The following is a 57,671-nucleotide window of genomic DNA, read 5'->3' on the forward strand; positions in this document are numbered from 1 at the left end:
AGATTTCTTCTGGGGCGGTTGACAAGGGCTGTCCTTCAGCCCTGCAATTAAGAGGATGATGAGCTGGCTGAGCTCATGAAGGGCCTTGGGAGCGAGGGGTGCCCACCAGCAATTCAGCCTCGATGGTGATGCTTTTCACACGCGATAGATTTAGGGACTCCGCGTCGATGCCGAACAGCAGCGGCGTCATCTCGGCGAACACGCGGACGTCCCTTTCGGACATCTCGAAGGTGCGCGTCACCTTGATGCGGTCGGTCATCTTGAAGTGCTTCTCAAAGCAATCGGTCACCAGCTGGTTTGAGTATTCCTTGCTGCGCAAAGATCCTTCAGCAAGGTGGCGCAGCTCCGTAAGATGATTGCTGCCTGGAACCACTTTGACCAGCACTCCTGGCGCGGAGGCGTTTCTGGTTGGGGTGAGAACGCGCTTGAATTCGTCGTAGTTCGAGGGAGCGAATACGTCCACCACGCAGTTGATGGAGCCTTTCAGCACGGGGATGTTCGTCAGGTCGCCAACCAGCCATTTGACCGCCTTTCTGGAATCGTGGCGGGCCGCCATCAGCATGGCGTCTTTTGAGAGGTCAAACGCCACCACGTCGACACAGAGGTTTTCTCGGATTGCACGTGCATAGAAGCCTTCTCCGCATCCCGCGTCGAGCACGCGGAATGGCGTCGCGTTCACAGCTGCAGGACCCTCGCTTGGGGAAAGGGCCCTTCCTACCGCGGTGAGGACGGCTTCTTTCACGTGGTCGTAATACCCTGCCTCCAGGATTGCCATGCGGCTCTCAAAGGATTCTTTGCTGTAGTGGGCTGACTGCCTGGAGGGCCCTAGAAGGTTTACGTACCCCTGCTTTGCGATATCGAAGCAGTGCCTCTTCGGACATACGAGGCTCCCTTCCTGCAGCTTCAGGGCGCTGTGGCAAAGGGGGCAAGAGAGCACGTCGGCGCTGTCAGCAAATCGCGCGTATCTGTCGAGTACCATTGCGTCTCCTTTCGTCCAAGCAATTCTAGCATTCGATGCAGCCCTTTCTGCTGGCATAAAAAGCGTGGCCGAGGGCGGTGATACCCTGGCCACGCTCGTGTTCTATAACGGTGCGCGTCCTAACGGTCGGCGAGTGGCTTGTACTCCAGTGGCTCGATTACCGGACGGTATGCCGGGCGAATAATACGGTGTGCGCAGAAGAGCTCTTCCATGCGGTGTGCCGACCAGCCTGCCATGCGGGCCACGGCGAACATCGGCGTAAAGAGCGTCTCGGGTACGCCGAGCATCTTGTAGATAAAGCCCGTGTACAGGTCAATATTGGCGCAGATAGGCTTGGTCATGCCGTGGTCGCGCATGACCTGGGGCGCCAGGCGCTCGATGCGCTCGATCAGCGCGAATTCCTCGCCCAGATCTTTCTTGGCGGCGAGCGAACGTGCGTAGTGGCGGCAGACCTCGGCGCGCGGGTCGCTGAGCGTGTAGACGGCGTGTCCCATGCCGTAGATGAGCCCCGTGCCGTCAAAGGCCTGCTTGTCGAGAATCTTGCTCAGATATGCAGCGACCTCGTCATCGTCTTCCCAGTTGGAAACATGCGCGCGAATGTCCTCGTGCATGGATACGACCTTGGCGTTGGCACCGCCGTGACGCGGGCCCTTGAGCGAGCCGATAGCCGCGGCGTAGGCGGAATACGGGTCGGTGGCCGAAGACGACAGCACGCGGCAGGCGAAGGTGGAGTTGTTGCCGCCGCCGTGCTCGGCGTGGAGCATGAGCATCACGTCGAGCAGCATGGCCTCGTCGCGGGTGAACGCCATGCCGCCGCGCAGGACCTGCAGAATGGTCTCGGCGGTGGAGAGACCGGGCGTGGGGTGCGGCACGTGCATCTCCGAACCGTGGCACTTTGCGATCGATGCCATGTGCGCAAAGGCGGCGATGCGGGGCAGACGTGCCAGCATGGAAATGGCAACGTCGATCTCGTGCTCGGGTGTGATTACATCGGGCTCGGCATCGAAGGCATAGAGCAGCAACACGGCGCGCTGAAGCACGTTCATGATGCTCGAGGATACCGTGGTCATGGGGAACACGCGGACGTATTCGTCGCTCAGGTGCCTAAAAGCACCCAGGCGTTCGCAAAAACCGTCAAGCTCTTCCTTGGTGGGCAGAGAGCCCGTGATGAGCAGGTAGGCGACTTCTTCGTAGCCGTAGCGGTTCTCGGCCTGGGCATTGTTGACCAGATCTTCGATGCTGTAGCCACGAAGCGTGAGCTTACCCTGATCGGGCACAGCCTTTCCGTCGACCTTGTTGTAACCATGCACATCCGAGATGCGAGTGAGGCCTGCAACCACACCCGAGCCATCTGCATTGCGCAGGCCGCGCTTGACATCGTGCTCGACAAACAGCTCCTCGTCATAAGGGTCGGTCGGCAGGCCGTAGTATAAATTTTCGCTTTCGGGCGAAATCTGGCGGCTTGCTTCGTAGTCCAAGACCAGGCGGCTCAGGTGGTCGTCGAAGCGGTAATAGATTTTCTTGGCGTCGTAGGCCATGCGCGCTCCTCTCCGGGCTATGTGGCGACGTTGCGCCTGGGCGCACGTTGGGCCGTCGTCACGCAGCCTGTTCGCTACAGGCGGTACATAAAGTTAAAGACGTCCTCGCGCTGGATGGACACGTTGACGCCCGAAAGCTCGCCGGCCTCGGCCAGGGCCTTCTGCAGCTCGGCGAAGTCGAGCTTGGACTCGGCGGTGTCGGCCAGCATGGTCATGGTGAAGATGTCCTCGATAATGGACTGCGTAATGTCGCGGATGTCGACATTGGCTTCGCCCAGGACGCGGGTGACGCCGGCGACAATGCCGGGGCGGTTCTTGCCAAGGACGGTGATGACGATACGGGAGGACGAGATCTCGGCCATGGGAAACCCTTTCGCGTGTTAGCGGCGCGCGGCGGCGCTCCGCTACGGTACAGTGTTCATCATTGTACCTGTCCCGTGCAAAAAGGGGCACCTTTGCTGCGGCGTTACACGTCTGCAACATGGAGCGCTTGTCTCGTAGGGTGTATTTTTGGCACCCTGGACAGCTCGGGCGGCTCTGTTGGCGCCGCGATCGGGCAGATTCGCCTGTGCACTCCGGCGTAAAGACCGTGAACCTTTTGTGGGACGCTCGACGCCGTGGTAACATAGCCGAGTTTGTTGTCTTGGTCGGAAACCAAGACGCCTTATGCGCTGATCGGTAACCAGCGCCTGACCAATAAGGAGTCCTACCATGAAGCAGGGTATCCATCCCCAGTATGTCGAGTGCACGGTGACGTGCTCCTGCGGCAACACCTTCAAGACGCACGCTACCGTGTCCGAGATGAGGGTCGAGCTTTGCAACGAGTGCCACCCGTTCTACACCGGCCAGCAGAAGTTCGTCGACACCGGTGGACGCGTCCAGCGCTTCGCCGACAAGTTTGGTGGCGCCGCTGCCGCCCAGCTCAAGAAGGCCGAGGAGGCCAAGGCCGCCAAGGCCGCCAAGGCTGCTGAGGCCGAGGCCGCTCGCAAGGCCGCCGCTGAGGCTAAGGCTGCCGAGAAGGCCAAGCGTGCCGCTAAGTTTGCTGAGGAGGCTGCCAAGCAGGCCGCCGAGGCTCCCGCAGAGGCTCCCGTCGAGGAGGCCGCTGTCGAGACCGAGACCACCGAGGCTGCTGAGTAAATAGCTCGCCGAGGAATCGCTCGCATTCATGGCAAAAGGGCCGTGCATCCAATTGGGTGCACGGCCCTTTTCTTATCGACGCAAAGTAGCACGTCCTCTTTGCACCGAACGGTGGGGATTTTTCGTTTGCCCAGATAAAACCTGCCAAAATAAACCTGTCCCTTTTTGGCAGGTAACCGATAGGAGGCTACGTGGACACATCGACGTCCTTGGGCAATCGCGAGCTCGCGGTGGCAAAGAAGCGTGCGCTCGATGCTGCCTATTTTAGGAAGGGTATCGCTGTCGCGGCGCTTTCGAGCTGTATGTATGCGCTGTACACGGCCTTTGTTACCGCCGGTCAGCTCTTTGGCGTTTGGGCCGGTTGGTTCGATGCATTTGCTCCCTCCGGCCTTTTGGCGGTATTCATCTTGCCCACAATCGCCTCGGGCGTCAATGACGTGCTGAGTGCCGTCTGGGCCACGTTTTTCACTGCCGGTCAGGGCAAACTCGCCGACCTAGGCCGCTGTATCGCCTCAAAGCCCGGCGTCATCGTTATCGCCGCCGCCTTCATTGGCGGGCCCATCGCTTCTGCCGCCTACGTTATCGCGCTTTCGCAGGCAGGCACGCTTGCCGTGCCCATCGCCGCGCTCAACCCCGCGATCGGTGCGGTGCTCGCCCGCGTGCTCTACCGACAGCCGCTTAGCCCCCGTGTCGTCACCGGCATCGTTGTCTGCGTGGTCGCCGGCGCCATGATCGGTAGCGCCGGCCTGAGCGGGCAGGCATCTTCTGGCATGGCGCTTGGCTTGGGCCTGGCGCTGTTAGCCGCCCTGTGCTGGGGCGTCGAGGGATGCGTGGGCGGCCGCGCCACCTGCATAATCGATCCTCAGATCGCCATCAACATCCGTCAGCTTGTCTCGGGCGTCGGCAACCTGTGCTTGGTACTGCCGGTCCTAACCTTGGCATGCGGAGAGCCCCTTGGTCAGAGTTACGTCCTTGTCGCCCAAGCGCTCACCGACAAATCCTCCGTCGTGTTTTTCGCCTGCTCCGGTTTTGCCGCCTACTTTTCGTTTATGAGCTGGTATCGCGCCAACTCCATGTGCGGCACGGCGCTGGGCATGGCCATCAACGGCACCTATACCTTTACAGCGCCGCTGTTTACGTGGATTATCGTCGGCCTGGTCTTGGGCTTTGACGGCTACGCGCTTCCGTCCGTCGCATGGGTGGCGGCCGTCGTCAACCTCGTCGGCATTTGCCTGATCGCCGTGAATCCCCTCGACATGGTTAAAAAGGACGGTGATCGGGATGCTTCCGCTTAACTATGCCATGCTCGATTATTTTGTTTGCCATGACGAGGCTTGCGTCGACGATGTGATGGCCGATCTCGCGGCCGAGTACGCATCGTTTGCCGCCTTTGCAAGGCCGCGCATGCAGGAGGCGCTCATGACCGCGCACAAGAATGGCCTGATTGACGAGGCGCGCTTTGATTTGAATGCCGAAGGCGAGCTTCGCGTCTACTATCGGGCGAGCGTCGAGCAGCGCAAAGTTATCGGCGCCTATCTGGGCCGTAGCCACTAAAAATAAAACGTCCCTTTTTGGCAGGTCGGTCGTAGTTATTACGTGGGGGATGAGGTCGAGCGTATAGCGTGCGTCCCGTTTGGCTAAAGTACAACTATCTGTGTTTAACTCGCCCAGTGCAGTGGCTACGGGCGATGGCCAAAAAAGGAAAACCACATGGGATTCATGTCAAAGCTGCTGTCCTTTGGATCCGATAAGGACCTTAAGCGCTACTACAAGATCGTTGACCAGATCAACGGGCTTGAGCCTCAGTTTGAGAAGATGACCGAGGAGGAGCTTCGCGGCCAGACCGATAAGTTCCGCGAGCGTTACGCTAACGGCGAGTCGCTTGACGACATGCTCCCCGAGGCCTTTGCCACCGTGCGCGAGGCTTCAAAGCGCATCACGGGCATGCGTCACTTTGACGTACAGCTCATCGGCGCCATGGCGCTGCACGAAGGTCATATCGCCGAGATGAAGACCGGCGAAGGCAAGACGCTCGTCTCCACCCTGGCCGGCTATCTTAACGCCATCGCCGGCAAGGGCGTGCATGTCGTTACCGTCAACGACTACCTGGCAAAGCGCGACTCCGAGTGGATGGGCCGCATCTACAAGTATTTGGGCATGACCGTCGGCCTGCTGCAGAACAACATGCCGCTCGAGCTTAAGCGCCCGGCCTACCAGGCCGATGTCACCTACGGCACCAACTCCGAGTTTGGCTTTGACTACCTGCGCGACAACATGGTCACCCGCCCCGAGCAGCGCGTCCAGCGCGGCCACAGCTACGCCATCGTCGACGAGGTCGACTCCATCCTGATCGACGAGGCCAGGACCCCGCTGATCATCTCGGGCGCCGGCACCAAGTCGGCCAGCACCTACAAGGACTTCGCGCGCGCCGTGCGCGGGCTGGAGCGCGGCGAGGACGTGTCGCACGATATGCTCACCGCCACCGAGGACGTGGAGCCCACGGGCGACTACGTCATGGACGAGGCCAAGCACACCATTGCCGCCACCGAGCGCGGCCTCAAGAAGATCGAGCGCCGCCTGGGTATCGAGGACATCTACGCCGACCTTTCGGGCCAGCTGGTCAACCACCTGCAGCAGGCGTTGAAGGCCCAATACATGTTCCACCGCGACAAGCAGTACGTCGTTACCAACGGCGAGGTCAAGATTGTCGATGAGTTCACCGGCCGCATCATGGAGGGCCGTCGCTACTCCGAGGGCTTGCACCAGGCTATCGAGGCCAAAGAGGGCGTGCTCGTGCGCGAGGAAAACCAGACGCTGGCTACCATCACCCTGCAGAACTACTTCCGTCTGTATGACAAGCTTTCCGGCATGACCGGTACGGCGCTTACCGAGGACGCCGAGTTCCGCGAGATCTACAAGCTGCCCGTCGAGGTCATCCCCTCCAACAAGCCCGTGCAGCGTGTCGATCATGAGGACCTGGTGTACCGCACCATCCAGGCCAAGTACAACGCCGTTGCCGACGACGTCGAGCGACGTCACGCCAAGGGCCAGCCGGTCCTGGTGGGCACCGTCTCCATCGAAAGCTCCGAGAAGCTGTCGGCCGCCCTTACCAAGCGCGGCATCGCGCACGAGGTCCTCAACGCTAAGCACCACGAGCGCGAGGCTCATATCGTTGCCCAGGCCGGACGCTACGGCGCCGTGACCATCGCTACTAACATGGCCGGTCGTGGTACGGACATCTTGCTGGGCGGCAACCCCGACGAGCTGGTGCGCGAGCGCCTTGAGTACGAGGGCCTGACCATGGAGGACGTGACGCCCGAGCAGCTCGAGCAGTTTAACGCCGAGGCCAAGGAGACCTGCAAGGCCGAGCGCGAGCGCGTGCTTGCCGCCGGCGGCCTGACCGTCATCGGTACCGAGCGCCATGAGTCCCGTCGTATCGACAACCAGCTGCGCGGCCGCTCCGGTCGTCAGGGCGATCCGGGCGAGACCCAGTTCTACCTGTCGCTCGAGGACGATCTGATGCGCCTGTTCGGTGGCGACAAGATGGACCGCGTCTCCAAGATGATGGTCACGGCAGAAATGGGCGACGACATGCCCATCCAGCACAAGATCATCTCCAAGGCCGTCGAGAGCGCCCAGCACAAGGTCGAGAGCATCAACTTCTCCATGCGCAAGAGCGTTCTTGAGTACGACGACGTGATGAACAAGCAGCGCCAGGTTATCTACGCCGAGCGCAACAAGATTCTGGACGGTAAGGACCTGACCGACCACATCACCGAGGTCATGCACGACACCGTGTACCGCTGCGTGCAAGAGTTTTGCGCTAAGGACAGCCACGACGGCGAGCGCGACCTCGATGGCCTGCGCAAGTGGGTTGTGGAGCTGACCGGCCATATCGATACGCCCAAGTTCCCCGACGAGGATTACGAGGCCCTTGCTGCCGATGTCCTAGCCTACGTCGAGAAGTGCTACAACATGAAGGCCGAGCGCTTGGGCGAGGACCTCATGCGCGAGCTCAATACTCAGGTTATGTTGCGCGTTATCGATACCCGCTGGATGAACTACCTGCAGGAGATGGACTATCTCAAGACCGGTATCGGCCTGCGCGGCTTTGGTCAGCGCGACCCGCTGGTTGAGTACAAGACCGAGGCCTATGGCGCGTTCCAGGTACTCGTCGACACCATGTACGAGGATTACCTGCGCACCGTCCTGCGCATCGAGATCAAGGCCGCCCCGCAGGCTGTGGAGCGCAAGGAGGACCCCGCGCTCGAGGGTGCGCGCTTCTCCGGCCCCGCCGACGTCGATGGCGACAACGGCAACTCGGTCCTGCGCAAGGAGGCACGGGCACAGGCTCGCACGGCCGTCCAGGGCGGACCGGCAGCTGTCAACAACGGCGCTAAGGTGACCACCTACCGCAAGTCCGAGAGCGACGACCCGTATGTCAACGTGGGTCGCAACGAACCGTGCCCTTGCGGCAGCGGCAAGAAGTTCAAGTACTGCCACGGCAGGAATCGTTAATGGCGGATGCTTTAGAGGTAACGCCCGCCGAGCTGGACGCGTTTGCGGACCGGCTCGGCGAGGTTGAGTCGTATCTTCATTTGGACGAGAAGCGCACCCACGTGACCGAGCTTGAGGCCAAGAGCGTCGCTCCCGGCTTTTGGGACGACGCCGATGCCGCTCGCGCCACGATGGAAGAGATTGCGCGCGCCAAGGAGGATATCGCCGCCGTGGATACCGCGCGCGGCGAGCTCTCCGATGCCCGCGCGGCGCTGGAACTTGCCGAGGAAATGGGCGATGACCCCGATGCCGCTGCACTGCGTGAGGAGGCTGCCGCCACGGCTGATCGTCTGGCGCGCGCCATCGATGAGCTCGAACTTTCGAGCTGGTTTACCGGCGAGTTCGATCACGGTGACGCGATTGTGACCATCAAGCCCGGACAGGGCGGCTTGGAGGCGCAGGACTGGACCTTCATGCTCTTTAAGATGTACATGAAGTACTGCCAGCGCCGCGGCTGGAAGGTCACCATCAACGATTGCCCCGCTGCCGAGGTCATTGGCATTGATCGCGCGACCTTTACCGTTGAGGGCAAGGATGCCTTCGGTATGCTTCGTGCCGAGGCCGGCGTTCACCGTTTGGTGCGCATTAGCCCCACCGATGACAAGAAGCGTCGACAGACTACGTTTGCCGGCGTCGAGGTCATTCCGGTGCTGCCCGACGATATCGATATCGAGATCAACCCCGACGATATCCGCGTCGACGTGTACCACGCAAGCGGCCCGGGCGGCCAGGGCGTCAACACTACCGACTCCGCCGTGCGCGTGACGCATTTTCCCAGCGGCATTGTAGTGACCTGCCAAAATGAGCGCAGCCAGATTCAGAACAAGGCCGCGTGTATGCAGATTCTCAAGGCCCGCCTGTACGAGATTGAGCTCGAGAAGCGCGCCGAGGCGCTCGACGAGATCCGCGGTCCCAAGACCACGATTGGCTTTGGCAACCAGATCCGCAGCTACGTGCTCTATCCGTATCAGATGGTCAAGGACCTGCGCTCGGGCGTGGAGACCAGCAACGTCGACGCCGTTCTCGACGATGGCGACTTGGATCCGTTTGTGATCGGCTACCATCGCTGGGCTACCGGCAATGCTGATGCGGAGTCTCCGTCCGCTTAAGCCCCGGGTGAGTCACGGACCGACACTAAACTCTGGACAGGCGGTTTTATATCCAGAGCAAACCCGCCGCGGGGTGGTTTTTCCTCGGCGAATCGGTAGAATCAAATACGGTAAGAAGTTCAAAGCGCACCCAAGGGGGTGCGCTTTTTTGAGGGAGGTAGCATGGCATATCGTCTGGATATTAAGCGCATTCTTTCAATGAACTTCTTCCACGATCTACCCCAGATCATGCTTGGGTGCGCTTTGGCGGCCATCGCGACCGACCTGTTTTTGATTCCCAACGGTCTTGCCGCCGGTGGCGTTACGGGCCTTGCGACTATTATCCAGGCGGTCGGTGCCGCGCGGGGCGTGTCGCTGCCCGTCGGTATCCAAACCATCGTGATGAACGCCTTGCTGTTGCTGGTCGTCATGCGCGAGGGCGGCATGTTCTATGTGGTACAGACGGCGACAGGCTTTGTGCTACTGGGCTTCTTTACCGACCTGTTTGCCCCGTTTGTAGCGCCTCTGGCAGATGCAGACCTGATGCTTCCCGCTATGTGGGGCGGCATTATCACGGGCATTGGTTACGGCATGGTGTTACGCGCCGGCGCCAACACCGGCGGCTCCGACACCATCGGCCAGATTATCTCGCGTAATACCTCGCTGCCGGTGGGTTCGACCGTCATGGCGATCGATGTCGCCGTATGCGCGGCATCGGCCCCCGTCTTCTCTCTAGAGAACGCGCTGTATGCAGGGCTTTCGATGGTAATTAGCGGCTATGTGATCGACGCTGTGGTCGATGGCGGCAACAAGCGCCGTATGGTGCTCATCATCTCGGACAATTTCCCCGATATCGCGGCCGATATCATGTATGGCCTGGGTCGCGGCTGCACTAAATTTAAGGCGACCGGCATGTATTCGGGCGCGGAGAAGCCGGTGATTATGGTGATCGTTAGCCGCCGCGAGCTCAATACACTCAAGACCATCGTGCGCGAGCGCGATCCTCAAGCTATCGTGACGGTCGCCGACGTTACGGAAGCCTTCGGTGAGGGGTTCAAGGACATTAACGCGTAGGGCAGACTGCGCTCCATCCAAAAGACGTTCACATTGATAAACCGATTCATCAGCGGGTCTGCCAGCTAAATTATTCAAATAATGATAAAAACTCTGGTAAAGCCTTCAGTTTCCAGCATAATGAATGGCGCACGTGCATTGCGGCTGGGTTGGGATTACCTTCTGCGCCGTGCGCATCTTGTCTAAAGAGGATGAAAGGAAGGCACAATGAGCGACGAAGAGCTCAAAAAGGTTGCCAATGAGGTAAGGAAGGGCATCGTCACCGGCGTGCACGCTGCCAAGTCCGGCCATCCGGGCGGTTCGCTCGGCTCTGCCGACATCATGACTTATCTGTACTTTGAGGAAATGAATGTCGACCCGGCCGATCCTCGCAAGGCCGACCGCGACCGCTTTGTGCTCTCCAAGGGCCATTGCGCTCCGGGTCTGTACGCCGTGCTCGCCGAGCGCGGATTCTTCCCCAAGGAGGACCTCGAGACGCTGCGCCATATCGGCAGCCACCTGCAGGGCCACCCCAACATGAACGACACCCCGGGCGTCGACATGTCCACCGGCTCGCTGGGCCAGGGCATCTCCGCCGCCGTGGGCATGGCCGTCGCCGCCAAGCACTGGGGCGATACTTACCGCACGTACGCCCTGCTGGGCGACGGCGAGAGCGAGGAGGGCCAGGTCTGGGAGGCCGCCATGTTTGCCGGCAATCAGCAGCTCGACAACCTCTGCGTGATCGTTGACCACAACGGCCTGCAGATTGACGGTCCCGTCGAGGAGGTCAACGATCCCATGCCGCTCGCCGACAAGTTCCGCGCCTTTAAGTTCCACGTGGTGGAGCTCGCCGACGGCAACGACTTCGGTCAGATTCGCGCCGCCTTTGCCGAGGCTCGCGCCACTAAGGGTCAGCCTACCGCCATTATCGCCGAGACCATGAAGGGCAAGGGCGTTTCCTTTATGGAGAACCAGGTTGGTTGGCACGGCAAAGCCCCCAACGATGAACAGTTTGAGCAGGCCATGGCAGAGCTCACGGCCGCCGGAGAGGAGCTCTAGGATGGCAGACGTCAAGAAAATCGCCACGCGTGTAAGCTACGGCGAGGCCCTCGTTGAGCTCGCTGCCGAGCACGACGACTTTGTGGTCCTCGACGCCGACCTGGCTGCCGCCACGCAGACCGGTAAGTTTAAGGCCGCCTGCCCCGACCGCTTCTTTGACGTGGGCATTGCCGAGAGCAACCTGATGGGTGTCGCCGCCGGTATCGCGACCACCGGTCGTACTGCCTTCGCGAGCACCTTTGCCATGTTCGCCGCCGGCCGCGCTTTTGAGCAGGTCCGTAACTCCATCGGCTATCCGCACCTCAACGTCAAGATCGGCGCCACGCACGCCGGTATTTCGGTGGGCGAGGACGGTGCCACGCACCAGTGCTGCGAGGATATCGCCCTTATGCGTGTTATCCCTGGCATGACCGTGATTGTCCCGGCCGACGACGTGGAGGCCCGCGCCGTGGTCCGCGCCGCCTACGAGTGCGACGGCCCCGTGTACATGCGCTTTGCCCGTTTGGCCTCGCCGGTCATCAACGACCCCGAGACCTACAAGTTCGAGCTGGGCCGCGGCATCGTCATGCGTGAGGGCGCCGATGTGACCATCATTGCCTGCGGCCTGATGGTTGGCGAGGCTCTCGAGGCTGCCGAGCAGCTCGCTGCCGAGGGCATCGACGCCGAGGTCATCAACATGCACACCATTAAGCCCATCGACGTCGATCTGATCGTCAAGAGCGCCGCCAAGACCGGCCACGTCGTGACTGTCGAGGAGCACTCCGTGATCGGTGGCCTGGGCAGCGCCGTTGCCGACGTGCTCTGCGCTCAGTGCCCGACGCCGCTCAAGAAGATTGGCGTCAACGACACCTTTGGCGAGTCCGGTCCGGGCGCCGAGCTCCTGCACAAGTACGGCCTGGATGCCGCCAACATCGTGGCAACCACCAAGGAGTTCTTGGCCTAGGGCAAGACGAGGCAAAGTATCGCTTCAGCAACCGTAAGCAAGCCAGAACAGGGGCGCCCCCAAAGAGGGCGCCCCTGTTTTTGTCGGCAACAAACAAATCAGGTCCGCACCAAGCAAGGGCTTCCTCCGGGAAGCGGACCCAGACCAACAAAGTGCAACTCAGCCCTTCCAACTTTGTATATGCAGCACCCCAAGAAAAACGCGGCGACTCCTTAGTAGCCGCAGGCCGCGCACAGGGCTACCTCCCAAATCATTCCGCAGGACGGAGGAGTCCCCGCAGCGCGAAGCGCGCAGCGGGGACTCCGACATGTCCGAGGACGATTTGGGAGGTAGCCCTGTGCGCGGCCGGTGAGACCAAAACCCTGCCATGCTTCTTATGTGCAGCGAAGCTAATGCTGCTAAAATACAAAGCGCTCATGTAGTTTAAACGCACGATGATAAGGAGCACCAGTGGGTAACCACTTCCGTACCTCCGGTGCGGGCGATGAGGCCCCCAAGACACGGCAAGGTGTCCCGGGCACACGTTTCGCCACTCCGGATTCAGAGGGCCAGCATATTGCCCAGGCCCCCGCACAGCCGGCAGATCAGGCACGGCCGGCATCCGATCCCTTTGCCTACAATCCCACCAGCGATGTCGAGCTTTCTGCCGCTGCGGGCTTTGAGCCCGTCCAAAAGGTGACTGCTCGCGTGAACCAGCCTCAGACGTCAGCCGAGCCTCAGCCGACCATGGCGGGCATTCCCGATCCCATGGTTCCTGCTACGCCCGTGCCGCAGCCGGCGCAGTCCGGCCTCTTTGCCGGCATTCCCGATCCTACGCAGCCCGCTGCGCCCATGGTCGAGAATGATCAGGCTGCCGAGGTCGCAAGTCTTGACAACGCGCTCAACAACCCCGATTTTACGTCGGTGTTCGCGCCTATCGATCCGCAGGCAAGTCGCAAGAAGATGGCCAAGCAGGCCGGTGTCGAGCCCGTCATTCTGATGGAGCATGTCACCAAGATCTACCCGGCACAGCCCAACAAGCCCGCACTCGACGACATCAACATCGAGATCTATCCGGGTGAGTTCGTCTTCTTGGTCGGTCATTCCGGATCGGGTAAGACCACGCTGCTTTCCACGCTCAACCGTGATGTCAGGCCTACGAGCGGTCGCATTTTGGTCGCCGGTCAGGATCTCATGAAAATCAAGAACCGCAAGGTTCCCTTCTTGCGCCGCCAGATTGGCGCCGTGTTCCAGGACTTTAAGCTTCTGCCGCAAAAGACCGCCTATGAAAACGTGGCGTTTGCCCTGCAGTGCATAGGCAAGCCCAAGGGCGTCATTCGCAGCCAGGTGCCCGAGGTACTGCGTCTGGTCGGTTTGGCCGATCAGATGGACTCGCTGCCCGATCAGCTTTCCGGCGGCGAGCAACAGCGCGTGGCCGTCGCCCGCGCCATGGTCAACCGTCCGCCGCTGCTGATTTGCGACGAGCCAACGGGCAACCTCGACCCGGCAATTTCGCTCGGTATCATGAAGCTGCTCGAGCGCATTAACCGCACCGGCACGACCGTGATCGTGGCTACCCACGATCGCGAGATGGTCGATAGTATGCATCGTCGCGTGATCGCCCTCGAGGGCGGCCACGTAATCCGCGACCAGGAGAGGGGAGGTTACGGCAACTATGGCACCAACTAACGTGGGCTATTCGCTCAAAGAGGCAATGAGCCACTTCTTCCGTAACTGGACCACCTCGCTCGGCGCCGTCATCACGATTTTCCTTTCGCTGTTTATCATCGGCCTGTTCATCATGGGTTCCGCGATGCTGAACTCCGTGATCGGCACCGTTGAGGACCAGGTTGTTATCAACGCGTTTATTAGCGATGACGCCGACCAGGCCGACGTCCAGGCTTTCGAGAGTGAGCTCAAGACGTGGAACAACGTTAAGTCCGTGACCTATAAGGACAAGGACGACGCGCTGGCCGAGTACACGAGCAAGATGTCGGGTAACGCCGACGCCACTCTGAGCGCACTTGATGGCCAGAATCCGCTGCCTGCTTCGTTCGCGATCGAGATGGACGATCCGTCCCAGGTCGAGAGCACGGCCAAGAAGCTCAAGAAGAACTCCGATTTCCAGAAGATCGCGGATGACGGTGACGTTGATGCGAGCGTTCTGTACGGTCAGGAGGAAGTGAGCCGCCTGTTCCAGGTGACGAACTACATCCGCATCGCTGCCGTTGTGCTTGTTGGTTTGCTGACGTTTATCGCGTTCATCTTTATCAACAACACGATTCGCCTGTCGATTACGGCTCGCCGCCGCGAGATTGCTATCATGCGCCTGGTGGGCGCCAGCAATGGCTTTATTCGCGGTCCGTTTATCACCGAGGGCGTGCTGCAGGCCGTTTTGGGCTCGCTGCTTTCCATCGGTGTTTTGGAGCTGCTTCGCAACCTGTTGGTTCCGCGTCTTCAGGAGAGCATTGGCTGGATGTCGTTTGCGCTGCCGATGCAATACTACCTGGTGACGTATGCCGCACTGGTCCTGGTCGGCGTGATCATCGGTCTCTTTGGTTCCGCCATTGCCATGCGTCGCTACCTGCGCGTGTAGACACAGCTGGAATTAGTTTTGCTAACGGGCCGTCCCGCTCTGGGGCGGCCCGTTTTTTGATTCCCGTGCGACGGAGGAAAAGGGCTCACCGGCAGTTCGGCTTGTCTCGATAATTCGATTTTCTCCGTCACATAGGGATCATGACGCGAGGTGCGTGCCCTGTTGTTGATTGGGTAGACTCATTGATGCGTGCGGTTTAGGCCTGCACGGTGTTTTGACATGATGCGGTTGCGCCTGCGGGCCCCGCAACAGATAGTAAGGAGGCGCCATGGGGCGCAATAACAAACATAAGCGTAGCGCTCGCAACAAGCGCGCGCCGGTGCGTAGCGAGCGGCGTCCCAGCCTGACGGGCCGCGTGCAGCTCCATGAGCACAGCGCCTATGTTGTCACCGATAATGGCGACTATAAGGTTATGGGTCGCGGCAAGCGCGAGATAATGGACGGCGACATCGTGGCCGTGAGCATTAAGACCGGACCGCGCGGCGATCGCCGTGCCGTGATCGAGGGCGTTGTCGAGCGCGCGGCCATAAGCGTGGTGGGCACGTATCAGACGGCAGGCCCCCTCGGTGTGATCGAGCCGCTTGATTCGCGTCTCAAGGCCGATTTCTTTATGTTGCCCGAGGATACTTCGGCGGAGCGTTTGGGCGTGCATCCGGGCGATGCAGTCGTCGCACGCATTTTGAGCTATCCGACACGCTTGGAATCGGGCACCGTGACTCTTGAGCGCCGCATTGGCGGCGACGATGCACCCGACTTGGGCGTTCAATATGTCATGGCTCGTTACGGCTATACCGATAGTTATCCCGAGACCGCCCTTGCCGAGGCCGAGGAGCTATCGCTCGACGTGGCGACAGCTCTTAAGGACCCACTTCGCCGTGATCTGCGCGACCGTTTTATCATCACGATCGATCCGGTCGACGCGCGCGACTTTGACGACGCCATCTCTTTGGAGCGCACGACGCAGGGCGGCTACAAGCTGGGTGTCCATATCGCCGATGTATCGCATTATGTGGCCTGGGACGGACACATCGACCTAGAGGCTCGCCATCGCACGACGTCGGTGTACCTTGCCGATCGCGTGCTTCCCATGTTGCCCGAGCGCCTGTCGAATGACCTGTGTTCCTTGCGCCCCGACGAGGATCGCCTGGCGTTTACCGTCGACATCGAGCTCGATGCGCAGGGGCACGTCCGCCACTACGATCCGTATCCTAGCGTGATTCGCTCGCGCGTGCGCATGGACTATGACGGTGCCGAGGCACTGCTGGTGCGTGCCGGTGCGGTGGAGTACTCCGTGTTGGAAGGTGCCGCCGAGGATGTTGCTGCAGCCGAGGCGTCGCGCGAGGAGGCGCTTGAGCGCGGTTTGACTTGCGAAGAGACTGCCCGCGACTACGACGTGGATCTGAGCGATTTCCTAGTTGCTGCCAACGAGCTTGCCGAGCGACGCCGTCGCATTCGCCGTGCGCGCGGCTCGGTCGACTTTGACACGGCGGAGATTCGCGCTTTGCTGGACGAGGACGGCATTCCCGTGCAGATCGTGGCCCGCGAGCGCTCGTGTGCCACGTCGCTCATCGAGGAAGCTATGCTGCTTACCAACGAGTGCGTTGCCGAGTGGCTGGCAGACCGCGATATTGAGGCATGCTATCGCGTGCATGAGGATCCCAGCCCCGACAGCTTGCACGGGGCCGCTGTGGCGCTGGCGCAGCTGGGTATCATCGACGATCGCCGCGCGGCCGGCATTGCCCTGGGAAGTCCCGATGAGCTGCAGGCGGCGGTTGACGCTGCCGCTGGCACGGCAAATGCCCCGCTTGTCAACACGTTGCTATTGCGCAGCATGCAGCGCGCGCTGTACAAGCCGCGCAACGAGGGCCACTTTGCGCTCGCCGCGCCGTGCTACTGCCACTTTACGAGCCCTATCCGACGCTATCCGGACCTTGTTGTCCATCGTGTGCTCAAACTGCAGCTGGCGTATGAGCAGCTGGGCGGCAAGGATGCCTTGGCGCGCACGCCGCGGCTGATCGGCAGGGGTCGCGAGTCGCTGCCGCGCATCTTGCCGCAGATTTGCCGTGCATGCAGCGATGCCGAGCGTGCGGCCGACGCCGCCAGCCATGCGACGCAAAAGATCAAGATTGCCCAGTATTACGAGGATCGTCTGGGCGAGCGCTATGCCGGAACCATTTCGTGGGTCAGCAGCATGGGCCTCTTTGTGCGCCTCGACCTGACACAGGTCGAGGGCTTGGTCTCGATTAAGAGCTTGGGAAGCGAGTGGTTCGAGTTTGACGAGGACGCGCTCACGCTCACGGGTGCCGACACGGGGACTCGCTATGAGCTGGGGCAGCGCGTGATCATCGAGGTCTCGCGCGTCAACACGACCCGCGGGCACTTGGACTTTAAGCTCATCCATTAGTTTGGCCAGAAAAAACTTGGTTGGCGACCGGGTGCATAAGATTTTTGTTCCCGGCAGGCACTTCGACATTATTGACCTGGGTTTCGATGCTGCGGGCGATGTCACCGCTATCGTGCTGGTGCTGCTGGTGGCCGCGTTGGCGCGTTATGCCACTCGTCCCATCGGCGCCCATGCAAGACGTGTCTGGATACCCAAGATACTACCGGCATCGTTGGATACTCTTTATGGCAACCGGTTACAATGTCAACTGTCGATACGCGCCATCGACGCTTCGGCGCTTACCCAGACATGCGTCTTTACGAAGAGGAGATTCCTGTGGCAGTGCTATTTGTTGAGTATCCCAAGTGCTCTACCTGTAAAAAGGCTAAGGCATGGCTGGATGAGCACGGGGTTGAGTATATCGATCGCGATATCGTAGCGGATAACCCAACAGCCGAGGAGCTTTCCGCGTGGGTTGCGCGGTCGGGATTGCCGGTGCGACGCTTCTTTAACTCGTCGGGCATGAAATATCGAGAGCTTGGTCTGAAAGCGCGCCTGGATGCGGGTATGACGGACCAGGAATGCTGCGAGCTGCTGGCGACTGACGGCATGCTGGTTAAGCGCCCGCTGCTGGTGGGCGACGACTTTGCGATCCCCGGCTTTAGGGAAGCGGCTTGGACCGAGGCGTTGCTGTAGCGACTGCGGGGAAGCTGTATCCCGTTTTGGATGCCGATTTTGGGATACAGTTTTCGCTGACAGGCTTGCTCCGGTCAGTTTTTGAACCGCGGCCACCCGTGCGGGCCGAAGAGCTATGCGTGCTTGTCGAAGTATCGCTTCGCCATCCTTTGTCCATAAGGGGCAGATGTGTCGCTTCACAGGTCCTTCACGGGTTGGCTAAAATCAGGCCAATTTTAAAAAAGTTAAAATAAAGACTTGCGTCATCGCGATGCTTCCCGTATATTTCTTTCTTGCGCAAAGGCACAGCCGAGCGCAGCGATGCAGTCATTGGGATGTCGTCTAATGGCAGGACAGCGGATTCTGGTTCCGTCAATGGGGGTTCGACTCCCTCCATCCCAGCCATTGCATTTGCTACATATGGCCCGTTCGTCTAGCGGTTTAGGACGCCGCCCTCTCAAGGCGGAGATCACCAGTTCGAATCTGGTACGGGCTACCACAAATTGAATGCCCGGGCCTCGCAAGAGACCCGGGTTTTGTGTATACACCGCATGTGTGGAATGAGCCGCGTTTCACCTGGACCGAGGAGTTGCCATGGACCTGCCCATCAGCCTACAAGACATTACGTATGCCGAGAATTACCTGGCGCAGGGAGACCTGGCCACGGCGACGCCGCTGCTGGAGCGTTTGGTGGAGCTCGCCGAGGAGTATATCGATGCCGAGTGCAAAACGGAGGAGAACCGCCAGTACTTTAGCTTCGATAGCAAGTTTGAGCGCCTGGCCTACCGCCGCGTGGAAAAGGATCCACGCGAGCTGGTGCAGGTCGAGGTGCCGTTTGACCGCCTGTACTCCGACATGGCGTTTGCCTACATCCGTCAGCAGGATTATGTGAGCGCCCGCAATGCCTTGATGCAGGCCGTGCGCTGGGACCCCATGAACTGCAACTACCGACTGGATCTGGCCGAGCTGTTCCGTGCGCTCGAGGACAAGCAGGAGTGGGCTTCGCTTTCGTTTTCGGTGCTGGAGCGTGCGAGTGACGGCAGGTGCGCCGCCCGCGCCTACGCCAACTTGGGCCAGTACTTTTTGGAGCCCGAGACCGAGAACGTCTCGGCGGCCGTGGGTTGCGCACGTCTGGCGCTGCGCTTGGCCCCTGGCGATTCACATACGACGCGCTTACTCAGCAAGATCCATGCCACCTATCCGGATGCCGCCGACGAGAGTGATGAGCATGTGATGGGCGAGCTGGCGTTGCAGGGCGTACCGACTTCGCCTTCGGCCGAGATTGCCATTTGTCTGATTATGTGTGCGACCGACGCTGCGGGCGACGGTGACAAGCAGGAGGCTACACGCCTGACGGTCCGTGCCCGCGACCTGGTGGGAGAGGAGGCATGCGCGGCGATCATTAAGCTGGTGCGCGAAAGCGATGCCGAGCTCAACGCCGAGCGCAAGGCCAAACGCGAGGCCGCGAGCGGGAAAGCCGATGACGCCGAGGAGGCCGGCGATGCCCAGTAAGCGCGAGCGCAAGCTCATCTCCAAGAATCGTTCGGCGCATCACGAATACTTTATCGACGAGACATTCGAATGCGGCATTGAGCTGAGCGGTACCGAGGTCAAGTCGATTCGCGAGCGCGCCTGTCAGATTACCGATACTTTTGCGCTGATTCGCGGCGGCGAGTGCTGGCTGGTGGGTTTGCACATCCATCCCTATAGTCACGGTGGCGTGTGGAACCGTGATCCCGATCGCCGGCGCCGTCTGCTGCTGCATCGCAAGGAGATTGATTTTCTTGACGGCAAACTGCGCAACCGCGGCTATGCACTGGTGCCGCTCGAGCTCTACTTTAATACCGATGGTCGCGTTAAGCTGCTGTTGGGCCTGGGCCGTGGCAAAAAGCTCTACGACAAACGCGAGGACATGGCCAAACGTGACGTTCAGCGCGAAATCGATCGCGCGCTTAAGGAGCGTAATCGCTAAGGGTTGATATCCGGGCGGGCGGGGATGTTCATCCATCACTGTTGTCGTACTCCCGGTCTGCTCCTCGCAAGTTGCGGTGGAATAGTTCCTGTTTGTTGGGTATCCAGGCTTAAACAGGGACTTTTTCACCGCAACTGCGTGTGGCTCATTTTTCTTACCGTTCTGACACATATGTCTCATTGTGGGTATATACGTCTGCAAGGCTCAATTCCGAGTTAGGGGAGTGATCGTTTTGGATAAAACTGCGTTCTTTACGATGCCCTGCGGGCTGTATGTGGTGAGTGCCGCGGCAGATGGATCGCGCGCCGGCTGCATTATCAACACCGCGGTGCAGGTGACGTCCACGCCGCCGCGCATTTCGGTTGCCGTGAACAAGGAAAATGTCACGTCTGGCGTTATCTCGTCTGCCAAGGCCTTTGCGCTGACCGTGATCGATCAGACGGCCGATATGCCCTACATTGGTAACTTTGGATTCCGTACCAGCAGCAACTATGACAAATTTGCCAAGTACGAGACGTGCGAGACCGCACTGGGCATGCCCTATGTTCCCGAGCATGCGGCGGCCTTGTTTAGCTGCCGTTTGATCGACACAGTGGATGTGGGCACGCATCTACTGTTTATCGGCGAGGTCGAGGATGCCGAGCGCCTGAGCGACGAGACGCCGCTCACCTACGATTACTACCATAAGGTCCTGAAGGGCAAGACGCCGCCCAAGGCGTCTTCGTACCAAGGGTAGAAATGCGGTAAAACCGCTTGCATTATATTATTAAGAATGTATACTAATAAGCAAAGTACACCAGCAGCCACGTTCGAGAGGAGAACATCATGGCCGAGGAAAAGAAGACGTACAAGTTCGTGTGCACCGTTTGCGGTTACGAGGTAGAGGTCGACACGCCCGAACTGCCCGAGGATTACGTGTGCCCGGTGTGTGGCGTCGGTCCCGATCAGTTTGAGCTCGTCGAGGAGTAGCTCGTAGACACACGACTTGCAGCAACATATAGCTCTGTCCAAGGGCCCCGGTCGGATATCCCGGCCGGGGCCCTTTTCCTCCGTCCCCAAGGGATCACGGCTGCTATTAGCCGATCCTGTCTGTTGTGAGTCCGGCCGACCTTTTGTCTTAACCTGCAACATCTAACGGCTCAAAACGGGTCTTCCTGTTACAGAACGAGACAAACCAAAACCATCATTCTCAAAATCTCAATCTATAACATTTAGGCACGTAAACCCCCTCTACTTGTTACAGATCGAGACAAAAGGTTGGGGCTGAAGAAATATCTCGATCTGTAACATCTGGGCGCGGAAATTGGGTCCACTTGTTACAGATCGAGACAAACTGAAACTATCTCTCAGAAAATCTCAATCTGTAACATCTAAGGGCTCAAAACGGGTTCACGTGTTACAGATTGAGACGTTATATCTGGACAGTCGCGCCATCCCATTACATCCCCGTTAGCAGCACGATGTCGAGAATCGTCACGATGACACCGATCCCTACGAGCAACGCGTTGAGCGGGCGCGAGTTGGCGTATTTGCCCATGACGCGGGGCGAGCTGGTGAGTCGTATGAGCACAAAGACCGTAATCGGCAGCTGAAGCGACAACAGTGCCTGACTCCAAATGAGACCCTCAAAAGGATTCGGGACGATCAGGCACGCCGCCACTGCGCCGACGAAACAGGCCGCCACTCCGATCGAGGAATGTCGGTCGTGGATGTCGTATTCCTCGTCGAATATGCCCGCGGTGATGGTGCCCGCCGCCATGCCCGCCGTCACGCTACTCGATATGCCCGCAAACAGCAGTGCCACCGCAAAGATGGTCGAGCTTGCCGGGCCCAGAATGGGGGAGAGCGTGGCCGCTGCGACGGCGAGGTCGTCTACGACAATGCCGTGCGCAAAGAAGGTCGTTGCGGCCAGGATGACCATGGCCGAGTTGATTGCCCAGCCCACACCCATCGAAAAGAGCGTGTCGAAGAGCTCGTAGTGCAGGCGTTCTTCGATAACCTGCTCGCCTTGGCCTTCGAAGTGCATGGATTGGATGACCTCGGAGTGCAGGAAGAGGTTGTGGGGCATAACGACCGCGCCTAGGACACTTACGATAATCGCGACTGAGCCGGTGGGCATACTGGGTGTAATCCAGCTTGTGGCGGCTTGCGGCCAGTCGACCTTGACCAGCAGAAGCTCGGCTAAAAACGAAAGTCCCACCACGCCCACGAAGGCGATGATCCAGCGTTCGGCGCGTTTGTAGGAGCTTGTCATGAGCATGACAATCGATGCCGCCGCCACGATGATGCAGCCGGCACGTACGGGCAGGCCAAAGAGCATTTGAAGTGCGATCGCACCGCCCAGGACTTCGGCCATGGCGGTGGCGACCGTGGCTAGATACGCGCTGCCGAGTATCGCACGCCCGACGAGGCGGGGCAGGTGGCGCGTCGTGGCCTCGGCAAGACACATGCCCGTGGCGATGCCCAAGTGAGCCGCGTTGTGTTGCAGCACGATGAGCATGATCGTGGACAGCGTGACGATCCACAGCAGCGCGTAGCCAAACTGCGAGCCGGCGGCCATATTGGAGGCCCAATTGCCCGGGTCGATAAAGCCGACGGTCACGAGCAGCCCGGGGCCGATATGCCGTGCGATGTCGAGTCCGCCGTGGCCGCCGGTGCGCGGGGAGCCAAAGTGATGTTTGAGATGGTCGATCATGGTGCACTCCTGCGTGCCGTTTGTTTGACGCCGCAAAGGATACCCGTTTTAGGCTCAAAATTTGATCATGACTAACAAAATTGTTGTATTTGAATAGGATGGTAAAAGGGGGTTGCCGAAATGTCTCGATCTGTAACAACTAGGGATGGAAATTGGGCCTAGGTGTTACAGATCGAGACAGGACGAAATGGTCCTATGGAAAATCTCGATCCGTAACAGCTGGCCGCCAAAACCGGCCCCTCGTGTTACAGATTGAGACATTCGTAACCGTCTCTCGAGAACATCTCAATCTGTAACAGTTAGTCGTCGAAATTGGGTCTTCCTGTTACAGATTGAGATGTTTGAAGCGGTGAGCTTACAGGCCGAACCTGGGGCCCTTGTTGTTGCCCTTGAGGTCGGCGGTGTCCACTCGTAGGGCGTGCGTTACGCAATTGTTTCGAAACGGGCGGGAAACACAATGGGCCGGCGATGCTTCTAGTATGCCTATTCAACTGACTGTCTTAATATCTAGGGGAGGATCGCGATGCAGGCAGATTCCGCTCAGCAGCAGGGCCTTTATCGCCCCGAATTCGACCACGATGCATGTGGCATCGGCGCGCTTGCCGATATCAACGGTGAGCGCCACCACCAGATTCTGGATGATGCGCTGTCCATTCTGGTCAACTTGGAGCACCGCGGTGGCACGGGACTCGAGAAGAATACCGGCGACGGCGCCGGCATCCTGTTCCAGGTTCCGCATCACTTTTTCCGCAAAGAGGCTCAAAAGTGCGGCCAGATTCTGCCGGCAGAGGGCGACTATGGCGTGGCCATGCTGTTCTTCCCGCAAGACGACAAGGGCGTAGAGGATGCCCGCCGCGTGTTTGAGGAAGGCTGTGCCGAGGCCGGCGTGCCGCTGCTCTTTTGGCGCGAGGTGCCGGTCGACCCTCACGATCTGGGCGAGACGGCCCGCGCCTGCATGCCCACCATCCTGCAGGCCTTCCTGGGCCGTCCGGACGACACGCCCGCCGGCGATGCCTTTGAGCGTCGCCTGTACGTGTGCCGCCGTACCATCGAAAAGAAGGCCGACGCCGAGTTTGCCCTGCGTGACAAGATCTTCTATGTGTGCTCCATGAGCTCGCGCACCATCGTGTACAAGGGCATGCTGGTCGCCACGCAGATGCGCCGCTTCTTTATCGATCTCAACGACGCCGCCGTCAAGACGGCCGTGGCGCTCGTCCACTCGCGCTACTCCACCAACACCACACCTAGCTGGGAGCGCGCACATCCCAACCGCTTTATTATCCACAACGGCGAGATCAACACCCTCAAGGGCAACGTCAACTGGATTCGCGCCCGCGAACCTAACCTGTACAGCCCCGTGCTGCAGCATGATCTTGAGCGTGTGATGCCCATCATCAACCGCGAGGGTTCCGACTCCGCGATTCTGGATAATGTGCTCGAGTTTTTGGTCATGAACGGCCGTCCGCTCACGCGTGCCGCGTCCATGTTGCTGCCCGAGCCGTGGGACCACAACGACAACCTGAGCGAGGAGCGTCGCGCCTACGATGCCTACCAGTCCATGCTCATGGAGCCCTGGGACGGCCCGGCGGCCATCGCCTTTACCGACGGCCGTACGCTGGGTGCCGCCCTCGACCGCAACGGCCTGCGCCCGGCTCGCTACTACGTGACGCGCGACGGCCGCTTTATGCTGGCAAGCGAGGTGGGCACCATCGAGGTGCGTCCCGAGAATATCCTGACAAGCGGTTGTTTGGGACCGGGCCAGATGCTCGAGGTCGATTTTGCCCGCGGCCGTGTGATCTACAATGACGAGCTGCGCGCCCGCTATGCCAAGGAAAAGCCCTACCGCGATTGGATTGCCGAGGAGACGCTGACCGTTGACGCGCTCGACAAGCCCGCCGCGGCAACGCCTGCCGAGGATGCCGAGGTGCCTGCCGCCGTGCGCATGGCTAAGCTCGGCTACCACTGGGATGATGTTGACGAGGTCGTGCGCCCCATGGCCCAGCAGGGCAAGGCCCCGCTCGCCTCGATGGGTATCGATGCGCCGCTGGCCTGCCTGTCCAAGAAGACGCGCTCGTTCTTTGACTACTTCTATCAACTGTTCGCCCAGGTCACGAACCCGCCGATCGACGCCCTGCGCGAGCATATGGTCACCTCGACCACGCTCTACCTGGGCAACCACGGCAACCTGCTCGAGGACTCTCGTACGGCCTGCCAACTGGTGCGTTTGGAGCGCCCACTGCTGAGCGAGGAGGAGTTCGACCGCATTTGCGCGATTGACCGTGTTGGCTTTAAGACCCGCCGTTTTCGTGCCGTTTACCGCCGCGATGCCGGCGAGGGCGTGCTGCAGGCTGCGCTCAAGCAGCTTGCAGAGGACGTTGAGGCTGCGGTCCGCGACGGCGTGAACATCGTGGTGTTGAGCGATCGCGCCGGAGCGGACGAGGTACCCGTGCCGTCACTGCTCGCCGTGGGCTGCGTGCACAACCACCTGATCCGCGCCGGCGTGCGTACCTTTGCCGACATCGTGGTGGAGTGTGGCGACGCCGTGTCTCCGCACGACTTTGCGGCGCTGGTGGGCTACTCCGCGAGCGGCATCTATCCGTACAACGCGCATGCGTGCATTCGCGACCTGGCGGCGCACGGCGATCTGGACGTGACAGCCGAGCAGGGCATCGCCAACTACAATAAGGCTGCGACCGCCGGCATCGTTTCCATCATGTCCAAGATGGGCATCTCCACGGTGCAGAGCTACCATTCGGCGCAGATCTTCGAGGCCGTGGGCTTTACGCCGGAGTTCGTCAACGCGTACTTCGCCGGCACGGTGAGCCGTGTGGGCGGTATGGGTGTCGAGGACGTTGAGCGCGAGCAAAACGAGCGCTACGACGCCGCGCTCGCTATCCTTAAGAGCCCGGCTCCCGATCAGCTGCCCACGCTGGGTCTGACCAAGTGGCGCCCGCTCGGCGGCGAGGATCACCTCATCGATCCGCAGACTGTCTACTTGCTGCAGACCGCCTGCCGTGAGGACAGCTACGACACCTTTAAGGAGTACAGCGCCCGCCTGCACCGCACCGGCCGTGCCGTGCGCCTGCGTGACTTGCTCGACTTTAATGCCAACGGCCGCACGCCGGTTTCGCTCGACGAGGTGGAGCCCGCGCGCAACATCGTCCGCCGCTTTAACACCGGTGCCATGTCGTACGGTTCTATCAGCAAAGAGGCGCACGAGTGCATGGCCATCGCCATGAACCGCCTGCATGGACGCTCTAACTCGGGCGAGGGCGGCGAGGATCCGCGTCGCGAGACCCCGCTGGCTAACGGTGACTCCAAGAACTCCGCTATCAAGCAGGTGGCAAGTGCGCGCTTTGGCGTAACGAGCCGCTACCTGTGCAGCGCCTTCGAGATTCAGATCAAGATGGCCCAGGGCGCCAAGCCCGGCGAGGGTGGCCACCTGCCCGGTAAGAAGGTCTACCCCTGGATCGCCGAGGTCCGTCAGTCCACGCCCGGCATCGGCCTGATCTCGCCTCCGCCGCACCACGACATCTACTCCATCGAGGACCTGGCAGAGCTGATCTTTGATCTTAAGAACGCCAACCCCGGTGCGCGCGTGTCGGTCAAGCTGGTCAGCGAGGCCGGCGTCGGCACCATCGCCACCGGTGTGGCCAAGGGTGCCGCCGACAAGATCTTGATCAGCGGCCACAATGGCGGCTCGGGTGCCGCGGCGCGCGATTCCATTTGGCACGCCGGCCTGCCGCTGGAGCTCGGCCTTGCCGAGGCTCAGCAGACGTTGCTGCAAAACGGCCTGCGCTCCCGCGTGGTGCTCGAGGCCGACGGCAAGCTCATGGACGGCACCGATGTTGCCGTCGCCTGCCTGCTGGGCGCCGAGGAGTTTGGCTTTGCGACCATGCCGCTCATCTCCATGGGCTGCCTCATGCAGCGCGACTGCCAGCAGGATACCTGCCCGGCCGGCATCGCCACGCAAAACTGTCGCCTGCGTCGCGGCTTCCGCGGCAAGCCCGAGCACGTTGAGCACTTTATGCTCTTTGTTGCCGAGCAGCTGCGTGAGGTCATGGCGAGCCTGGGCTTCCGCACCGTCGACGAGATGGTCGGCCATCCCGAGTGCCTGCGCCAGATCGAGGTACCGGGCAACCGCAAGGCCAACCTGCTTGATCTGTCGCCCGTGCTGGCGAGCGCAACCTGCGAGTTCGGTGCCCATATCCCGGGCGCCGACGGTCGCCACTTCCTGCCGCAGATGGCTGCGGACAGCGAGCTCGACAAGACGCTCGACTCCACGTTGTTCGTGCCCTATACGGCCGATGCCCGTGCGCACCTGCGCCCGATTCGGTTCCGCGCCGATATCGCCAACGTCAACCGTTGCGTGGGCACCATCCTGGGCAATGCGGTGACCAAGGCGCATCCCGAGGGCCTGCCCGCCGGCTCCATCACCATCGATTGCGATGGTTCGGCCGGTCAGAGCTTTGGCGCCTTTCTGCCGCGCGGCATTACGCTCAACGTGTGCGGCGACGCCAACGACTACTTTGGCAAGGGCCTTTCGGGCGGCGAGGTGTCGGTGCGCCCCAACCCGCATGCGACCTACAAGTTCGACGAGAACATCATCGTGGGCAACGTGGCGTTCTTTGGCGCCACGAGCGGCCGCGGCTTTATTAACGGCCTGGCAGGCCAGCGCTTTGGCGTGCGTAACTCCGGTGCCACCGTGGTGGTCGAGGGCTGCGGCAACCATGGCTGCGAGTACATGACGGGCGGCCTGGCGCTCATCTTGGGCGAGGTCGGGCAGAACTTCGCCGCCGGTATGACGGGTGGCGTGGCCTATGTCTTTGACCAGTACGGCACGCTCGAGGCCCGTGTGAACCACGAGAGCGTGGAACTCAAGGCCCCGACGGCTGGCGAGCTGGCGCAGATTCGCGCGCTCATCCAGGAGCACGTGGACGCGACGCAGAGCCCGCGCGGCATTAAGCTGCTCTACAGCTTCGAGACGATGAGCAAACACTTTGTGAAGGTCATTCCGACCGAGTACGAGCGCGTGCTGGCGATTGTCGCTGCGGCCGAGGCCGTGGGCAAGACGCACGCGCAGGCCGAGGAGTTGGCGTTTGACATCGTGACCGGCCGCGCGAGCGCCGCGGATGTCGCTCGCTTTGATGTCGCGGGCGGTGCAGCGGGCACTGCGCCCGTGGCTGTCAGCTCTGTTGCTTCGACCAAGAAGGAGGCGTAAGTGCCATGGGTAAGCCCGGTGCTTTTCTTGATATCGATCGCGTGACCCACGAGCTGCGCCCCGTGGAGGAGCGCAGCCGCGATTTCGATCCGCTGTATGTGGAGCTCGACGACGATGCGCGCCGCGCCCAGGCGAGCCGCTGCATGATGTGCGGCGTGGCGTTTTGTCAGATGGGTGCGAGCTTTGGCAAGGCGCGTCCGAGTGGCTGTCCGCTGCACAACCTGATTCCCGAGTGGAACGAGCTGGTGTATCGCGGTCGCTGGGACGAGGCGGCCGAGCGCCTGTCGCTCACCTCGCCCATGCCCGAGTTTACGAGCCGCGTGTGCCCGGCACTGTGCGAGGCTGCGTGCAACCTGGGTTCGGTCGACGGCCAGCCCACAACGATTCACGATAACGAGCGCGCGATCAGCGACCACGAATGGGCAAACGGCGGCCCGCGTCGCTTTACGCCGGCAGGGGAGGACGCGCCCTCGGTCGCCGTGGTTGGTTCCGGCCCGGCTGGCCTGGTGGCTGCATGGGACCTTGCGCGTCGCGGTGCCCGCGTGACGGTGTTTGAGCGCGACGACCGCCCAGGCGGTCTGCTCATGTACGGCATTCCCAACATGAAGCTCGAGAAGTCCGTGGTCGAGCGCCGCGTGGCGCTCATGCGCGAGCTGGGCATTGTCTTTGAGCTGGGTACTGACGTTACGAACCCTGCGGTGGTGGCCAAGCTCAATGGTTTTGACGCCGTTGTGGTTGCTGCCGGTGCTCGTACGCCCCGCGGTCTTTTGGCTACGAATGTGGATGCCCCGGGCGTGGTATATGCCGTGGACTACCTGACGGCTTCGACCGTGTCGGTACTCGATGGCGGTGAGCCCGCGGTGAACGCGCGCGGCCTGGACGTTGTGGTCATTGGCGGCGGCGATACCGGCAACGACTGCGTGGGTACCGCGGTGCGCCAGGGTGCACGCAGTGTGCGTCAGTTTGAGTTCTTGCCGGCCGCACCCGATAGGCGTGCGGCGAGCAATCCCTGGCCGCAGTGGCCCAACGTTAAGAAGACCGACTACGGTCAGCAGGAGGCTATCGCTGCCATGGGCGGCGAGATGCGTGCTTGGGGCGTGGATACGCTCGAGGTATTGCTGGACAAGAAGGGCGCTGCCGCGGGCCTGCGCGTGGTCGATCTGGACTGGTCGGCCGGCAAGCCCGAACGCATTGCGGGCTCCGAGCACGAGGTGCCGGCCCAGCTGGTGCTGATCGCCTGTGGCTTTACGGGTCCGGAGCACGGCGTGTTCGACGCTGTTGACGTGCCTATTGCCACGGCGGGCCGTCCGTTGCCCGTGATGGCCTCCGAGGACTCGCATCTTGCGGCTCGCGTGGATGGCGTTGCCGCGGATGCCGCGCCGGTGTATGTGGCCGGCGATGCCCGCAACGGCAGCTCGCTCGTGGTGAGTGCCATGGCCGATGCCCTCGCCTGCGCAGCCGAGGTCGCCGAGGCGCTGGGGCTGTAAGACAATCACGGAGTTACTCAACAATCGAATCGGCAAGGGCTGTCCCCAACGGCCGGCACGTAAGGAGCGTCCCCAAGTGCCGGCAGCTGGGGACGTTCCTTACGTGCCGGCATCCGGGGACACTCCTTGCGGGTTTGCGAGCGTTTTGCTCGTTTGCCGACGTTTGGCTGCCTACCCGTTGGCGTTTGCGCTCGTTGCGCTCTGCTGTTTATGTGGCGGCTTTAGTTGTTTGCGGACAGCGGCGCGGGTGATTCGTCTAGTTCTACCCGCGATTTTGTGGCAATTTGCATAATCTGCAAGTATCCCGTCAAGTGCTTGGTCAGCATCTGGTTTGCAGCCCGATGCCCATTTCGCCCGTGATGGCGGCGACCACCCGCCCTCCTCGTAAGCTCAAATTGAGGTTTATCAGTTTGAGGAGGATGCCATGGCTGATCATGTTTTGGACCGGGGACGTCTGGCCGAGGCCGTCGGTGACGATATCGCCGGCATGGCCCAGTTTTGGATGCTGCGCAAGTTTCAGTTTTTGGAGTCGGCGCGTACACAGTTCGAAGTGATAGTCGATCCATGGCTCAGCTATTGCGAGGAGCCCTCGCAAAATGAAATCATGGCCTATAACATGGCATTTACCGATTGGCTGCTGTTCGAGCGTCCCTATTACCATGGCAAGACGCTGCTTGAGCTGTATGTTGACGAGCCGCCGGCGTCGCTTTCGCCCGTCTCGCTCAGACGGCTCGAGCAGGTGCGCGGCACGCACTATTTCTCGCGCTTTGGCATTTTGGATAAGGATCCCGCGACCGGTATGGTCGCGCTGCGTGACACGCGTACCGACCGTCGCTTTGACGTCTACGATCCGCATATCGTGCAAAAGGAGCACTGGCGCGATGGTGCGATTGCGGTGCGCCTCGCGTGCGTCGACGATGTCTGGCTGACGGCGGGGCAGCTCTACCTCTATGACATTGCGCGCCTGAGCGACACGGCGGTCGACGGGCCTGGCGCGGTGCATCCTGAGGACCTAGAAGATGGCTTCGATACCTCGTGTATCAGCTTCTTCTTACGGCTGGTTCGCGACATCATGGGTGCCCAGGGGCGCTACGTAAAGTCACTCAATATCTACGAACAGGAATGGGAGTAGGGGATGGGCATCTGCCGCCTGCCTTGCCTTCTGCCTTTATATCTCGATCTGTAACGTTTAGGGACAAAAAACCGGTCCACCCGTTACAGATCGAGACGAATGCTTGGGCGTTGCTGGGTTGTCTAAATCTGTAACGTTTAGGGGTCTGGAGAACGTCTAACTGTTACAGATTGAGACGTTTGGCACCTAGCTGGGGAAATGTCTCAACCTGTAACATCTACAGGCCAAAATTCGATCCAACTGTTACAGATCGAGATGTTTGGCACCTAGCTGGGGAAATGTCTCAACCTGTAACATCTACAGGCCAAAATTCGACCTAACTGTTACAGATCGAGACAAAGGTTGGGCGCGGTGCCGAACAATCTAAATCTGTAACAACTAGAGGCTCAAAGACTGTCTTCCTGTTACAGATCAAGACATTTGTCAGCGGAGGCAACGGTGACGATGGTCCATTTGTCTGACGTGGTGGTGATGAAAGTGTCTAATACCGTTTTCAAACACAAACATGCAACACGTAGCACCTTGGCGCGGAATAGGATGCTTGCCAGGCTCACGGAGACGGCTGAACAAGGCGTGCTGCTTGCGACGCACGACAATGCCGAGCTCATGTGGCTGCGGCGCCATGTGGGCACAGACGATATTGCGGAGCCCGAATCGCACCTATTCTGTTTTCAGCATGAATGGGATGCGTTGACGCCGCCGGAGCGGGCTCGGTGGACCATCAAGGGGCTTGCGGAGTTTCATCCCGATTGGGCGTTTTGGGGGTATGACGCCGCGCTGATATGGGGTCTGGAGGTGCCGAATGATCTGCTCGGGCCGCGTTACTTGGTCAAGACGGGTTGTTCGGTGGCGTTGAGTACGGGATATAGGCTGCTGCGTCCGCAGGCGGCGGGTGCGCTTGAGTGCGTCGACGGCGTGCGAGTGACGCCGTTTTGGCGCACGGTGGAGGATTGTCTGCTGCGTGCGCCGTTTTCATATGGTCTGGCGATTGCCGATTCTGCGCTGCGGGCGAAGGGCATATCGCGCGTCGACCTCTGCGAACGGCTCCAGGCCGATTGCGAGGGCAGACGCGGGTATCGCAGAGCTCAGGTGATTGCGTCGCATGCGGACGGGCTGTCCGAAAACGGTGGCGAGTCTCGGTTCCGAGCGTTCTTTATTGCATACGGTTTTCCGGTGCCAGAGTTGCAGGTGGAGTTTCGCGATCCGCTCGATTCGAGCCAGGTGTTTCGGGTCGATTATTTCTGGAGGCTCGAGGACGGGACGTGCGTGATTGGCGAGCTCGATGGAAAGGGGAAGTATACCTTACAGAACGGTGGGGATCGGGAGTCGGTCGACCCGTTCGTAGCAGAGCGTCAGCGGGAATCTCATCTGACATTGCTCGGGCACAAGGTGCTGAGGTTCACGTTTGATGAGCTCAAGAACCCGGGGAAGCTGGCTGAAAAGATGAGGCTGGCGGGTATTTCGCAGCGGGCCGATTTGGCTGAGGGATGGAAGCGTCAGTGGTATGGGCGCTGAGGGATACGACTAACGCGGATGTGGTTGTTCCTGTCGAGTTTGTCTCGATCTGTAACAACAAGGGGCCGTTTGGCCTCGTAACTGTTACAGATCGAGACAGAAGGTTGCTGCCGCTAAAAGATCTAAATCTGTAACATCTAGAGGCCGAAAACCCGTCTACATGTTACAGATTTAGATGTTTGACGACAGGGCTGGATAATATCTCGATCTGTAACATCTAACGGCCAAAATTCGACCCAACTGTTACAGATTGAGACAAAGGCTGGACGCGGTGCCGAAAGATCTCGATCTGTAACATCTGGCTGCTAAAACCTGGTCTACCTGTTACAAATCAAGACGTTTTGCTGGAACGGCCGGAGCATTGCCGTGCTGTCTCCGTTTGCCCTCACATCTCTCTCGTCCCTCCGCTAACCGATATGTTCGACTTTAGTTTGCTGCATTAGGTGATAATGGACAAATGTTCAAGTTAATCGTGAGGGAGGAGCTCGATATGGCGTCTGCCGATCGTTCCACGTTGTTTATCAATGCGACCGTCCTGGATGGTTCGGAGCATATGGAGCCGCAGCCCGACATGGCCGTGGCCGTTGAGCGCGGTGTCATCACGTGGATGGGGCCGAGTGCTGTGGCGCAGGCGCCTGCAGGTGCCGAGGTCCTCGACCTGGCCGGGGCGTATCTCATGCCGGGCCTCATCAATATGCATGTGCATCTGTGCGGCTCGGGCAAGCCGGTTTCGGCGGGCGATGCGGGCGCGCTGATGAAGAAGCTCGATAATCCCGTGGGGCGCGCTATCGTGCGCCATATTCTTAAGGGCAGCGCCCAACAGCAGCTGGCAAGCGGCGTGACCACGGTGCGCGGCGCGGGCGACCCGCTGTTTGCCGATCTGGCCGTGCGCGATGCCATCGATGCCGGCAAGTATCAGGGTCCGCGTTTGGTGGCGCCGGGAACGGGCGTCACGGTGCCGGGTGGCCACGGAGCGGGCTTGTTCGCCCAGGTGGCCAACAGTCCCTCCGAGGCGGCCGAACAGGTGCGCGACCTGTATGCGCGCGGTGCCGACGTCATTAAGCTGTTCGTAACGGGCGGTGTGTTCGATGCGACCGAGGTGGGCGAGCCGGGCGTGCTGCGTATGCCGGTGGAGGTTGCCGCAGCGGCGTGCAAGGCAGCGCACGATATGGGCCTTCCGGTTATGGCTCATGTCGAGAGCACCGAGGGCGTGAAGGCCGCGCTCGAGGCCGGCGTCGATACGATCGAGCACGGCGCTCCGTTGACGCCCGAGATCCTGGAGCTGTACCGCGGCGCCGCGGGAACTCAGCTCGAGGGGCGTGCGCCGAGTGTGACCTGCACGATCAGCCCCGCACTGCCGTTTGTGCTGCTCGATCCGGAAAAGACTCATTCGACTGACACGCAAAAGAAGAACGGCGATATCGTGTGCTCGGGCATTATCGAGAGCGCTCGTGCGGCGCTGGAAGCCGGTATCAAGGTAGGTTTGGGTACGGATTCGAGCTGCCCGTTCGTGACCCAGTACGACATGTGGCGCGAGGTGGCCTATTTTGCCAAGTACGTGGGCGTGAGCAATGCGTTTGCGCTGCATACGGCTACGCAGGTCAATGCTGAGCTGCTGGGGCTGGGCGGCGAGACCGGTGCGATCGAGTGCGGCAAGGCTGCCGATATCCTGGTGACGCGCGAGAACCCGCTCGATGACCTGTGCGCTCTGCGCGAGCCGATGCACGTGATGTGTCGTGGCGATCTGGTGCGCAAGCTCAAGGTGAGGCGTATTCCCGAGGTGGACGCCGAGCTCGACACGATTATGGCCATGCCAGCCGAGGCGCTTGCCGAGGAGCTTGCCCGCGACGGCGTGGCGTAGGCGTGACGGGGGCGGGCCCTTTGTCGCATTCAAAAAAGCCGAGGTCCCAGTGCGAGGCCTCGGCTTTTATTTTGTCCTGCGGTATGGCGGCTACGAGCGCGTTTCCATCTTGGCGTGGCACTTGGGGCAGGTGACGCGGATTTTGCCTTTGCCCTTGGGAACGGAGAGCATCTGGCCGCAGTTGGGGCACTTGAGGTATGCCGTGGTCTTGCGACCTTTCCACATCTTCTTGGCCGTGCGCTTGGCACGCTCAAAGTCTTCCTTACTGGTGCCGGCCGCGCGTGAGGTGCTGGCCGCTGCAGCGCCGCCACCCAAGCTGGCGACAAACTTGCCCAAGCCGGGGACCTTAGCCGAGCCGGCGACAAAGGCGTCGTTCTCCTTACGACGTGCGTCGATGTTTTTGGACAGGCCGCGCAGCACGCCGATCACGATGACGGCGATGGCGATCCAACTGAGCCACTGGACGCGGGCCATCGATCCGATCATCGCGATGACGATGCCGGCAAAACCCATCACGATGGTGAGCTCGTCGGCGCCATTGCGGCCCTTCATAAAGTCATTCATGCAAATTGCCTTTCATTCGATATGCCGCACGCCTTTATACCCGATTTAGAGCAAGGGGGACAGGTTAATCTGCACCAATGTGGTGCAAACATACCCGTCCTCGGAACATCAAGACGGTGCAAAGTGGTCTGTCCTCAATGCGCCGATTACTTAGAGAGCTTGTCGACGACGCGTTCGATCTCGGCGAGCTTCGCGGCTTTGAGGTCTTCGTCGCCCGATTCGATTGCCGAAGTCACGCAGCCCTCGATATGCGCCTTGAGCACGTCGGCGTTAATGCGCGCGAGGAGTGCCTGTGTGGCCATGAGCTGCGTGGAAATATCGACGCAGTAGCGGTCCTCCTCGACCATCCGCAGGATGCCGTCGATCTGGCCGCGCGCCGTCTTGAGCATACGGTTCACCGATTTGTGGTCTGCCATCATGGCGGGTCCTCGTTTCTGGTCGATGGGGTCGAATGCTTCTGGTAGCAGCTAGGCTGCGGTCACGGACAGGGCGTGGAACTTCTCGCCGGCGCTCTCGACGGCGGCAGCGAGCTGCTCAGCGGCCACGGTGTCGGCGCACTCCACCTGTACCGTCTGAGTCTCGTGATCGGCATCGGCGTCGGTCACGCCGGCAACGTTGAGCAGTGCCGTCTCGACAGTAGCGTCGCAGTGGCCACACATAAGGCCGGAAGTCTTAATTGTGTAACGCATGGGTATTCCTCTCTGTTATGTCGGCTTTCCCAGGCACCCGACCTTGACCTTCAAGCCGTCGCTCGCGTACCAAAGTACGCGTCGCTCCTCTTTCAGGTCAATCTCGGGCACCTGGAAAGCCCGTTCTAAATGGACGTAATGGTGAGCCTATTTTGCCACTTTAGGCTTAAAGGATTTCAGGCGCAGAGCATTGGACACGACGCACACGCTCGACAGGCTCATCGCCGCGGCGCCAAACATCGGCGAGAGCTGCCAGCCGGTGAGGGGGAAGAACACGCCCGCAGCGAGCGGAATGCCGATGCCGTTGTAGAACAGCGCCCAGAACAGGTCTTGCTTGATGTTGCGAATCGTGGCGCGCGAAAGCTCGATAGCGCGGGCGACGTCCATGAGGTCGCTGCGCATGAGTACCACATCTGCCCCTTCCTTGGCGATGTCGGCGCCGGTGCCGATAGCAAGGCCCACGTCGGCGCGCGCCAGGGCAGGGGAGTCGTTGATGCCGTCGCCCACCATGGCGACCTTGCCGCCCGCATCCTGCAGTTCGCGCACGTGGCGTTCCTTGTCGGCGGGAAGCACGTCGGCGATGACCTGTTCGCTGCTCAGCCCCACGCGGCGGGCGATGGCCTCGGCCGTCACGCGGTTGTCGCCGGTGAGCATGCGCACGTCGACGCCGAGCGAACGCAGCGCAGCGATGGCCTCGGCACTTGTTTCTTTGACCTCGTCAGCTACGGCAATGGTGCCGACAAGCTCGCCGTTCTTGGCAAAGAACAACGGTGTCTTGCCCTCGGCGGCAAATCGCTCCGCAAGTCCTGAGGGCACGGTGATACCCAGCTCGCTCATCAGGCGAACGTTACCGGCAGCGATGGCGTTTTGTCCCTCGCGCGCCGTAACGCCGTGACCGGGCACGGCGGCAAAGTCCTCGACCATGCGCGCCACGATTCCGCGCGCCTCGCACTCGGTCATAATCGCCTCGGCCAGCGGATGCTCGCTCGAGCGCTCCAGCGCGGCAGCGAGCTTCAGTAACGCCTTTTCACTCATGGCGGGCGAGCCATCGGCGCGCGTTGCTACCACGATATCGGTCACGGCGGGTTTGCCGCGGGTGACCGTACCCGTCTTATCGAGCACCACGGTACCCACGCTGCGCAGGTTCTCCAGCGCCTCGGCGCTCTTAAACAGAATGCCCATCTCGGCACCCTTGCCGGTGCCTACCATAATGGCGACGGGCGTGGCTAGGCCGAGCGCGCAGGGACAACTGATCACCAGCACGGCCACGGCGGAGGTAAGTGCCTCCTTTATGCTGCCGGTCAGTGCCATCCACACCGCCAAGGTCACGGCCGAGATCACGAACACCACGGGCACGAACACGCCGGCGACCTTGTCGGCCATGCGGGCGATGGGCGCCTTGGTGGCGTTGGCGTCCTCGACGAGCTGGATGATCTTGGCGAGTGATGTCTCGGCACCAACCCGCGTGGCGCGGAAGGTAAACGAGCCGGTGCGGTTGACGGTGGCGGCGTTGACGGTGTCGCCGGCGGTCTTTTCCACGGGGATTGACTCGCCGGTGAGCGCACTCTCGTCCACGGCCGAGCTACCCTCGAGCACCACGCCGTCGACGGGGATTGACTCGCCGGGGTGCACGCGCAGGACCTGGCCGGGAAGGATGCTATCGACGTCGACGGTGGTTTCGCTGCCGTCGTCGGCAACGACGGTCGCGGTTTTAGGCGCCAGATCGATGAGCGCCTCGATGGCGCCGCCGGTTTTGGACTTACTGCGCGTCTCGAGGTATTTGCCCACGGTGACGAGCGACAGGATCGTGCCCGCGCTCTCAAAATACAGATTGTCCATGCCTGTCATCATGGCCTCGTGCACCTGCCCCGTGGCCAGCTGGTCGGCCATGATGAACATGGCATAGAGCGACCAGGCAATGGAAGCGGTGGCGCCCACGGCAATAAGGGCATCCATGGTGGGTGCGCCGTGCGCGAGTGATTTAAACCCGTTGATAAAGTACGCGTCGTTGACGTAGACGATGGGGATGAGCAGGACAAGCTCGGTGAGGGCGAGCGTCATGCTGTGGATATGGTCGGTGAAAATGCCGGGCAGCGGCCAGCCGAGCATGTGTCCCATGCCTATGTAGAACAGTGGGATGAGGAAGACGATCGAGACGATGAGGCGGGTGTGCATAGCAGAGGCGGCGGCCTCCAGCTTTTTGGTGGGCGACTCCATATGGGCGGCGCCGGACCTGACTTGCGCGCTGCCGTTTGAGCCGGCGGCACCGGTGCCCGTGCTGACGGGTGAGGCCGAGTAACCCGCGCGGTCGACGGCGGTGCAGATATCGTCGGGGGAGACCTGCGCGGGGTCGTAGTCGACCATCATGGAACCGGCGAGTAGGTTGACCGCGACGCTTTGGACGCCGTCGAGCTTGCTCACGGCGCGGTCCACGTGCGCCTGGCAGGCGGCGCATGTCATGCCGCCTACGTCGAACTTATCTTGAGCCATGGCCTCTCCTTTCTGTAGTTCGGTGTTGGAATTGTTAACCTCTCGATACTATACACCCATACCCCCTGGGGGTGTATGGCAAAAGTTGAAATGTATGACATTCCGATACGGGGGTCGACTGCCAAGTTAGCGCACCATCCTCGTCCTTCGTCTCAATCTGTAACATCTAGTTCCGTTTTTGCCGAGTTACTGTTACAGATTGAGACAAACAATTCGGCGGTTGCTTAACATCTCGATCTGTAACATCTGGCAGGGAAAATGACCTCTATCTGTTACAGATCGAGATGTTGTTTTGCGAGGTTTTGGTTTGTCTCGATTCGTAACGTGTAGACCTGGTTTTGCCTCGTAACTGTTACAGATTGAGACAATTGGCCCAGACCCGCCCCGTCCGCCTCGTCATCTGTGGTTTACGTGGGGGCATACGGAGTGCAGGTATACTAACCCGCGGCGAATCTGCTCCATCGCTTAGAGCTGCTGCGTCTGGACGGCGCGTGATAGGGCTGCCAAAGCGATCGCCAGCGTGCTGAGCAACGTCCTCTCTGTGCGCACCCGTTTTTGTATGTACTAGCGCACTACCAAGCACGCCCGCGCGGCCGCATGCCGTGCCCCTTGCGCGTGCAGATAAGGAACAACAACATATGCGTAATTCTGTATCCGACGTCACCGACGCCGAGATCCTGGACGAGACCCGCGAGGCCATGGCCCAGGCTGCCTTCGATGCGGCCGACGAGGCCAGCGCCGCCGAGACCGTCGAGTCCGCTACCGAGAACCTGCCCGCCTTTGACGAGCTGGGTCTTTCGGACGAGATGCTTCGTGCCATCGAGAACCTGGGTTACACGGCGCCGACGCCCGTGCAGGCCGGCTCGATCCCCGTGGTGCTCGAGGGCCGCGACCTGCTTGCCGCCGCTCAGACCGGCACCGGCAAGACGGCCGCCTTTTTGCTGCCGACCATGAACAATCTGGAGCACATCGCTCCTCCCAAACCTGTGCGCGAGCGCGGCGGCCGTAACCGTCGTCGCGGTGCTAAAAAGCCCGAGGGCAACGGCCGCGGCCCCGTGATGCTCGTCATCACCCCTACGCGCGAGCTCGCCCAGCAAATCGACGAGGTCGCGAGCAAGATCGCCGACGTCACCGGCCATGTTGCCGTGACCGTCGTGGGCGGCGTGAGCTACAAGCCGCAGACCGCTGCCCTCAAGTACGGCTGCGACATCCTGGTCGCAACGCCGGGCCGTCTGGTCGATCTGATCGAGCAGGGTGCCTGCCACCTGGACGAGGTCAAGGTGCTGGTGCTCGACGAAGCCGACCGCATGCTCGACATGGGCTTTTTGCCCGCCGTTCGCCGTATTGTGCGCGAGACGCCGGCCGAGCGCCAGACGCTGCTGTTCTCGGCGACCCTTGACGAGGAGGCCGTGGGCGAGATCACCGATCTAGTGAGCGACCCGGCCCGCGTGGAGATCGCGCCCGCCACGTCGACCGCCGACACCGTCGACCAGTTTGTGTTCCCGGTGTCCATCGAGGCCAAGAACAACCTGCTGCCCGAGTTCCTCAAGAAGGAAGGCCCGGAGCGCACCATCGTCTTTATGCGCACCAAGCACCGTGCCGACAGCTGCTGCCGTCGTCTGGAGCGCAAGAGCATCAAGGCTGCCGCGATTCATGGCAACCGCAGCCAGGCCCAGCGCGAGCGCGCACTTTCGGCCTTCCGCGACGGTACCGTCGACGTGCTGGTGGCAACCGACGTGCTCGCCCGCGGCATCGACATCAGCGACGTGCGCTACGTCGTGAACTTTGACGTGCCGGCCGAGCCAACCGACTACATCCACCGTATTGGCCGTACGGGCCGCGCCGGCGAGCTGGGCTGGGCCATCACGTTTGTGACCGAGCAGGACGTGGATGAGTTCTACGAGATCGAGAAGCTCATGGACAAGACTGCCGACATCTACGAGGCCGGCGACTTGCACGTGGGCCCCAATCCGCCCGCGGTTGACCCCGAGCGCGACCCTGCGGCCTTTAAGGTGAAGAAGAAGACCAAGCGCGGTAAGTCCAAGAGCAAGAAGAAGCTTGAGCAGGCGCGTCGCGACGGCAAGCGCAACGGCGACGATTACGGCGATGTGGCCGGTCGTTCCAACCGCGGTCGCGATGAGCGTCGTGGCGACAGCGAGCGCCCGAGCCGTCCCAAGCGCGGCGGCAAGACCCGCGTGCGCGAGGGCGTTCAGGCTCGCGTGGACGAGGCCGTGGAGAGCGTGGCCCGCGAGGTGGCTGCCGAGGAGCGTGCCGGTGCTGTTGAGCAGGGCCCGCGCGGCAACCGTGCCGAGCGTCGTGCCAAGCAGTTCCAGGGCGAGGCGCACCGCCGTCGTCGTGAGGACGAGGACCGCGGCGGTCGTCGCCGTGTTGAGCGTGAGGACGAGGGCCGCGGTTCGCGCGGCGGCAAGCGCGGCGCGGGCGACCGTCGTCGTTCCGGTCGCGATGACGAGCGCGGCGGCCGCGGCGGTGAGTCCCGTGGCGGCAAGCGCTTTGAAGAGCGCGGCGGCCGCGGCGGTGAGCGTCGCGAGGATGCTCGCGGCAATGGCGGCCGCAGTGGCGCTGGCCGTTCTGGCGAGTCGCGCGATCGTCGCGACCCGCGTGCCCGTCGAGATCGTCGCGATGATTGGCGCAACTACGACGATACCCGCGAAGAGCGTCGCGGCGGCCACCGTGGCGGTCGCGGCGGCAACCAGGCCGGCTCCCGTGGTGGCCGTGCCGGCGGTCGCGATAACCGTGGCAGCTATGGCAACAGCCGTGGCGGCAAGCGCGGCGGCAGCTCCCGTCGCCCCGGTGACGGCGGCGGCGAGCGCAAGTAACATGCGCGTCGCGCGGTAAGGCGACACGAGTTTGGGCCTCGAGCAGACTATGCTCGGGGCCCTTTTAGTGGGCTCGGTATTAGTTGGGGCGAGTCTTCTTCGTGGAAACGCGCGGAGACGGTCGTGGCAAGAGATACGGGCTATCGACCTAGTTGGAGATTCGCGTATGCGGGGGGCCGACATCAACGCAGGGCATGAGGTTTTCTGCTGACGCGCGGCGGCTGCGGTGCCCGGGCGGACACGCCGGGGATTTCGCCCGCTGCCTGGCGCCCTTGCCGCCATCCGGCTTTCGCGCTCGCATTCTTTTGGATGCGGGCGTGTTTTTCGTGGCGCGCACGGGTCCCCCGGGGCGCGCCGTGCATTTTCGGGAGTTTTCAGCAAGCCGGGGTGGCTGCATACGCGCCGGAATCGTCTTTTTGAGCCAGCGGGATCCTTCGGCAGGCGATTTGGGTTGGCTGACGGCGTCCGGCGCGGCGATAACGCGCGTTTCGCGTCGCGCCGTGCCCCAAAACGACGCCAATCGCGCGGCGTCCACGATTCGCGGCACCGCCTGCGGGGGCCGCGATGCTGAAAACTCCGGTATTTGCACGGTACAAGCGGGGGTACGTTGGGACGAGAAGGGGTGCCCCCGTCTTTTTATGCATGGCATAAGCGAAATTATGCAAGACAATAGGGCGCCATGCGCCGGATACCCAGCCTGGGCGCGCCATACGCCGACGCTTAGGCCCTCGATATCTCGGACATCATCACGCTCTAAATACTAACCCAGCAACAAAATAATCCGTCTTTTCTCCGTCCCCATGGGACCGGGTGTGGTATTCTATCTGCCGGGTATAACTTAGGAATACCAAGTAATACCAACGCCGCAAAAACAAACTCCAGATGCGGGCCAATCGGGTTGCCTTCACAGCCCGTCGCCCAGCCGCGTGGCCCGCATCTATCCGCACCACCGTCGTTTCAAAAAGGAAGCGCCATGGCAGAACACATGACCCCGGTTGTCGCGAAGGTCTTGCCCGAGGAAAAGGCGGCCTTCGCGGCGGCAACCCAGCTCGTGGGCACCACGCCGTCCAACGCCATCCGCATGTTTATCGCCGCGTTCAATCGCTGCGGCACCTTCCCGTTCGACATCTCGCCCAACGGGGCCTTTGGCACTGCACCCGATTCTCATCAACAATGACTGTCCCAAACTGCCGGTACTTGGGGACGTTCCTTGTCTGCCGGCAGTTAAGGAACGTCCCTCAGTGCCGGGTTTTGAGGAGGTTGGCATGCTCAATGCGATAGCGTGGGCGCTCGCCTGTTTTGGCGTCGTCGCTGCCGATATAGCCCTGAGCGTGGTTCTGTTTTCTGTTTTCGATGCCGTGTCGGTGCTGACGGGCTATCCGATCGACAATCTCGATATTCAATGGTTCCAAGCCGCCGCTCAGACGGCGTCGTTTTTGATGGCGCTGCTGTGGTGGCGTTATCTGTGGCCGCGCTCGTTTATGGCGCGTTCGCAAAGCGAGCATCCGCTCGGCGGGGGAGCGCGTGGGGCGTGGAAACGCATCGCCTGCGTTATCGTGATCGGTCTTGCCCTGCAGGTGGTCGTTAGCTACGTGACCGACGCCGTGCTGTCGCTGTTGCCCGATGCCGCGGCCGACTACAGCGAGCTTGTCGAGGAAACGGGCATGGGCGATACCAGTCCTCTTGCCGTCCTGACCACGGTGCTCGGCGCGCCGTTTTGCGAAGAGCTCCTGGTGCGCGGTGTTATCTTTGAGTTTTCACTGCGTGCGTTTAATCCCCAGTGCCGTCCGCTCTGGAAGCGCCGGCGTCGTGCGAGTGCGCAAGACGGCGCCATAGTGTCCTGGGCGGCCCCAAGCACGTGGGGTGTCGCCGCGGCGATTGTGCTGCAGGCGGCAATCTTTGGTTTTATGCACATGAATTGGGTGCAGGGTTGCTACGCGGGTGCCGCCGGCCTCATCTTTGGTTGGGTGCTCGTAACGACCGGAAAGCTCCGCTACACGATCCTGCTGCACTTTGCGTTTAATGCCGGGTCGTATCTCATGGGCCTGCTGTGGTTTGTGAACACGCCGCTCGACGTGGCAATTACGGTCGCCATCGCCGGCGTCATCCTCGTTGAGGCAATGCGCTCGCTGCGCCACGCGTGTGGGATGGACGCAGCGAGCGCATTGCTGCCTTAGTTGCGGCGACCGCCTCCGTTGGCACCCTGACGCCCCTGAGCCGCACGGTTGCGCCCGGCGGTGTTCTGCGCGCGCGACATGCCGCCGTGGCCCTTGCTGCCCTTGGGTCCCTTGGCTCCAGCGCCGCCAGCGCCACCGTGGCCCTTGCCGCCCTTCTTGCCGGTGCCATGTCCGCCGCCGGCAGATGTCTCGCCCGGGCGTGGCGGCACGGGGCGGATCAGGCAATGCTTGGTGTAGCCGATCAGGTCGCGACGGCCGGCTTTCTCTAGCGCCTCGCGCACGAGCTTATAGTTCTCGGGCTTGCGATACTGGATGAGCGCGCGCTGCATGGCCTTTTCGTGCGGGTCGCGCGCCACATAGATCGGCTCCATGGTGCGCGGGTCCACGCCGGTGTAGTACATGCACGTCGACATGGTGGACGGCGTGGGGTAGAAGTCCTGCACCTGCTCGGGCATGTAGCCCATGTCTCGCACGGCCTCGGCAAGGTCCACGGCTTCCTTCATCGTCGATCCGGGGTGGCTCGAGATCAGATACGGCACCACGTACTGCTTGAGTCCGTACTCGCGGTTCAAGCGTTCAAATTTGCGGCAGAATGCGTCGTAGACGGCTCGGCTCGGTTTGCCCATCACGGAAAGCACCGCGTCGCTCACGTGCTCGGGTGCTACGCGTAGCTGGCCCGAGACGTGGTGCTCCAGCAGCTCGCGCAAAAACTCGTCCGAGGCATCGGCCATGGTGTAGTCGAAGCGGATGCCGCTGCGGACAAAGACCTTCTTGACGCCCGGCAGCTGGCGCAGGTCGCGCAGCAGCTGGGTGTAGCCGCTCTCGTCGACCACCATGTTCTTGCACACGCTCGGCCACAGGCATCGCTTGTTCTTGCATACGCCGTGCTTGAGCTGCTTGTCGCAGGCGGGACGGCTAAAGTTGGCCGTCGGCCCGCCCACGTCGTTGATATAGCCCTTAAACTCGGGATCGTGCGTGAGCAGCTCGGCCTCGCGCATGATCGAGTCGTGGCTGCGCATCTGCAGCACGCGACCCTGGTGGAAGGTGAGCGCGCAAAACGAGCACTCGCCAAAACAGCCGCGGTTGGAGCTAATGGAAAACTTGATTTCGGCAAAGGCCGGCACGCCGCCCGCCGCGTCGTAATCGGGATGCCAATCGCGTGCGTAGGGGAGCTCGGCTACCTCGTCCATCTCGTCGGTGGTGAGCGTCGCCGACGGCGGGTTCTGCACCACATAGATGCTGTTGGGGTAGGGCTCTACCAGGCGATGTCCGGTGATGGGGTCCATATTCTGCTGCTGCACGTTAAAGCTTCGCGCGTAATTGAGCTTGTCGGCGGTAAGGTCGTCCCAGCTGGGCAGCAGGTCGTAGTCGTAGACCTCGTCGAGCGAACCCGTGCGGTAGACGGTGCCGTTGATATAGGTGATCTGATCGACGGGCAGTCCCGCGTCGAGCGCGTCGGCGATCTCGACAATCGCGTGCTCGCCCATGCCGTAGATGAGGATGTCGGCACCCGAGTCGAGCAGTACCGAGCGCTTGAGCTTGTCCTGCCAGTAGTCGTAGTGGGCCAAGCGACGCAGGCTTGCCTCGATGCCGCCGATGATGATGGGGGCGTCCTTGAATGTCTGGCGGATGAGGTTGCCGTAGACCGTGACGGCACGGTTGGGGCGGTGTCCCTCCTCGCCACCGGGGGTATAGGCGTCGGTGTGGCGGCGGTGCTTGGTCACCGAATAGTGGTTGACCATGGAGTCCATGTTGCCGGCGCTGACGAGAAAGCCCAGGCGCGGCTCGCCGAGCACGGTGATGCTGGCGGGGTCGGTCCAGTCGGGTTGGCAGATGATGCCCACCTTGTAGCCGTGCGCGTCGAGGACGCGGCTGATGATGGCCATGCCAAAGCTGGGATGGTCCACGTAAGCGTCGCCGCAGATGTAGACAAAGTCGCACTGGTCCCAGCCGCGCGCATCCATGTCGGCGCGGCTGACGGGGAGGAACTTATCGCGGCCCGGGCGCCAGGGGCGGACAGGCGCTGCCGGGGCATGCGCGGGGCGCGAGCCCTGGGCTTTGCTTCCACGCTTTTGCTGCTGGCCGCGTTGGGCATGCTTGCCGTGCTGGTTGTGCTGAGCGTCCTGGGGCTTTTTTGCCACGATTCCTCCCGGTGTTTGTATGCTGCACGTAATTGTAACCAGTCTTTTTGGGACGGGGCTAAAAAGACTGGTGGAGTACACGAGGTGTCGGGTGTCGATGCCGCGCCCGCCGTTTGTTTCCAGACGGTGTATCTGCGCGTTGGGGAATTCGTCTCGCGCGCACGCCATGTTGTCAATGGGTTACAGTATGAACGGCGGCTATGTTTCCGCCGACGCACGAGAGGGTCGTCAACAAGGAGGGCGCACGACGATGCAGCGTGCCAAACAGATATCGGAGTCTATTGAGCTGGGCATCATCTTGGCGCTCGCCGGTGGCTTTATGGACGTTTATTCGTACATTGGGCGCGACCATGTTTTCGCCAACGCGCAGACGGGCAACATCTTGCTGGTGGGCGTGAGTATCTCGGAGGGCAATTGGGCGCTCGCGGGGCGCTATTTCTTCCCTGTGGTGTCGTTTGCCGTGGGCATTATGCTTGCCGACCTGGTACACGAACGGTTTGGCAGCGTGATTCACTGGCGCCAGGTGACGGTGTTCTTTGAAGCCGTCATCTTGCTGGGCGTGAGCTTTATCCCCGGTGGCGGCTACAACTTGCTCGCCAACTGCCTCATCTCGTTTGCCTGCGGTATGCAGGTCGAGAGCTTTCGCAAGATCCACGGTCACGGCATTGCCACGACCATGTGCATCGGTAACCTTCGCAACGCGCTGCAAAACGTGGACGACTACATCATCACCCACAAGCGCGGCTTTTTGGAAAACGGCCTGCTGTACTTTGGCGTGATCTTTACCTTTGTGTTTGGCGCTGTGCTGGGAAACTGGTGTATTGAGCGCATGGGGCTGCACGCTATTGCGGTGGCGAGCGTGCTGCTGTTCGTGGCGTTTGCCATCATGTTTATCGACCGCGAGCGCGACCTGCGTTTTCGCTGGAAGCGCGCCTGCGAAGATTGGAAAGAGGCCTGCCAAAAATAGCGGCATGATGTGGCAAGGGGCTGACCCCTTGCCACACTGATCAATAATGGGGATGGGGCGGTCATCTCGGCCGCCCCTTTTTTTGTTTAGTGGTCAGGCGGTGGCGATACCAGTTGTTGAAACGCTTTAAATAATCTGACGTTCTCACGAGTTTTTCGCTTCAAAAGCGTTAGGATGGGAGCAATAGCGTGGGGCGTAATGGGTGCCCCGCATACGATGGGAGGCTATCAATGGCTAATCGTTTCGTTCTCAACACCATTTCTTATCATGGTTCCGGCGCCATCAAGGAGATCCCCGGCGAGCTCCAGCGTCGCGGCTACAAGAAGATTTTCGTCTGCTCCGACCCCGATCTGGTCAAGTTTGGCGTTACCGCTAAGGTGACCGATGAGCTCGATGCCGCCGGCATCGCTTGGAGCCTCTACTCCGAGATCAAGCCCAACCCCACTATCCAGAATGTCAAGGACGGCGTCGAGGCCTTCAAGGCCGCCGAGGCTGATGCTATCGTGACCGTCGGTGGCGGCTCCTCTATGGACACTGCCAAGGCCATCGGCATCATCATCAACAACCCCGAGTTCGCCGATGTCCGCAGCCTCGAGGGCGTTGCTCCCACTAAGAACCACGCCGTGTTCACCATCGCCGTGCCGACGACCGCCGGTACCGCTGCTGAGGTGACCATCAACTACGTCATCACCGACCCCGAGAAGGTCCGCAAGTTCGTGTGCGTCGACACCAACGACGCCCCCGAGGTCGCCGTCGTCGACCCCGACATGATGGCTTCCATGCCCGCCGGCCTGACCGCTTCCACCGGCATGGACGCTCTGACCCACGCCATTGAGGGCTACACCACCAAGGGCGCTTGGGAGCTCTCCGACATGTTCCACTTTGAGGCCATCAAGCTGATCAGCGAGAACCTGCGCGACTCCGTTGCCGAGGCCAAGTCCGGCCAGCCCGGCTCCGGCCGCGAGGGCATGGCTCTTGGTCAGTATGTCGCCGGCATGGGCTTCTCTAACGTTGGCCTGGGCATCGATCACGCCATGGCTCACACCCTGTCCGCTCACTACGACACCCCGCACGGCGTCGCTTGCGCCATGCTGCTGCCGATTGCCATGGAGTTCAACAAGCCGGTTTGCGCCGAGCGCCTGGCCAAGGTCGCCGTCGCCATGGGCGTTGACACCACGGGCATGAGCACCGATGAGGCTGCCGACGCCGCTATCGCCGCCGTTAAGCAGCTCTCCGCTGACGTGAACATCCCGCACGTCTGCGAGGCCATGAAGGCTGACGAGATCGAGGTCCTGGCCAAGGACGCCATGGCCGATGCCTGCTTCCCGGGCAACCCGCGTGAGGCGACGCTCGACGACGTCATCGAGCTCTTCAAGAAGATCTGCCCGGCTGCCTAGCCCAGTTTGGTGGTCCTTCGCCCGTAGGCGTATGGTCTTTTGACTTGCCGCTGGCCCCGCCGCGCTACGCACGGCGGGGCTTTTTGTGCTGCGTCGATGTCTTGGGACGGGTAAAACTAAAGCATGCTGCCCGCTGCGGATAGGTGGTGCACTTCCCAGCGTGCATTTTTGGGAGTATTCAGCAAGCTCTTAAAAATGCATAACGTTTTGAAGGGTCCGTAGTGGCCCACAGGCGCCCATCGACAGCCATTGTGGGCGGGCTATCGATGAGTGGAGGGGGTTGTTACTGAGTTTCTGCTTTGCGACGACCTGCAACACTGCTGTAACCGCGTCGTTTTGTCGTTCGCGATGGGGTCGTTGGGGCCCACGGTGCTGAATACTCCGTTTTTTGCACGGCCCAAGGTGGGGTACCCTGAGACGAAGCAAAAAGATTCCTCATTTCTATGCAGATACCGATAGGATTTATGCAAGATTGGGATTGTAAGACGTGCGCGTGCACAAAACCGGTGCGGGGACGTCGGGAGGCGGCTCGGCTCCTAGGGCATTGACCGTGCAGAACGGTTAAAATCGGGACTCGGTCTTAGTTTTACTTGGAAGGACGCATATGGCTTCTAATATTGATGCTTCTCTAGAGGAGACGCTCTCCTATATCGCGGGACAGCTTAAGACGCTGACTTCTATTGCTTCGCCTACGGGCTATACCCGTGCGGCGACTGATTATCTAATGGAAACGTTGCGCGATATGGGCTTTGGCCCCGAGCGTTCCAATAAGGGCAACGTGCTGGTTGAGCTTGGCGGCGAGGGCGAGCCGCTTGTGTTGGCGAGCCATGTCGATACCCTGGGCGCCATGGTGCGCTCCATTAAGGACAATGGTCGCCTGCGTCCCACGACGCTCGGCGGGCATCAGTGGTCTACGGCCGATGGCGAGAACTGCACCGTCTACACGCGCGGTGGCAATGTGTACACGGGTGTGGTCCTCAATACCGAGCCTTCGGCGCACGTGGCCGACGAGCCGGTCAAGGCCATCGAGAAGAACATGGAAATCCTGCTCGATGAGAATGTCGACAGCAAGGATGACGTGCTTGAGCTGGGCATTCAGACGGGCGACATCATCGCTATGGATCCGCGCACCACGGTGACGGAGAGCGGCTATATTAAGAGCCGCTTCTTGGACGACAAGCTGTCGGCCTCCATTTTGCTGGGTTTGGCCCGCGCCGTTGCTGACGGCGAGGTGACGCTTTCGCGCAAGGTTTCACTGCTCTTTACGGTGTACGAGGAGGTCGGCCACGGTGGCGCTTTCGTGCCGGCCGACACGTGCGAGATGATCAGCGTTGACATGGGTTGCGTGGGTGACGATCTGGGCTGCACCGAGCGCATGGTGTCGATTTGCGCCAAGGATTCGGGCGGCCCCTACAACTACGATCTGGTGACCACGCTGTCCAATATCGCGCGCGAGCTCGAGCTCGATTACGCCATCGACGTGTACCCGCATTACGGCTCAGACGTTGAGGCCACGCTTTCTGCCGGCTACGACATCCGTCACGGCCTGATCGGCCCCGGCGTGTACGCGAGCCACAACTACGAGCGCAGCCACATCGACGGCGTGCGCAATACCTACGAGCTGGTTCGCGCCTACGTTCAGCGCTAGGGGAGCAGCTTGCGACTCGGCTGACCAATCGCTAAGGCCCGATTTCTCGGGCCTTTTTTCGCTTTGGGTCGTTTAGTATTATGATATATGTAATATATTAACTAAACGTGTAAATTACTTAACGAGGTGATGCGGTGTATGGATACGTCTGAGTACTTGTCTATGGGTGATGCTGCCCGCCTGCTGGGCGTTACGAAAGCCCGCATATCTCAACTTGCCGCATCGGGAACGCTCGCGTGCGATATTGTGGGCGGACGGAAGATGGTCGAGTACAATTCCGCGGTCGCTTATCAAAAGGTCCGCAAACGTGGACGCCGTCCTGCGGCCGATGTGGGGCGCAAGTTTACGCTGATGTCGGCCGACCATGAGGTCGCGCATGTCTCATTTGATCCGTCGCGCGAATTTCCCTTCGAAATCGCGGAGGTCCTCGATGCACAACGAATGCCGTTTGGCACGTGCTCGAGCTCTTCTCCTACGGTGAATAAACGGGAGTTCAACGTGTGGTGGAGCCATCGGTCGGTGCCCGATGTTCGCCCCGGACTCGTCTCGCGCTATCGTGAACTGGGAATTGCCAGTGGCATCGAGGTCCCGGTTCAGTGCCTGGGCCTCTCGCTTTCGGATTGCTATTGGCTGCGGCCGGCAGAATGCGACGGGCTCAAATGGCGAAACCTCAATTACTTCGAGAATGATTTTGAGCGATCGGCGCCCGAGGGACGTTCGGGTTGGCTGGAGGGCATCGGTCTTAAAAATCCCGACAACACATCCGAGGGCGAGCTTCCTAAATCGTGGATGATTCGCAATGCTGTTCGCGTTCTGGTCAAGGGGTGCGGCATGGACGATCAGCGTCCCTTTAACGAGGCGGTTGCAACGGCGCTACATCGTCGCTTGTTGTCGGAGGGCGAGTTTGTTCCTTATACGGTTGAGCGAATGTTCGATGGCCCTGTGTGTCTGTGCGACGACTTTCTTGACGGCCGCGAGGAATACGTTCCGGCTGTTTACGTTAAGGGCGCACTTGGTAGCCAGCGGGGAAACTCGACATACGACCGGTACTGCCGCTTCCTTGGTAAGCATGGAGCAGACGAGGCTGCCGTGAGAAGGTCTATGTCGCAGATGATTGTCTGCGATGCCCTTTTGGCCAACAGCGATCGCCATTGGCGAAACTTCGGCATCATCCGCAATGTCGACACCCTGGAGATAAGGCCTGCTCCGCTGTTCGATAGCGGCAACTGCCTGTGGTACAACGTACCAACTGCCGTGCTCGCAGCTGGGGAGTTTGGGTTTTCTGCTAAGCCGTTTGGGCCCGACCCTTCCGTCCAGCTGGCGCTTGCGGACTCACTCGATTGGTTCGATTCATCGCGGCTCAACGGATTTGTTGATGAGGCGATCGAGATTCTTTCGCAGAGCGAATGGGCCACAGCGGAGGGCCGGCTCGAGTCCATTTGCCGCGGCCTCGAGCGTCGCGTTATCGAGGTGAATGCTGCTGTTGAGGTGCTTCGACACGTGCGGCGATAATCCTGCGGCTACCTGATGGCGGCAGTTACCGTGCCGCCGCCCAGGACGACGTCGCCGCGATAGATAACGACGGCCTGTCCGGGGGCGACGGCACGCTGCGGCTCGTCAAAGGTCAGAAGCATCTGTCCGTCGGCGCCACGTGTAAGGGTCGCTGCCTGGTCCTTTTGACGGTAGCGGTACTTGGTGCCCACGCGAATGTCGCCGGACGTGAGCTCTGCCTCCATGCGGTCGGCAGGGGCGCTCCAGATCCAGTCGTTGGCCGTGAGTGCTGTCGCCGTCAGGTCCTCAGCCTCGCCCAGATGCACAATGTTGTTGGCGGCATCGACGCCCGTTACATACACGGGGCGCGCCATCGCGACGCCCAGGCCCTTGCGCTGGCCGACGGTATAGCGCAGTGCGCCGTTGTGGCGTCCGACCACGCTGCCGTCGCGCCATACAATATCGCCCGGCTCGGCGGCATGCCCACAGCGGCGCTCGATATAGCCCGCGTAGTCGCCGTCCGCGATAAAACAGATATCCTCGCTCTCGGCCTTCTTGGCGTTGATGAAGCCCTGCTCGGCGGCAATGCGGCGCACGTCGCGCTCTTTGTCCAACCCTGCCAGCGGAAAGATTGTGCGTGCCAGGCGCTCTTGCGTGAGCGAATACAAAAAGTAACTCTGGTCCTTCTTGGAGTCTTCGCCGCGGTGCAGCTGCCAGGTGCCATCGGGCCCTTGGCTCGTTTTGGCGTAGTGACCCGTGGCAATGTAGTCGCAGCCCATATCGAGTGCCGCGTCGAGCAGCGCGCCAAACTTAATATGGCGGTTGCAGATGATGCACGGGTTGGGCGTCAGCCCCTCCTGGTAGGCGGTCACGAAGCGCTCGATAACGTTGCGGTCGAAGGCCTGCTGCAGGTCGAGCACATGGTGAGGTATCCCCAGGCGATCGGCGACGGCCTTTGCATCGGCGATGTCACGGTCGACCTTGCTCATACCCGTGACGGGATCGGGCGCAGGGCAGGTGAGGCGCATAGTGGCTCCGACGCATTCGTAGCCTTGGCACTTGAGCAGATAGGCAGTCACGCTGGAATCGACGCCGCCGCTCATGGCGACGAGCACGCGCTTGTTGTGCATGGGGAGGTTCTCCTTGGTGGCATGTGGCCAAAAAAGAAAAGCGGCGCGGGAGGCTGGTTCCGCGCCGCAGACATTGTAGCAAGTTCGGACGTCTCGTGGGACACCCTGACGGGATGGGCTCAGACCGCCGGGAGAGAGAGGAGGCAGGTTCGTCCCTGAGCTCAACCTATGGGAAAAAAGGCCCTAGTCCTGGAACAGTGCCGTGGACAGATAGCGCTCACCGGTATCGGCGAGCAGTGCCACGATGGTCTTGCCCTCGTTCTCGGGGCGCTTGGCTAGCTGCAGCGCGGCCCACACGGCGGCACCGGACGAAATGCCCACGAGCACGCCCTCCTTGTGGCCCACGGCGCGGCCGGTGGCAAAGGCGTCGTCGTTCTCGACGGGGATGATCTCGTCATAGACCTGGGTGTCGAGGACGTCGGGCACAAAGCCGGCACCGATGCCCTGGATCTTGTGCGGACCGGCCTGGCCCTTGGAGAGTACCGGGGAGGTGGCGGGCTCGACGGCGACAACCTGAATCTCGGGGTTCTGCTCCTTGAGGAACTCGCCCACACCGGTCACGGTGCCACCGGTGCCAACGCCGGCGACGAAGATGTCGACCTTGCCGTCGGTGTCGTCCCAGATCTCGGGGCCGGTCGTGGCCTTATGGATGGCGGGGTTGGCAGGGTTCACGAACTGGCCGGCGATGATGCTGTTGGGGGTCTCCTTCTGCAGCTCCTCGGCCCTGGCGATGGCGCCCTTCATGCCCTTGGAGCCGTCGGTGAGCACGAGCTGTGCGCCGTATGCCTGCATAAGCTTGCGGCGCTCGACGGACATGGTTTCGGGCATGGTGATGATCACCTTGTAGCCGCGAGCCGCCGCCACCGAGGCGATGCCGACGCCGGTGTTGCCGCTCGTGGGCTCGATGATGGTATAGTCGCCGCCGCGCACGAGCTTGCCGGCCTTCTCGGCCTCGTCAATCATGTTCTTGGCGACGCGGTCTTTGACGGACCCGGCGGGGTTGAAGTATTCCAATTTGACGAGCACGCGGGCCTTGAGGTCCTCATCGGCCTCAAAGTGAGTGAGCTCCAAAAGCGGGGTGTGGCCGATAAGCTGATCGATGGACGTATAAACCTTGCTCATGGTGAACCTCCAAAGTGTTCAAATGACTGGATACCGTGTGGTTTTACGGTGGCCTAGTAGCTAAACCCATAAACCTTATAGGTTGTTTGTTTAGCTGTTGGCAAGCATAGTAGACACTAAAGCCTAGTAATGCAATAGGAAATAGGAGATTATTACGAGCTGATTAACCACCTTGACTGGAATGGGTATTTTCAAAGCCAATTTTTCGGCTAGAATTTCAACGGATTAAAAGACCGAAAGGCAGCACTATATATGTTGGTTTCTACTAAGGGCAGGTACGCCCTGCGCGTTATGGTCGACCTGGCCGAGCACCAGGCGGCCGGTCGCATCCCGCTCAAAGAGATTGCGGCGCGACAGGGGATTTCCGAGAAATATCTCGAGAACATCTTGGCTACGCTCGTGCGCGCCAACATGCTCTCGGGCATGCGCGGCAAGGGCGGCGGCTACGTGCTCACGCGCCCGCCCGAGCAGTACACGGTGGGAGAGATCTTGCGCCTAACCGAGGGCAGCCTGGCGCCGGTCGCCTGCCTGGATGGCGACTGCAAGGGTTGCTCGCGATCTGATGAGTGCCCCACGCTCGACGTGTGGAAGAACCTGGACAAGCTCATCAACGACTACCTCGACGGTGTGACGCTCGATGCGCTCGTCGCCCCCAACGGGGGCTACGACTACGTCATCTAGCCCCACCAGCCATTTGGGGACGGGGTAGAAATGGTAGATTTTCTTGTCCTCTGAGGCTTGACAAAGGCGAAGGCCGTCCATCGTTGCGATGGACGGCCTTCGTTTTGGCGTGTTGTGGCGGTCCGTATCCGGTTGCTTTAGTTCCTGGCGATGCTGTCGAAGATGCTTCGAGTGATGGACACCAAAATGCTACCCATAAAGGCCGACCCAAAGCTGGCAATGGAGATGCCCGCACCCAGCAGATTTACCGATAGGTAGCTGGCAAGCTCGAGCATAAAGCTGTTGACTACAAGCTGAAAAATACCCAGCGTGATAATGGTGAGCGGCAGCGAGATGACCGTCAGGAGCGGCTTGACGAGCGAGTCGACGACGTTGAGGAACAGTCCCACAAAGGCAAAGCAGACCCAGGCGTCGGCCATGCCGAAGGGCTGAATGCCGGGGACGAGGAACGTGGCGATCGCGATAGCGATTGAGGTCAAAAGCCAGTTGAGCAAGAAGCGCATGGTGGGTTCCTTTCCGGTGCGCGTGACGTGTTGGTGGCGCGTAAGCTTGTTTGCCGCGGCGAATCGGATGGTTGCCTTGGCGTGCGCCTCTGCGTTGGGCGCCCATTGTCTCAGATATTCGTGGAGCTTGCGTGCGCATTCGGTTTCAAAACGGCGTTCGTCCTAAAAAACGCGCCGCTGACAGAGAGTCTTGTCACTTTAGTTTGGTGGTGTGCTAAACTGCTACGGGCAAAAGCTACATGCGTTGCCCTATTGCATAGAATGGGCGAACGATGCCCGGTGCCAGTATCAACTTCGATGCCTTTTGGCGGGTTTGGCGGTGATCGATGAATATCGAGAACATGTTTGACAAGCCTGATGTCAAGCAGCTAGTCCACGCATTTAGTCTTTTGGACGACGAGAAAGATATCCAAGCGTTTTTGACCGATATCTGCACACCGCGCGAGATTTGCGATCTATCGCAGCGTCTGCAGGTCGCGCGCTACCTGGACGAGGGCGAGCCCTATGTCGAGGTTCAGGTCCGTACCGGCGCTTCGTCCACCACGGTGAGCCGTGTATCCAAGGCGCTCAACGGCGAGTACGGTGGCTACCGCAAGATCCTCATTAAGCTGGAGGATGGCGAATAGGCCGCGGCAAAACGAATTGTGAAAAACCGCTCCTCCGGGGGCGGTTTTTATATGCCGAATAATTGGTGCAAGCGAACCTGTCCCCTTTGCACCAACGGACGAGTCTGCTCCCTTGGCACCAATGCGGTGCAAAGCGACTTGTCTCCAAAGCACCAAAACATGAAGCTGCGGTGGCAATGTGTCCGCTTGGGCGGGTAGGATGGATGCATTGATTATTGCGAACAGTTTGAGTGGAGGGCCATGCCTGTTCGAATCTATACCACTAATGCCGGCACGGATTTGAGCGATGCCGAGTCGGCGCTGCTTGCCGACCTTATTGCTCGCCACGGGCGTGCCGTGCTGCTGGCGCCAACGTTTGCCGAGCTCGACCTGTGCCGTCATGATGCGGCGGAAGCCGGCGTTTCGCTGGGCATCGATTACAAGACGCCCGCGTCGTGGCTTCGCTCGCTTTGGGAGCTTTTGGGCGACGGGCGCGGTTTCGTCGACAACCTGCAGCGCCAGATGCTGTTTTCGGACATGGTCACGCGTCTCGATGATGTCGACCTGCAGCCGCTTTCGCGCAGCCAGGGCACGGTGCGCATGCTTGCGCGCATGGCCCGCGATGTGCTGCCAGGTGTGGCGGGGACAGCTGCCGAGCGATGCCGTGGCAACAATTGCCGGCCTGAGCCAAAAAGCGATGCCGAGGCTCGTGTGTTCGAGCTTTTGCGTGCCTACGCGGGCGGTTTGGACCGTCGAGATATGGTCGAGCCCTGCGAGGCGGCTGACATTATGGCCAGCGCTCTGGCCGATAATCTGCCGGCGTGCGCCCGTGCCGTCTGTGTACGCGGCGTCACGTCGTTTACGCACGGTCTGCTCGAGCTGCTGTCTGCTGTGGCGAACAGTGGGGGAGAGGTCGTCGTGCTGCTTGCTCGCGAGCAGGCGGCGATGCGCGAGGAACTTGCCGCGGCATTTGATGCCAGCGGTGTGCTGTTTGAGGTCGCGCCGCTGGGGGAGGACGCCGTCGCGTCTGATGCCGCTTGTGGAACCACCGCTCAGCCTGCCTTTATTGAGGTCGCGGGCCCCCACGCCCGCGCTCATGCTTATGCGGACGCAATTGATGATCTGGTAAAAGCGCGCCAGGGTTTTGGGGTCGACGATACCGCCGGCCTCTCCGCCGACCCCGTACGCGTGCTCGTTGTTTCTGCCCGGGCACCCCAGCTGTTCGGTGAGCTTGCCTCTCGTCTGGCGGCTCGTCATATCGCTGCCGAGACAACTGAATTCACGGCGTTTTCCCAATCCATTGCGGGCAGGCAGTTTGCGGCGCTTGCCAGCTTGATCGAGCGCATGAAGGCGGCCGATGAGGGTGTGGCGTCAAAGACCGAGTGGTGGCCCGCGCCGGAGCTTACCGACTGGATCTACAGTCCGCTTTCGGGCGCTGATGCCGCCAATGCCCGTATCTTCGATAAGAATATGCGTCTCTCGCGTAGCAAGACTACCGCGGGCGTTAAGAGCCTGCTGCAGAGCGTGCAAGGCCAGGTGAGGGGCGCACGCAAGGCGGCGAGCGACGAAAACTGGTTTAAGAACGTACCGTGTGTGGTCTCGGACGTGTTCCAGGCACTGTGGCGCGACAAGCCCGTGACGGCGCTCAAGGCCATGCTTGCCGTTGCCGAGGCGTTGCCCGATCGCTCGCTGGGCAGCCTGGATGGCCAAGCTCGTCGCCAAGCGGAGACGGCCCTGCTGCGCCACGCCATCGACATCCTTATGAATGACGCCCGCGCGCTCGACGTGTCGCAGGCCGCGACCGTGCCCGTGCTCGATGGCATTCGCACCAAGGTGGACAAGCGTAGCACCGCCTACGATTACGAGACCTACGAGGTTGACGGTGCGCCACGTGCCCAGGTTCGCTTTGCCTCGCTTGCCGATGCGGCGGCTCTGCGCCCCGGCAGCTACGATGCCGTGCTGTTTGCCGATGTCGATCTGGACAGCTATCCGCTCTCACACGAGGAAGGACCGCTGGCCACGTTGGCTGCGAGCCTTGGTCGCGAGGGCGTGACGCTTGAGCCTGCGGCCTTGTTGCGCGTGCGCTTTGGCCACGCGATGCGGGCGGCACGTGGCCCGGTTGCGCTTGCGCGCGTGACGCACGATCGCCAGGCGCGCGAGTGCTATCCGGCTGCCGTGTGGACCGAGTTGCGGGCGCATGCCGAGGCCACCGGTGCCGCTCAGGTGACATGCGTGGGCGAGGGCGATATCGTAGGTGATTTTGACCCTGCAGCCGGCAAGGGCCTCAAGCGCGAGCGCGTGGTATGCGAGGCTCCTCAGCATTTGAGCGAGGCGGCCGTGCCATATCTGGTCTTGCGCCGTCGGGACGGCGAGGGCGAGGACGCGCCGCTTGTACCGCGTCTGACGTCTGCCTCGCAGATCGAGGCCTATTCCACCTGCCCGCTGTGCTGGTTCGTCTCGTATCGCGTTAAGCCCCAGTCTATCGACGCGGGTTTTGGCAACATGGAGAAGGGCAACTTTGTCCACGACGTGCTGGAACATCTGCATGCCCGCTTGCCCCAAGAGGGCATGGAGCGTGTGACGCCCGAAAACCTGCCGCGTGCGCAGGAGCTGCTGCACGAGGTCTTTGCCGAGACCTTGGCCGAGCACGCCGGCAAGCGTGGCAACGAGGGCCCGCTGGTGCCGCTCTCGCCGGTGGAGGAGCGTCAGGTGGCCGAGATCTTGCCGCAGCTGGAGGGCGTGCTTGCCTACGAGTCCGAGGCGCTTGCCCCCTTCGCTCCGCGCTACCTGGAGTTTGCGTTCAACGAGCTCCAGGTCGAGTATGCCGGTTGGCCGCTCGGCGGGCGCATCGACCGCGTGGATGTGGATGCCGAGAATCGCGCTGTGGTGATTGACTACAAGCATCGCACGGGCGTTGAGGAGTTTAAGCTCGCCGACCCCACGGTGCGCGACGAGGAATCGGGTACGGCGCCCATCGACGATCCGCGCTGGTTGCCGCCACATACCCAAACGCTCATCTACGCCCAGGCCATGCGCCGGGCGCTGGATTTGGATACCCGTGCGGCACTCTATTTTTCGACCAAGGGCGGCAAGCCCGCGTTGCGCGGTGCCGCGAGCGCCGAGCTGCTCGAGGAGGAGCGTGGCGACGGTCGCATCCCGGGCCTTAAGAAAGGTTTTCCCGGCGAGGGTGGCAGCATGGACTTCGACGCCCTGCTCGATCGCGTGGAGGCCGGCATCGCCGAGCGCTTGCGCGAACTCGAGGCGGGCAACGTCACTGCTGTCGACCCGGCGTCGACGCAGGCCGCGCATGCCCGCTGCTCGTATAACCACGAAGGAACGTTTGTAAGGAGGGACGTGTA

At 61.1% G+C, this 57,671-nt stretch carries 43 protein-coding genes, 2 tRNA genes and 1 pseudogene (1 of these 46 running past the window's edge); 33 read left to right on the forward strand and 13 right to left on the reverse strand.

Annotation, left to right across the window (positions count from 1 at the left end):
• Positions 1-73: 73 nt before the first annotated feature.
• The 4 genes and pseudogenes from ACQRC0_RS02105 to ACQRC0_RS02120 form a co-directional block, all read right to left on the reverse strand.
• Positions 74-775 carry a methyltransferase domain-containing protein gene (locus tag ACQRC0_RS02105; RefSeq protein ID WP_052241580.1) on the reverse strand — a complete coding sequence of 234 codons (702 nt, stop codon included), beginning with the start codon at positions 773-775 and terminating at the stop codon, positions 74-76.
• Between the two features lie 63 nt (positions 776-838).
• Positions 839-1,036: pseudogene (locus ACQRC0_RS02110) on the reverse strand (putative RNA methyltransferase); the annotation flags it as partial.
• Positions 1,037-1,098: 62 nt separating this feature from the next.
• Positions 1,099-2,517: a citrate synthase gene (locus tag ACQRC0_RS02115; protein ID WP_427727403.1), complete on the reverse strand. Its 1,419-nt coding sequence runs from the start codon at positions 2,515-2,517 to the stop codon at positions 1,099-1,101.
• A gap of 74 nt (positions 2,518-2,591) precedes the next feature.
• The gene (locus tag ACQRC0_RS02120) at positions 2,592-2,879 is read right to left on the reverse strand and encodes an ACT domain-containing protein (protein WP_006235289.1); all 288 of its coding nucleotides are present in this window, start codon (positions 2,877-2,879) and stop codon (positions 2,592-2,594) included.
• 349 nt (positions 2,880-3,228) lie between these two features.
• Between ACQRC0_RS02120 and rpmE the strand changes: the two genes are divergently transcribed.
• From rpmE to ACQRC0_RS02210, 18 genes are all read left to right on the forward strand, one after another.
• Positions 3,229-3,654: a 50S ribosomal protein L31 gene (gene rpmE, locus ACQRC0_RS02125; protein WP_427727405.1), complete on the forward strand. Its 426-nt coding sequence runs from the start codon at positions 3,229-3,231 to the stop codon at positions 3,652-3,654.
• 191 nt (positions 3,655-3,845) lie between these two features.
• Positions 3,846-4,949: a hypothetical protein gene (locus ACQRC0_RS02130; protein WP_427727407.1), complete on the forward strand. Its 1,104-nt coding sequence runs from the start codon at positions 3,846-3,848 to the stop codon at positions 4,947-4,949.
• A complete protein-coding gene (locus ACQRC0_RS02135) occupies positions 4,936-5,208 on the forward strand; it encodes a hypothetical protein (RefSeq protein ID WP_427727409.1) in 273 nt (90 codons plus the stop codon). The genes ACQRC0_RS02130 and ACQRC0_RS02135 overlap by 14 nt, the downstream gene beginning before the upstream one ends.
• A 156-nt stretch (positions 5,209-5,364) precedes the next feature.
• Positions 5,365-8,172 carry a preprotein translocase subunit SecA gene (gene secA / locus ACQRC0_RS02140; protein ID WP_427727411.1) on the forward strand — a complete coding sequence of 936 codons (2,808 nt, stop codon included), beginning with the start codon at positions 5,365-5,367 and terminating at the stop codon, positions 8,170-8,172.
• A complete protein-coding gene (gene prfB, locus ACQRC0_RS02145; protein WP_427717736.1) occupies positions 8,172-9,320 on the forward strand; it encodes a peptide chain release factor 2 in 1,149 nt (382 codons plus the stop codon). Before secA ends, prfB begins: the two co-directional genes overlap by 1 nt.
• Positions 9,321-9,482: 162 nt before the next feature.
• Entirely contained in the window at positions 9,483-10,373 is an 891-nt protein-coding gene (locus tag ACQRC0_RS02150) for a YitT family protein (RefSeq protein WP_427727413.1), read from the forward strand.
• 207 nt (positions 10,374-10,580) lie between these two features.
• A complete protein-coding gene (locus ACQRC0_RS02155) occupies positions 10,581-11,411 on the forward strand; it encodes a transketolase (protein WP_154516003.1) in 831 nt (276 codons plus the stop codon).
• Between the two features lies 1 nt (position 11,412).
• Positions 11,413-12,354, forward strand: a complete 942-nt coding sequence (locus ACQRC0_RS02160) for a transketolase family protein (protein WP_427727414.1) — start codon at positions 11,413-11,415, stop codon at positions 12,352-12,354.
• Positions 12,355-12,804: 450 nt separating this feature from the next.
• Positions 12,805-14,022: a cell division ATP-binding protein FtsE gene (ftsE, locus tag ACQRC0_RS02165; RefSeq protein WP_427727416.1), complete on the forward strand. Its 1,218-nt coding sequence runs from the start codon at positions 12,805-12,807 to the stop codon at positions 14,020-14,022.
• Complete coding sequence (gene ftsX, locus ACQRC0_RS02170) at positions 14,009-14,929, forward strand: permease-like cell division protein FtsX (protein WP_427727418.1); 921 nt, start codon at positions 14,009-14,011, stop codon at positions 14,927-14,929. Before ftsE ends, ftsX begins: the two co-directional genes overlap by 14 nt.
• Positions 14,930-15,197: 268 nt before the next feature.
• On the forward strand, positions 15,198-17,333 hold the full coding sequence (locus ACQRC0_RS02175; RefSeq protein ID WP_427727420.1) for a ribonuclease R family protein: 2,136 nt from the start codon (positions 15,198-15,200) through the stop codon (positions 17,331-17,333).
• Between the two features lie 315 nt (positions 17,334-17,648).
• The gene (locus ACQRC0_RS02180) at positions 17,649-18,008 is read left to right on the forward strand and encodes an arsenate reductase family protein (RefSeq protein WP_427727422.1); all 360 of its coding nucleotides are present in this window, start codon (positions 17,649-17,651) and stop codon (positions 18,006-18,008) included.
• Between the two features lie 310 nt (positions 18,009-18,318).
• A tRNA-Gln gene (locus ACQRC0_RS02185) sits at positions 18,319-18,392 on the forward strand.
• Between the two features lie 17 nt (positions 18,393-18,409).
• Positions 18,410-18,486: transfer RNA gene (locus ACQRC0_RS02190), tRNA-Glu, on the forward strand.
• 95 nt (positions 18,487-18,581) lie between these two features.
• Entirely contained in the window at positions 18,582-19,499 is a 918-nt protein-coding gene (locus tag ACQRC0_RS02195) for a hypothetical protein (protein ID WP_427727424.1), read from the forward strand.
• Complete coding sequence (gene smpB / locus ACQRC0_RS02200; RefSeq protein ID WP_006235325.1) at positions 19,489-19,959, forward strand: SsrA-binding protein SmpB; 471 nt, start codon at positions 19,489-19,491, stop codon at positions 19,957-19,959. Before ACQRC0_RS02195 ends, smpB begins: the two co-directional genes overlap by 11 nt.
• Positions 19,960-20,191: 232 nt before the next feature.
• Positions 20,192-20,695, forward strand: a complete 504-nt coding sequence (locus ACQRC0_RS02205) for a flavin reductase family protein (RefSeq protein ID WP_427727425.1) — start codon at positions 20,192-20,194, stop codon at positions 20,693-20,695.
• 89 nt (positions 20,696-20,784) lie between these two features.
• Positions 20,785-20,928, forward strand: coding sequence for a rubredoxin-like domain-containing protein (locus tag ACQRC0_RS02210; protein ID WP_035137395.1), 144 nt, complete (start codon positions 20,785-20,787; stop codon positions 20,926-20,928).
• A gap of 469 nt (positions 20,929-21,397) precedes the next feature.
• On the opposite strand, the gene ACQRC0_RS02215 is transcribed toward ACQRC0_RS02210, so the two are convergent.
• Positions 21,398-22,654, reverse strand: coding sequence for an Nramp family divalent metal transporter (locus ACQRC0_RS02215; protein WP_427717762.1), 1,257 nt, complete (start codon positions 22,652-22,654; stop codon positions 21,398-21,400).
• Between the two features lie 523 nt (positions 22,655-23,177).
• Between ACQRC0_RS02215 and gltB the strand changes: the two genes are divergently transcribed.
• The 5 genes from gltB to ACQRC0_RS02240 all read left to right on the forward strand — a co-directional run bounded on the left by gltB (position 23,178) and on the right by ACQRC0_RS02240 (position 33,870).
• The gene (gene gltB / locus ACQRC0_RS02220) at positions 23,178-27,875 is read left to right on the forward strand and encodes a glutamate synthase large subunit (protein ID WP_427727427.1); all 4,698 of its coding nucleotides are present in this window, start codon (positions 23,178-23,180) and stop codon (positions 27,873-27,875) included.
• Positions 27,876-27,880: 5 nt separating this feature from the next.
• Positions 27,881-29,362: a glutamate synthase subunit beta gene (locus ACQRC0_RS02225; RefSeq protein ID WP_427727429.1), complete on the forward strand. Its 1,482-nt coding sequence runs from the start codon at positions 27,881-27,883 to the stop codon at positions 29,360-29,362.
• Between the two features lie 424 nt (positions 29,363-29,786).
• Complete coding sequence (locus tag ACQRC0_RS02230) at positions 29,787-30,494, forward strand: hypothetical protein (RefSeq protein WP_427717769.1); 708 nt, start codon at positions 29,787-29,789, stop codon at positions 30,492-30,494.
• Between the two features lie 438 nt (positions 30,495-30,932).
• A complete protein-coding gene (locus ACQRC0_RS02235; RefSeq protein WP_427727431.1) occupies positions 30,933-32,009 on the forward strand; it encodes a hypothetical protein in 1,077 nt (358 codons plus the stop codon).
• A gap of 490 nt (positions 32,010-32,499) precedes the next feature.
• Complete coding sequence (locus ACQRC0_RS02240) at positions 32,500-33,870, forward strand: amidohydrolase family protein (RefSeq protein ID WP_427727432.1); 1,371 nt, start codon at positions 32,500-32,502, stop codon at positions 33,868-33,870.
• Positions 33,871-33,960: 90 nt separating this feature from the next.
• On the opposite strand, the gene ACQRC0_RS02245 is transcribed toward ACQRC0_RS02240, so the two are convergent.
• The 4 genes from ACQRC0_RS02245 to ACQRC0_RS02260 form a co-directional block, all read right to left on the reverse strand.
• Complete coding sequence (locus ACQRC0_RS02245; protein WP_427727434.1) at positions 33,961-34,434, reverse strand: hypothetical protein; 474 nt, start codon at positions 34,432-34,434, stop codon at positions 33,961-33,963.
• A 146-nt stretch (positions 34,435-34,580) separates the two neighbouring features.
• Entirely contained in the window at positions 34,581-34,853 is a 273-nt protein-coding gene (locus tag ACQRC0_RS02250) for a metal-sensing transcriptional repressor (RefSeq protein WP_154515956.1), read from the reverse strand.
• 48 nt (positions 34,854-34,901) lie between these two features.
• Positions 34,902-35,123: a heavy-metal-associated domain-containing protein gene (locus tag ACQRC0_RS02255; protein WP_154515953.1), complete on the reverse strand. Its 222-nt coding sequence runs from the start codon at positions 35,121-35,123 to the stop codon at positions 34,902-34,904.
• 147 nt (positions 35,124-35,270) lie between these two features.
• Entirely contained in the window at positions 35,271-37,613 is a 2,343-nt protein-coding gene (locus ACQRC0_RS02260; RefSeq protein ID WP_427727436.1) for a heavy metal translocating P-type ATPase, read from the reverse strand.
• 638 nt (positions 37,614-38,251) lie between these two features.
• Here ACQRC0_RS02260 and ACQRC0_RS02265 point away from each other — a divergent pair.
• The 3 genes from ACQRC0_RS02265 (at position 38,252) to ACQRC0_RS02275 (ending at position 42,627) form a co-directional block, all read left to right on the forward strand.
• Entirely contained in the window at positions 38,252-40,450 is a 2,199-nt protein-coding gene (locus ACQRC0_RS02265) for a DEAD/DEAH box helicase (protein ID WP_427727438.1), read from the forward strand.
• 973 nt (positions 40,451-41,423) lie between these two features.
• Positions 41,424-41,627, forward strand: coding sequence for a type II toxin-antitoxin system RelB/DinJ family antitoxin (locus tag ACQRC0_RS02270; protein ID WP_117734431.1), 204 nt, complete (start codon positions 41,424-41,426; stop codon positions 41,625-41,627).
• 88 nt (positions 41,628-41,715) lie between these two features.
• Positions 41,716-42,627 carry a CPBP family intramembrane glutamic endopeptidase gene (locus ACQRC0_RS02275; RefSeq protein ID WP_427727440.1) on the forward strand — a complete coding sequence of 304 codons (912 nt, stop codon included), beginning with the start codon at positions 41,716-41,718 and terminating at the stop codon, positions 42,625-42,627.
• Here ACQRC0_RS02275 and ACQRC0_RS02280 read toward each other — a convergent pair.
• Positions 42,624-44,768 carry a YgiQ family radical SAM protein gene (locus tag ACQRC0_RS02280; RefSeq protein ID WP_427727442.1) on the reverse strand — a complete coding sequence of 715 codons (2,145 nt, stop codon included), beginning with the start codon at positions 44,766-44,768 and terminating at the stop codon, positions 42,624-42,626. The two genes, ACQRC0_RS02275 and ACQRC0_RS02280, sit on opposite strands and share 4 nt — an antisense overlap.
• A 250-nt stretch (positions 44,769-45,018) precedes the next feature.
• On the opposite strand from ACQRC0_RS02280, the gene ACQRC0_RS02285 reads away from it, so the two are divergent.
• The 4 genes from ACQRC0_RS02285 to ACQRC0_RS02300 all read left to right on the forward strand — a co-directional run bounded on the left by ACQRC0_RS02285 (position 45,019) and on the right by ACQRC0_RS02300 (position 50,292).
• Positions 45,019-45,735, forward strand: a complete 717-nt coding sequence (locus tag ACQRC0_RS02285) for a YoaK family protein (protein WP_154515938.1) — start codon at positions 45,019-45,021, stop codon at positions 45,733-45,735.
• 230 nt (positions 45,736-45,965) lie between these two features.
• Positions 45,966-47,132, forward strand: coding sequence for a lactaldehyde reductase (fucO, locus tag ACQRC0_RS02290; protein ID WP_154515935.1), 1,167 nt, complete (start codon positions 45,966-45,968; stop codon positions 47,130-47,132).
• 604 nt (positions 47,133-47,736) lie between these two features.
• A complete protein-coding gene (locus ACQRC0_RS02295) occupies positions 47,737-48,780 on the forward strand; it encodes a M42 family metallopeptidase (protein ID WP_427727444.1) in 1,044 nt (347 codons plus the stop codon).
• Positions 48,781-48,918: 138 nt separating this feature from the next.
• Complete coding sequence (locus tag ACQRC0_RS02300; protein WP_427727446.1) at positions 48,919-50,292, forward strand: hypothetical protein; 1,374 nt, start codon at positions 48,919-48,921, stop codon at positions 50,290-50,292.
• A gap of 8 nt (positions 50,293-50,300) precedes the next feature.
• Here the strand turns inward: ACQRC0_RS02300 and mnmA are convergent, their stop codons facing one another.
• Together mnmA and cysK are read right to left on the reverse strand one after the other, a co-directional pair.
• Positions 50,301-51,566: a tRNA 2-thiouridine(34) synthase MnmA gene (gene mnmA, locus ACQRC0_RS02305; RefSeq protein ID WP_427727447.1), complete on the reverse strand. Its 1,266-nt coding sequence runs from the start codon at positions 51,564-51,566 to the stop codon at positions 50,301-50,303.
• 18 nt (positions 51,567-51,584) lie between these two features.
• Complete coding sequence (gene cysK / locus ACQRC0_RS02310) at positions 51,585-52,523, reverse strand: cysteine synthase A (protein WP_154515926.1); 939 nt, start codon at positions 52,521-52,523, stop codon at positions 51,585-51,587.
• Between the two features lie 252 nt (positions 52,524-52,775).
• On the opposite strand from cysK, the gene ACQRC0_RS02315 reads away from it, so the two are divergent.
• Positions 52,776-53,204, forward strand: coding sequence for an RrF2 family transcriptional regulator (locus ACQRC0_RS02315; protein WP_154515923.1), 429 nt, complete (start codon positions 52,776-52,778; stop codon positions 53,202-53,204).
• A 137-nt stretch (positions 53,205-53,341) separates the two neighbouring features.
• On the opposite strand, the gene ACQRC0_RS02320 is transcribed toward ACQRC0_RS02315, so the two are convergent.
• Complete coding sequence (locus ACQRC0_RS02320; RefSeq protein ID WP_427717799.1) at positions 53,342-53,707, reverse strand: phage holin family protein; 366 nt, start codon at positions 53,705-53,707, stop codon at positions 53,342-53,344.
• Between the two features lie 326 nt (positions 53,708-54,033).
• Between ACQRC0_RS02320 and ACQRC0_RS02325 the strand changes: the two genes are divergently transcribed.
• Together ACQRC0_RS02325 and ACQRC0_RS02330 are read left to right on the forward strand one after the other, a co-directional pair.
• Positions 54,034-54,333, forward strand: a complete 300-nt coding sequence (locus ACQRC0_RS02325) for a YerC/YecD family TrpR-related protein (protein ID WP_154515917.1) — start codon at positions 54,034-54,036, stop codon at positions 54,331-54,333.
• A gap of 240 nt (positions 54,334-54,573) precedes the next feature.
• A protein-coding gene (locus ACQRC0_RS02330) for a PD-(D/E)XK nuclease family protein (protein ID WP_427727448.1) crosses the window boundary here: on the forward strand, positions 54,574-57,671 show its 5' portion. 1 nt of this gene lie beyond the right edge of the window; 3,098 of the gene's 3,099 nt are visible here — the first part of the coding sequence; it begins with the start codon at positions 54,574-54,576; only part of the stop codon is in view: it crosses the right edge, with 2 bases visible at positions 57,670-57,671.

Origin of the sequence: Collinsella sp. SGI.033, from assembly GCF_050315135.1 — a bacterium.
Lineage (GTDB): Bacteria > Actinomycetota > Coriobacteriia > Coriobacteriales > Coriobacteriaceae > Collinsella.

What these genes read in the sequence shown, in the direction of transcription:
- ACQRC0_RS02230 (WP_427717769.1), top strand. Translation starts at nt 29,787, where the DNA reads ATGGCTGATCATGTTTTGGACCGGGGACGTCTGGCCGAGGCCGTCGGT.
- ACQRC0_RS02260 (WP_427727436.1), bottom strand. Translation starts at nt 37,613, where the DNA reads ATGGCTCAAGATAAGTTCGACGTAGGCGGCATGACATGCGCCGCCTGC.
- smpB (WP_006235325.1), top strand. Translation starts at nt 19,489, where the DNA reads ATGCCCAGTAAGCGCGAGCGCAAGCTCATCTCCAAGAATCGTTCGGCG.
- ACQRC0_RS02120 (WP_006235289.1), bottom strand. Translation starts at nt 2,879, where the DNA reads ATGGCCGAGATCTCGTCCTCCCGTATCGTCATCACCGTCCTTGGCAAG.
- secA (WP_427727411.1), top strand. Translation starts at nt 5,365, where the DNA reads ATGGGATTCATGTCAAAGCTGCTGTCCTTTGGATCCGATAAGGACCTT.
- ACQRC0_RS02285 (WP_154515938.1), top strand. Translation starts at nt 45,019, where the DNA reads ATGCAGCGTGCCAAACAGATATCGGAGTCTATTGAGCTGGGCATCATC.
- ACQRC0_RS02155 (WP_154516003.1), top strand. Translation starts at nt 10,581, where the DNA reads ATGAGCGACGAAGAGCTCAAAAAGGTTGCCAATGAGGTAAGGAAGGGC.
- ACQRC0_RS02210 (WP_035137395.1), top strand. Translation starts at nt 20,785, where the DNA reads ATGGCCGAGGAAAAGAAGACGTACAAGTTCGTGTGCACCGTTTGCGGT.
- ACQRC0_RS02265 (WP_427727438.1), top strand. Translation starts at nt 38,252, where the DNA reads ATGCGTAATTCTGTATCCGACGTCACCGACGCCGAGATCCTGGACGAG.
- ACQRC0_RS02300 (WP_427727446.1), top strand. Translation starts at nt 48,919, where the DNA reads ATGGATACGTCTGAGTACTTGTCTATGGGTGATGCTGCCCGCCTGCTG.
- gltB (WP_427727427.1), top strand. Translation starts at nt 23,178, where the DNA reads ATGCAGGCAGATTCCGCTCAGCAGCAGGGCCTTTATCGCCCCGAATTC.
- ACQRC0_RS02175 (WP_427727420.1), top strand. Translation starts at nt 15,198, where the DNA reads ATGGGGCGCAATAACAAACATAAGCGTAGCGCTCGCAACAAGCGCGCG.
- ACQRC0_RS02275 (WP_427727440.1), top strand. Translation starts at nt 41,716, where the DNA reads ATGCTCAATGCGATAGCGTGGGCGCTCGCCTGTTTTGGCGTCGTCGCT.
- rpmE (WP_427727405.1), top strand. Translation starts at nt 3,229, where the DNA reads ATGAAGCAGGGTATCCATCCCCAGTATGTCGAGTGCACGGTGACGTGC.
- ACQRC0_RS02135 (WP_427727409.1), top strand. Translation starts at nt 4,936, where the DNA reads ATGCTTCCGCTTAACTATGCCATGCTCGATTATTTTGTTTGCCATGAC.
- ACQRC0_RS02250 (WP_154515956.1), bottom strand. Translation starts at nt 34,853, where the DNA reads ATGATGGCAGACCACAAATCGGTGAACCGTATGCTCAAGACGGCGCGC.
- fucO (WP_154515935.1), top strand. Translation starts at nt 45,966, where the DNA reads ATGGCTAATCGTTTCGTTCTCAACACCATTTCTTATCATGGTTCCGGC.
- ACQRC0_RS02320 (WP_427717799.1), bottom strand. Translation starts at nt 53,707, where the DNA reads ATGCGCTTCTTGCTCAACTGGCTTTTGACCTCAATCGCTATCGCGATC.
- ACQRC0_RS02325 (WP_154515917.1), top strand. Translation starts at nt 54,034, where the DNA reads ATGAATATCGAGAACATGTTTGACAAGCCTGATGTCAAGCAGCTAGTC.
- ACQRC0_RS02270 (WP_117734431.1), top strand. Translation starts at nt 41,424, where the DNA reads ATGGCAGAACACATGACCCCGGTTGTCGCGAAGGTCTTGCCCGAGGAA.
- ACQRC0_RS02150 (WP_427727413.1), top strand. Translation starts at nt 9,483, where the DNA reads ATGGCATATCGTCTGGATATTAAGCGCATTCTTTCAATGAACTTCTTC.
- ftsX (WP_427727418.1), top strand. Translation starts at nt 14,009, where the DNA reads ATGGCACCAACTAACGTGGGCTATTCGCTCAAAGAGGCAATGAGCCAC.
- ACQRC0_RS02105 (WP_052241580.1), bottom strand. Translation starts at nt 775, where the DNA reads ATGGCAATCCTGGAGGCAGGGTATTACGACCACGTGAAAGAAGCCGTC.
- ACQRC0_RS02195 (WP_427727424.1), top strand. Translation starts at nt 18,582, where the DNA reads ATGGACCTGCCCATCAGCCTACAAGACATTACGTATGCCGAGAATTAC.
- cysK (WP_154515926.1), bottom strand. Translation starts at nt 52,523, where the DNA reads ATGAGCAAGGTTTATACGTCCATCGATCAGCTTATCGGCCACACCCCG.
- ACQRC0_RS02225 (WP_427727429.1), top strand. Translation starts at nt 27,881, where the DNA reads ATGGGTAAGCCCGGTGCTTTTCTTGATATCGATCGCGTGACCCACGAG.
- prfB (WP_427717736.1), top strand. Translation starts at nt 8,172, where the DNA reads ATGGCGGATGCTTTAGAGGTAACGCCCGCCGAGCTGGACGCGTTTGCG.
- ACQRC0_RS02295 (WP_427727444.1), top strand. Translation starts at nt 47,737, where the DNA reads ATGGCTTCTAATATTGATGCTTCTCTAGAGGAGACGCTCTCCTATATC.
- ACQRC0_RS02245 (WP_427727434.1), bottom strand. Translation starts at nt 34,434, where the DNA reads ATGAATGACTTTATGAAGGGCCGCAATGGCGCCGACGAGCTCACCATC.
- ACQRC0_RS02160 (WP_427727414.1), top strand. Translation starts at nt 11,413, where the DNA reads ATGGCAGACGTCAAGAAAATCGCCACGCGTGTAAGCTACGGCGAGGCC.
- ACQRC0_RS02255 (WP_154515953.1), bottom strand. Translation starts at nt 35,123, where the DNA reads ATGCGTTACACAATTAAGACTTCCGGCCTTATGTGTGGCCACTGCGAC.
- ACQRC0_RS02215 (WP_427717762.1), bottom strand. Translation starts at nt 22,654, where the DNA reads ATGATCGACCATCTCAAACATCACTTTGGCTCCCCGCGCACCGGCGGC.
- ACQRC0_RS02115 (WP_427727403.1), bottom strand. Translation starts at nt 2,517, where the DNA reads ATGGCCTACGACGCCAAGAAAATCTATTACCGCTTCGACGACCACCTG.
- ACQRC0_RS02240 (WP_427727432.1), top strand. Translation starts at nt 32,500, where the DNA reads ATGGCGTCTGCCGATCGTTCCACGTTGTTTATCAATGCGACCGTCCTG.
- ACQRC0_RS02315 (WP_154515923.1), top strand. Translation starts at nt 52,776, where the DNA reads ATGTTGGTTTCTACTAAGGGCAGGTACGCCCTGCGCGTTATGGTCGAC.